Source organism: Spirosoma sp. (assembly GCF_026391055.1).
GTDB lineage: Bacteria > Bacteroidota > Bacteroidia > Cytophagales > Spirosomataceae > Spirosoma.
On record NZ_JAPLET010000022.1, the window covers coordinates 921,421 to 977,007 of the forward strand.

General features: G+C 47.7%; 62 protein-coding genes and 1 other RNA gene (2 of these 63 cut by a window edge). 14 read left to right on the forward strand and 49 right to left on the reverse strand.

The genetic code is table 11. From position 1 onward, the window contains the following. The 8 genes from NT073_RS19195 to NT073_RS19230 form a co-directional block, all read right to left on the reverse strand. Positions 1–483 carry the 5' portion of a hypothetical protein gene (locus tag NT073_RS19195; protein ID WP_297376636.1) on the reverse strand. The gene continues 3,414 nt to the left of window position 1, outside the view, so only the first 483 of its 3,897 coding nucleotides appear in the window; the start codon lies at positions 481–483; its stop codon lies off the left edge, out of view. Then, entirely contained in the window at positions 480–1,034 is a 555-nt protein-coding gene (locus NT073_RS19200) for a hypothetical protein (RefSeq protein WP_297376638.1), read from the reverse strand. The genes NT073_RS19195 and NT073_RS19200 overlap by 4 nt, the downstream gene beginning before the upstream one ends. Positions 1,035–1,213: 179 nt before the next feature. Further along, positions 1,214–1,690: a hypothetical protein gene (locus NT073_RS19205; protein ID WP_297376640.1), complete on the reverse strand. Its 477-nt coding sequence runs from the start codon at positions 1,688–1,690 to the stop codon at positions 1,214–1,216. A gap of 85 nt (positions 1,691–1,775) precedes the next feature. Continuing rightward, positions 1,776–6,341, reverse strand: a complete 4,566-nt coding sequence (locus tag NT073_RS19210; protein WP_297376642.1) for a hypothetical protein — start codon at positions 6,339–6,341, stop codon at positions 1,776–1,778. After that, positions 6,341–6,904 (reverse strand): hypothetical protein, encoded by a 564-nt coding sequence (locus NT073_RS19215; protein WP_297376644.1) that lies wholly within the window; start codon positions 6,902–6,904, stop codon positions 6,341–6,343. Before NT073_RS19215 ends, NT073_RS19210 begins: the two co-directional genes overlap by 1 nt. A gap of 108 nt (positions 6,905–7,012) precedes the next feature. Beyond that, a complete protein-coding gene (locus NT073_RS19220) occupies positions 7,013–8,425 on the reverse strand; it encodes a hypothetical protein (RefSeq protein ID WP_297376646.1) in 1,413 nt (470 codons plus the stop codon). Position 8,426: 1 nt separating this feature from the next. Further along, a complete protein-coding gene (locus NT073_RS19225) occupies positions 8,427–10,496 on the reverse strand; it encodes a DUF5977 domain-containing protein (protein WP_297376648.1) in 2,070 nt (689 codons plus the stop codon). Positions 10,497–10,552: 56 nt separating this feature from the next. After that, on the reverse strand, positions 10,553–10,825 hold the full coding sequence (locus NT073_RS19230; protein WP_297376650.1) for a hypothetical protein: 273 nt from the start codon (positions 10,823–10,825) through the stop codon (positions 10,553–10,555). A gap of 198 nt (positions 10,826–11,023) precedes the next feature. Here NT073_RS19230 and NT073_RS19235 point away from each other — a divergent pair, with 198 nt between their 5' ends. Continuing rightward, a complete protein-coding gene (locus NT073_RS19235) occupies positions 11,024–11,545 on the forward strand; it encodes a hypothetical protein (protein WP_297376652.1) in 522 nt (173 codons plus the stop codon). Positions 11,546–11,607: 62 nt separating this feature from the next. On the opposite strand, the gene NT073_RS19240 is transcribed toward NT073_RS19235, so the two are convergent. The 24 genes from NT073_RS19240 to NT073_RS19355 form a co-directional block, all read right to left on the reverse strand. Further along, positions 11,608–11,841: a hypothetical protein gene (locus NT073_RS19240; protein ID WP_297376653.1), complete on the reverse strand. Its 234-nt coding sequence runs from the start codon at positions 11,839–11,841 to the stop codon at positions 11,608–11,610. A 4-nt stretch (positions 11,842–11,845) separates the two neighbouring features. Beyond that, positions 11,846–12,304 (reverse strand): hypothetical protein, encoded by a 459-nt coding sequence (locus tag NT073_RS19245; protein ID WP_297376655.1) that lies wholly within the window; start codon positions 12,302–12,304, stop codon positions 11,846–11,848. Beyond that, positions 12,301–13,149, reverse strand: coding sequence for a hypothetical protein (locus NT073_RS19250; RefSeq protein ID WP_297376657.1), 849 nt, complete (start codon positions 13,147–13,149; stop codon positions 12,301–12,303). The genes NT073_RS19245 and NT073_RS19250 overlap by 4 nt, the downstream gene beginning before the upstream one ends. Before the next feature lie 60 nt (positions 13,150–13,209). Beyond that, positions 13,210–13,506: a hypothetical protein gene (locus NT073_RS19255; protein ID WP_297376659.1), complete on the reverse strand. Its 297-nt coding sequence runs from the start codon at positions 13,504–13,506 to the stop codon at positions 13,210–13,212. A gap of 6 nt (positions 13,507–13,512) precedes the next feature. Next, a complete protein-coding gene (locus tag NT073_RS19260; protein ID WP_297376661.1) occupies positions 13,513–14,127 on the reverse strand; it encodes a hypothetical protein in 615 nt (204 codons plus the stop codon). Continuing rightward, positions 14,055–14,858 carry a hypothetical protein gene (locus NT073_RS19265; protein WP_297376663.1) on the reverse strand — a complete coding sequence of 268 codons (804 nt, stop codon included), beginning with the start codon at positions 14,856–14,858 and terminating at the stop codon, positions 14,055–14,057. Before NT073_RS19265 ends, NT073_RS19260 begins: the two co-directional genes overlap by 73 nt. A 6-nt stretch (positions 14,859–14,864) precedes the next feature. Continuing rightward, positions 14,865–15,833 (reverse strand): DUF6712 family protein, encoded by a 969-nt coding sequence (locus NT073_RS19270; protein ID WP_297376665.1) that lies wholly within the window; start codon positions 15,831–15,833, stop codon positions 14,865–14,867. Beyond that, the gene (locus NT073_RS19275) at positions 15,834–17,108 is read right to left on the reverse strand and encodes a hypothetical protein (RefSeq protein ID WP_297376667.1); all 1,275 of its coding nucleotides are present in this window, start codon (positions 17,106–17,108) and stop codon (positions 15,834–15,836) included. It lies immediately after the preceding gene. After that, positions 17,108–17,398, reverse strand: a complete 291-nt coding sequence (locus NT073_RS19280; protein WP_297376669.1) for a hypothetical protein — start codon at positions 17,396–17,398, stop codon at positions 17,108–17,110. Before NT073_RS19280 ends, NT073_RS19275 begins: the two co-directional genes overlap by 1 nt. 349 nt (positions 17,399–17,747) lie before the next feature. Continuing rightward, positions 17,748–18,158: a hypothetical protein gene (locus NT073_RS19285; RefSeq protein WP_297376670.1), complete on the reverse strand. Its 411-nt coding sequence runs from the start codon at positions 18,156–18,158 to the stop codon at positions 17,748–17,750. 330 nt (positions 18,159–18,488) lie between these two features. Next, positions 18,489–18,932 (reverse strand): M15 family metallopeptidase, encoded by a 444-nt coding sequence (locus tag NT073_RS19290; protein WP_297376672.1) that lies wholly within the window; start codon positions 18,930–18,932, stop codon positions 18,489–18,491. Between the two features lie 112 nt (positions 18,933–19,044). Next, on the reverse strand, positions 19,045–19,278 hold the full coding sequence (locus NT073_RS19295; protein WP_297376674.1) for a hypothetical protein: 234 nt from the start codon (positions 19,276–19,278) through the stop codon (positions 19,045–19,047). Positions 19,279–19,285: 7 nt separating this feature from the next. Then, positions 19,286–19,558, reverse strand: a complete 273-nt coding sequence (locus NT073_RS19300; RefSeq protein WP_297376676.1) for a hypothetical protein — start codon at positions 19,556–19,558, stop codon at positions 19,286–19,288. Between the two features lie 429 nt (positions 19,559–19,987). Continuing rightward, positions 19,988–20,392 (reverse strand): ASCH/PUA domain-containing protein, encoded by a 405-nt coding sequence (locus NT073_RS19305; RefSeq protein WP_297376677.1) that lies wholly within the window; start codon positions 20,390–20,392, stop codon positions 19,988–19,990. 13 nt (positions 20,393–20,405) lie between these two features. Then, on the reverse strand, positions 20,406–20,636 hold the full coding sequence (locus NT073_RS19310) for a hypothetical protein (protein WP_297376679.1): 231 nt from the start codon (positions 20,634–20,636) through the stop codon (positions 20,406–20,408). A 60-nt stretch (positions 20,637–20,696) separates the two neighbouring features. Then, positions 20,697–21,035, reverse strand: coding sequence for a LytTR family DNA-binding domain-containing protein (locus tag NT073_RS19315; RefSeq protein ID WP_297376681.1), 339 nt, complete (start codon positions 21,033–21,035; stop codon positions 20,697–20,699). Beyond that, on the reverse strand, positions 21,028–21,330 hold the full coding sequence (locus NT073_RS19320; protein WP_297376683.1) for a hypothetical protein: 303 nt from the start codon (positions 21,328–21,330) through the stop codon (positions 21,028–21,030). The genes NT073_RS19315 and NT073_RS19320 overlap by 8 nt, the downstream gene beginning before the upstream one ends. A 163-nt stretch (positions 21,331–21,493) precedes the next feature. Continuing rightward, positions 21,494–21,829, reverse strand: coding sequence for a hypothetical protein (locus NT073_RS19325; protein WP_297376685.1), 336 nt, complete (start codon positions 21,827–21,829; stop codon positions 21,494–21,496). Then, complete coding sequence (locus NT073_RS19330) at positions 21,817–22,014, reverse strand: hypothetical protein (protein WP_297376688.1); 198 nt, start codon at positions 22,012–22,014, stop codon at positions 21,817–21,819. Before NT073_RS19330 ends, NT073_RS19325 begins: the two co-directional genes overlap by 13 nt. A 72-nt stretch (positions 22,015–22,086) precedes the next feature. Continuing rightward, on the reverse strand, positions 22,087–22,818 hold the full coding sequence (locus tag NT073_RS19335) for a hypothetical protein (RefSeq protein ID WP_297376690.1): 732 nt from the start codon (positions 22,816–22,818) through the stop codon (positions 22,087–22,089). A 44-nt stretch (positions 22,819–22,862) separates the two neighbouring features. Beyond that, on the reverse strand, positions 22,863–23,285 hold the full coding sequence (ssb, locus tag NT073_RS19340) for a single-stranded DNA-binding protein (RefSeq protein WP_297376692.1): 423 nt from the start codon (positions 23,283–23,285) through the stop codon (positions 22,863–22,865). Between the two features lie 178 nt (positions 23,286–23,463). Beyond that, positions 23,464–23,676 carry a hypothetical protein gene (locus NT073_RS19345; protein ID WP_297376694.1) on the reverse strand — a complete coding sequence of 71 codons (213 nt, stop codon included), beginning with the start codon at positions 23,674–23,676 and terminating at the stop codon, positions 23,464–23,466. A gap of 696 nt (positions 23,677–24,372) precedes the next feature. After that, positions 24,373–24,651: a hypothetical protein gene (locus NT073_RS19350; RefSeq protein ID WP_297376696.1), complete on the reverse strand. Its 279-nt coding sequence runs from the start codon at positions 24,649–24,651 to the stop codon at positions 24,373–24,375. Beyond that, positions 24,632–24,904, reverse strand: coding sequence for a hypothetical protein (locus tag NT073_RS19355; protein ID WP_297376697.1), 273 nt, complete (start codon positions 24,902–24,904; stop codon positions 24,632–24,634). Before NT073_RS19355 ends, NT073_RS19350 begins: the two co-directional genes overlap by 20 nt. 200 nt (positions 24,905–25,104) lie before the next feature. On the opposite strand from NT073_RS19355, the gene NT073_RS19360 reads away from it, so the two are divergent. The 3 genes from NT073_RS19360 to NT073_RS19370 all read left to right on the forward strand — a co-directional run bounded on the left by NT073_RS19360 (position 25,105) and on the right by NT073_RS19370 (position 28,376). Next, entirely contained in the window at positions 25,105–25,608 is a 504-nt protein-coding gene (locus tag NT073_RS19360; RefSeq protein WP_297376699.1) for a hypothetical protein, read from the forward strand. Further along, on the forward strand, positions 25,598–26,104 hold the full coding sequence (locus tag NT073_RS19365) for a hypothetical protein (protein WP_297376701.1): 507 nt from the start codon (positions 25,598–25,600) through the stop codon (positions 26,102–26,104). The genes NT073_RS19360 and NT073_RS19365 overlap by 11 nt, the downstream gene beginning before the upstream one ends. A 997-nt stretch (positions 26,105–27,101) precedes the next feature. Further along, positions 27,102–28,376 (forward strand): MFS transporter, encoded by a 1,275-nt coding sequence (locus tag NT073_RS19370; RefSeq protein ID WP_297376703.1) that lies wholly within the window; start codon positions 27,102–27,104, stop codon positions 28,374–28,376. Between the two features lie 35 nt (positions 28,377–28,411). On the opposite strand, the gene NT073_RS19375 is transcribed toward NT073_RS19370, so the two are convergent. After that, positions 28,412–28,891 (reverse strand): FKBP-type peptidyl-prolyl cis-trans isomerase, encoded by a 480-nt coding sequence (locus tag NT073_RS19375; protein ID WP_297376705.1) that lies wholly within the window; start codon positions 28,889–28,891, stop codon positions 28,412–28,414. Positions 28,892–29,178: 287 nt separating this feature from the next. Further along, a complete protein-coding gene (locus tag NT073_RS19380; protein WP_297376707.1) occupies positions 29,179–30,945 on the reverse strand; it encodes an amidohydrolase family protein in 1,767 nt (588 codons plus the stop codon). Between the two features lie 905 nt (positions 30,946–31,850). Between NT073_RS19380 and NT073_RS19385 the strand changes: the two genes are divergently transcribed. Further along, a complete protein-coding gene (locus NT073_RS19385; RefSeq protein ID WP_297376709.1) occupies positions 31,851–32,114 on the forward strand; it encodes a hypothetical protein in 264 nt (87 codons plus the stop codon). A gap of 636 nt (positions 32,115–32,750) precedes the next feature. Here the strand turns inward: NT073_RS19385 and hemF are convergent. From hemF to ssrA, 4 genes are all read right to left on the reverse strand, one after another. Next, positions 32,751–33,665 carry an oxygen-dependent coproporphyrinogen oxidase gene (gene hemF / locus NT073_RS19390; RefSeq protein ID WP_297376711.1) on the reverse strand — a complete coding sequence of 305 codons (915 nt, stop codon included), beginning with the start codon at positions 33,663–33,665 and terminating at the stop codon, positions 32,751–32,753. A gap of 22 nt (positions 33,666–33,687) precedes the next feature. Further along, the gene (locus NT073_RS19395; protein ID WP_012926852.1) at positions 33,688–34,314 is read right to left on the reverse strand and encodes an ATP-binding protein; all 627 of its coding nucleotides are present in this window, start codon (positions 34,312–34,314) and stop codon (positions 33,688–33,690) included. Positions 34,315–34,982: 668 nt separating this feature from the next. Beyond that, complete coding sequence (locus tag NT073_RS19400) at positions 34,983–35,465, reverse strand: hypothetical protein (RefSeq protein WP_297376714.1); 483 nt, start codon at positions 35,463–35,465, stop codon at positions 34,983–34,985. A 297-nt stretch (positions 35,466–35,762) separates the two neighbouring features. Continuing rightward, positions 35,763–36,136: a transfer-messenger RNA gene (gene ssrA / locus NT073_RS19405) on the reverse strand. Between the two features lie 181 nt (positions 36,137–36,317). On the opposite strand from ssrA, the gene NT073_RS19410 reads away from it, so the two are divergent. Continuing rightward, positions 36,318–36,950 carry a hypothetical protein gene (locus NT073_RS19410; protein ID WP_297376716.1) on the forward strand — a complete coding sequence of 211 codons (633 nt, stop codon included), beginning with the start codon at positions 36,318–36,320 and terminating at the stop codon, positions 36,948–36,950. A 68-nt stretch (positions 36,951–37,018) separates the two neighbouring features. Here the strand turns inward: NT073_RS19410 and NT073_RS19415 are convergent, their stop codons facing one another. From NT073_RS19415 to NT073_RS19425, 3 genes are read right to left on the reverse strand one after another with little or no spacing between them, the layout of a single operon-like run. Next, complete coding sequence (locus tag NT073_RS19415) at positions 37,019–37,990, reverse strand: alpha/beta fold hydrolase (protein ID WP_297376718.1); 972 nt, start codon at positions 37,988–37,990, stop codon at positions 37,019–37,021. A 31-nt stretch (positions 37,991–38,021) separates the two neighbouring features. Beyond that, complete coding sequence (locus tag NT073_RS19420) at positions 38,022–38,684, reverse strand: SdpI family protein (protein WP_297376719.1); 663 nt, start codon at positions 38,682–38,684, stop codon at positions 38,022–38,024. A gap of 23 nt (positions 38,685–38,707) precedes the next feature. Further along, positions 38,708–39,007, reverse strand: a complete 300-nt coding sequence (locus tag NT073_RS19425; RefSeq protein WP_297376721.1) for an autorepressor SdpR family transcription factor — start codon at positions 39,005–39,007, stop codon at positions 38,708–38,710. 303 nt (positions 39,008–39,310) lie between these two features. On the opposite strand from NT073_RS19425, the gene NT073_RS19430 reads away from it, so the two are divergent. Further along, positions 39,311–39,853, forward strand: coding sequence for a DUF6580 family putative transport protein (locus NT073_RS19430; protein WP_297376723.1), 543 nt, complete (start codon positions 39,311–39,313; stop codon positions 39,851–39,853). A gap of 103 nt (positions 39,854–39,956) precedes the next feature. On the opposite strand, the gene NT073_RS19435 is transcribed toward NT073_RS19430, so the two are convergent. Both NT073_RS19435 and NT073_RS19440 read right to left on the reverse strand, forming a co-directional pair. Further along, on the reverse strand, positions 39,957–42,605 hold the full coding sequence (locus NT073_RS19435) for a glucosidase (protein ID WP_297376725.1): 2,649 nt from the start codon (positions 42,603–42,605) through the stop codon (positions 39,957–39,959). Between the two features lie 83 nt (positions 42,606–42,688). Further along, positions 42,689–43,498: an SDR family oxidoreductase gene (locus tag NT073_RS19440; RefSeq protein ID WP_297376727.1), complete on the reverse strand. Its 810-nt coding sequence runs from the start codon at positions 43,496–43,498 to the stop codon at positions 42,689–42,691. Between the two features lie 461 nt (positions 43,499–43,959). Between NT073_RS19440 and NT073_RS19445 the strand changes: the two genes are divergently transcribed. Continuing rightward, on the forward strand, positions 43,960–44,565 hold the full coding sequence (locus NT073_RS19445; protein WP_297376729.1) for a T9SS C-terminal target domain-containing protein: 606 nt from the start codon (positions 43,960–43,962) through the stop codon (positions 44,563–44,565). 135 nt (positions 44,566–44,700) lie between these two features. Here the strand turns inward: NT073_RS19445 and uvsE are convergent, their stop codons facing one another. After that, complete coding sequence (gene uvsE, locus NT073_RS19450) at positions 44,701–45,594, reverse strand: UV DNA damage repair endonuclease UvsE (protein ID WP_297376731.1); 894 nt, start codon at positions 45,592–45,594, stop codon at positions 44,701–44,703. 154 nt (positions 45,595–45,748) lie between these two features. On the opposite strand from uvsE, the gene NT073_RS19455 reads away from it, so the two are divergent. Beyond that, on the forward strand, positions 45,749–46,147 hold the full coding sequence (locus NT073_RS19455) for a hypothetical protein (RefSeq protein WP_297376733.1): 399 nt from the start codon (positions 45,749–45,751) through the stop codon (positions 46,145–46,147). A 92-nt stretch (positions 46,148–46,239) separates the two neighbouring features. Here the strand turns inward: NT073_RS19455 and NT073_RS19460 are convergent, their stop codons facing one another. Then, positions 46,240–46,692, reverse strand: coding sequence for a peptidylprolyl isomerase (locus NT073_RS19460; RefSeq protein ID WP_012926864.1), 453 nt, complete (start codon positions 46,690–46,692; stop codon positions 46,240–46,242). 279 nt (positions 46,693–46,971) lie between these two features. On the opposite strand from NT073_RS19460, the gene NT073_RS19465 reads away from it, so the two are divergent. Then, positions 46,972–47,370, forward strand: a complete 399-nt coding sequence (locus tag NT073_RS19465) for a PadR family transcriptional regulator (RefSeq protein ID WP_297376735.1) — start codon at positions 46,972–46,974, stop codon at positions 47,368–47,370. Positions 47,371–47,408: 38 nt separating this feature from the next. Continuing rightward, positions 47,409–47,933 (forward strand): hypothetical protein, encoded by a 525-nt coding sequence (locus NT073_RS19470; RefSeq protein ID WP_297376737.1) that lies wholly within the window; start codon positions 47,409–47,411, stop codon positions 47,931–47,933. 145 nt (positions 47,934–48,078) lie between these two features. Here the strand turns inward: NT073_RS19470 and proS are convergent, their stop codons facing one another. Beyond that, positions 48,079–49,551, reverse strand: a complete 1,473-nt coding sequence (proS, locus tag NT073_RS19475; protein ID WP_297376739.1) for a proline--tRNA ligase — start codon at positions 49,549–49,551, stop codon at positions 48,079–48,081. Positions 49,552–49,844: 293 nt separating this feature from the next. Here proS and NT073_RS19480 point away from each other — a divergent pair, with 293 nt between their 5' ends. After that, positions 49,845–51,170 carry a hypothetical protein gene (locus tag NT073_RS19480; protein ID WP_297376741.1) on the forward strand — a complete coding sequence of 442 codons (1,326 nt, stop codon included), beginning with the start codon at positions 49,845–49,847 and terminating at the stop codon, positions 51,168–51,170. Positions 51,171–51,339: 169 nt separating this feature from the next. Further along, positions 51,340–52,920: a hypothetical protein gene (locus NT073_RS19485; RefSeq protein WP_297376743.1), complete on the forward strand. Its 1,581-nt coding sequence runs from the start codon at positions 51,340–51,342 to the stop codon at positions 52,918–52,920. A 46-nt stretch (positions 52,921–52,966) separates the two neighbouring features. Here NT073_RS19485 and NT073_RS19490 read toward each other — a convergent pair whose 3' ends face one another. The 3 genes from NT073_RS19490 to NT073_RS19500 form a co-directional block, all read right to left on the reverse strand. Then, positions 52,967–53,473 (reverse strand): shikimate kinase, encoded by a 507-nt coding sequence (locus tag NT073_RS19490; RefSeq protein ID WP_297376745.1) that lies wholly within the window; start codon positions 53,471–53,473, stop codon positions 52,967–52,969. Between the two features lie 94 nt (positions 53,474–53,567). Beyond that, positions 53,568–54,710 (reverse strand): BT_3928 family protein, encoded by a 1,143-nt coding sequence (locus tag NT073_RS19495; protein ID WP_297376747.1) that lies wholly within the window; start codon positions 54,708–54,710, stop codon positions 53,568–53,570. Between the two features lie 81 nt (positions 54,711–54,791). Continuing rightward, positions 54,792–55,331 (reverse strand): DUF1599 domain-containing protein, encoded by a 540-nt coding sequence (locus tag NT073_RS19500; RefSeq protein WP_297376748.1) that lies wholly within the window; start codon positions 55,329–55,331, stop codon positions 54,792–54,794. An 85-nt stretch (positions 55,332–55,416) separates the two neighbouring features. On the opposite strand from NT073_RS19500, the gene folP reads away from it, so the two are divergent. Beyond that, positions 55,417–55,587: the start of a dihydropteroate synthase gene (gene folP, locus NT073_RS19505; protein ID WP_297376750.1), read on the forward strand. It continues 690 nt past the right edge of the window; the window shows 171 of its 861 coding nt (coding positions 1–171); it begins with the start codon at positions 55,417–55,419; its stop codon lies beyond the right edge, outside the window.

A 55,587-nucleotide genomic window follows, 5' to 3' on the forward strand; every position in this document is an offset into this window, starting at 1 on the left:
AACCAGACGGAGCCCATCGGCAACGGTTGCGAGTACGGGAGTCCAGCCGAGTGTACCCTGAATAGCCGGGACAACCTCCTCGATTGCGGTTGCGTCGGTAAAATACCGGATTAAAATATCCGGTGCTACCTGAGCCGAATACGAGGCCGAGGGCTCCACTCCGACAAAAGCGAGAACCCCGTTTAACTCGGTCCGGTTAAGGCTCGTATTAACGAGGGTAAAGCTATACCGTTTGCGGGTAAGGGAGGCTTTGTCGGCATCGGTAAGCAAAATCTCGAGCTCGTTAACATTCGTTCGGGTAATGCTTGGATTGAGCTTGGTTAAGACCGAAATCCCGGCATACGAAACCCGGAGCTCGAAGGTTTGCCCGGAGACATCGAGCGGAGCCTCTCCACTATAAAACAGAATACGGAGTTTACAAACGTCCGCTTTAATACGCTCGGCCACGGCGTAAGGAATTAACGGCCTAGAGATTGCACTCATAAATAATTTTTATAATCAGTTTGGTAGGTAATGCGTGAATACGGGAGCAACGTCTCGAGGTCGGCATCCTCGAGCCTAAAGGCCGGATGCCAAGAGCGGCCGGAGAGGGAAATCCGAATCGAGCTCGTTTCGACAATGGCTCTTGTTAAAAATAAGTCGAGGCCCCGCCCCGGCTCTCCCGAAACGAATACCCCGCCGTTACGGTCCTCGCAAATGGCGAGCCATCGCCGAGCCTGGTTGCGGTGCAGAAAAGCGAGGAGGTCGGTCTCGTTTTTTGGGAGCATTGCCTCGATTGTCATGGTATAGACCGGCCCCTCGGCTCCCCTGGTAAGAATCTCCTCGAACGAGCCTCCTCCGGCCGGAAAGTTAAGCCGACTAACCTCGGCCTCCTCGGTAGTGGGTAAGCCCGAGGCCGGGACCGTAAAGGCCTCCCCGCTCGAAAAGAGCTCCGGGTCGAGAACTCCGAGGACCTCATCGATTGGAATAAGCCAAAGCCGAGCGAGAAAGCCACTGTTAACCCCGCCCGAGTTACCGTAAACGTTTGTTTCCATGCTACGAAATTCGCACCTCGCTCTCCTTCCGAAAAGGACGCAAAAACGGCCCTTTCCCGGGAGGCCTAAACAGCAAAAAAGCGGCCCTACATGGTGTAGAGCCGCTTTTTTGGCAATCCCGAGACCGGACTTTACCGGCTTAAGCCGGACTTTTTACGTTCGGCCCGGACTTTACCGGCTTAAGCCGGACTTTTTAGGGAAAATTTCTTTTTATTTTTTTTGTCAACCCGGAGTAAATAATCCCGGTAAATTTTCCGAACCGTTTCCCATTCGAGTTCAATATCGGGCTGAATGTCGTACCGAGCGAGAAAGTTTCGGATGTAAGTCGAGTAATCGCCCCCGGCTAAATAGTGAACCGAGCGAACCTCGGAAATTAACGTCCGGCGAAAAATCTCGTCCAACTGTCGAACGAAATCCGGGTACTTTTCGAGCGGGACCTCGTAAGCCTTTTCCCGGCAATAGTAGGTAATTACGAGCGTTGTCCCGGTTGGCTTTTCGGGTGTAATGACAAACGGAATCGAGCGGCTTGCCAGGTGAATCATCCGGCCGATTTCGTTCCACTTTTCAATGTGAACGACTCCGTTTTCTCCGTCGAACTCGCCCTCGATAAACTTCTTTAAATACTTTGGAACGGATAAGGTTAATTTTTTGAGCATTGTAATGGTTTGGCATAATCATCTTTCTAGCTCGGTAATGGGAGGAGCTTAAAGATACGGCTCCTCCCCTGAATTGCCAAATTTTTTACTTGCCTGAAAAGCTCGAAATTGAACTAATTAACGCGTCCAGCTTTCCGGCGTTATTGGTTCCGTAAACGGCTCCGGTTGTCGAGTTAGCCGCGTCCCGAACCTGATAGACCGCTCCCTCGACCGCGTTAATCGAGCCGCGTAAACTGCTTACCTGGTAGGCCATTGAATCAAGGCCTTTCTTTGTCTCGCTTGCCAGATTGCCCAGAGCCTGATCGGTTTGTTTTCCTTCCCGCTCGGTTACGGTAACGACATCCTGCGAGAGCTCCTCGAGGCTTTTCTTTGTCTCCTCGGAGAGCGTCTCGATTGCCTTAACGACATCGCTCGACATTTCCTCGAATCCCTTTTTTGTGTCGCTCGTCAGGTCCGAGAACCCTTTCGAGAGATTGCTCGCAAGGAGGGCAAACGAAAGCCGTTGTTGAGCCGATAGAGCCTCGAGGCCCCGGTCATTTGTCGAGCTCGAGCTTTTAAGGCCGCTTATGATGTCGGCCGAGGCTTTGGCAATGGCTTTGCCGAGATCGTCGTTAAGCATCATTAAGCCGTTTTTATTACTCTGAATTAACAGAGAAACTAAACTCTCGCGTTGCTTGGCATGGTCCGAGAGCGTCTCGGAGAGGGCTTTCGCTCGCTCGGCCGAGTGCGTATCGCTTAGCGTTATGGCGTTGAGGAGATCGGCTAAAAGCCGGAGTTGCTCGCGTCCCTGCGCCTGTGCGATTGCGACCTCCGAATCGGCCGAAACGCTCGAGAGGCTCGGATCGGTTGCCCCCTCGTACATTCCCCCATCCTCGTAAAAGCCTCGTTTGCCGCTTGCCGGTTTGCTCCGCTTAACGCCCCCATACAGAAACATATCTTTCGACCAGTAACCCGAGTCGAGAATCCCGCCGTTACGGAGAGCCGGTCCCCGAAAATCGGTAACGGGTTTACTCCGTCTCCCCGGTGTTCTGGCGTTACTAAACATCCGTTGAATGAGCGGCAAATTAGCGGCCGTTTGCTCTCTCGAGATTATAGCCTCGTCTCCTTCCATTTCGCCCGTTTCCTGTCCCGTTGCGCGGTCAACGAGGGCAATCCCGCCCGAACCAGGACGCGAGCCGTGTCGGCCTCCGCTCGCAATAAAGCCCCCATGCCGAAACTGTGGAGCCTCCTGTCTTTTTATCATGGCGACCTGTACCCCTGTCATTACTGCGCTCATTGCGGCAAACACTAAATTGGCCGGCCAAAAGCTCGAGGCTAAGGCTTTCAGCGTTGCGAGGGCTCCCGTAATCAAGGCCGAGGCAATGTCGGCTTTCTTTTGGGCTTCCCATTGTTTCCGCTTTGCGGCTGCTTCCATCAATCGGGCTTTCTCGTTTTCAGCCTCGATTTGCCGGTTAAGCTCTTTCTGGTTTTGTATCCGGGTTTGCTTTTCGGCCTCGACTTTCTTTAGCTTTTCCCGCTTCTCTTTCTCGGCCTCCTCGATTGCCTTATCCGCCTGCTCCTTAGCGAGCCGAATCTTTTCTTTCTGGTCCTCTTTGGCTTTGTCCAGGATTGCCTTTGCTGCTTTCTGGTCTCCGTTCTTAACGGCTTCGATTGCCTTAAGCTCGGCCTCGGCCTGATCGTTGGCGAGCTCGGTTTTTAGCCGAGCCGTGTCTTTGGCAAGCTCGCTTTGTGCTTTAGCGGTGTCTTTGGCTTGCTCGATTTTAACCTTTGCCTCATCCTCGGCGAGCTTTTTCTCCTGGTCGAACTTATCCCGAGCCTCTGCGAGTAGCTGCTTACGGGTTGCCTGGTCGATGTCTTTTCGCTGGTTTATGGCTGCGATTTCCGCGTCCCGAGTAGCCTCGGCCGCGTCGATACGCTCGAGCTTCGCGTTTGTTGCCGATTTAATCGCTTCTTTCTCGGCTTGCTTAGCGGCCTCGATTGTCGCCTTTGCCTCGCTTTGAGCGGCCTCGATTGATTCCTCGGCTTGCTGCTTAGCGGCCGAGGCTTTCTCGTCTGCGTTCTCCTTATAGCCCGAGAGTTGCTCCTCGAGTTTTCGCTTTTCCTCCGAGCTCGAGAGTTGCCGGTATTGGCTTTCGAGGTCCGAAATCGTCCGCTCGGAGGCATCTTTGATCGTTTGTATTTTGGTGTTGCTCTCCTGCGTAACCCGTTGTTTCTCGAACTCGGCCGCGTCCTGAGCCGCTTTCTCAAGTTGGATTTGCTCGTTAAGGAGCTTAACCTTTGCGTCCCTTTCCCGTTGGGCTTCTGCGATTGCCCGATCTGTTTTTTGTTGTTCGAGCTTGAGAAGAAAGCCAACGGCCGCTTGAGCCATTTGTCCAACGGCTTCATACTTTGCCATATTCTGAGCAAGCCGTTTTTGCCATGCCGACTTTTCGCCCTCGAACATCTTATCCGCGTTCTCGATAAAGCCGTTTAAGTCGAATTTAAGCAGCGCGGAAAACGCGTTCGAGGCCGCTCCCCATTGGCTTTTTTTCTTCTCCTGTAGCTCCTCGTTAATTTTGGCTATTGCGTCGGTGTGCTTTTTGGCTGCGAGTTGCCGCTCGTTATCGTATCGGTTTTCGATAGCCTCGAGAGCTCTCCGTAATTGCTCTTTATCGGTTATCTCCCGAGCCGCTTTCGCTTTCTCGGCCGACTCCTCCGCGTCTAGTCGCTCTTTGGTTAAGCGGTAAATCGAGTTTTCCCGGTCCCGATGGATTGCCTCGAGCTTTTTGGCGTTGCCTTTCGCCATAAGCTCCCGCCAATCGAGGAGCGCGGCCTCGGCTTGCTTTTCGGCCTCAATAATGGCTTTCTCGGCCTCGAGTCGCTTCTTATCGGCCTCCTCCTCGGCTTTCTTTCGCTTCTCGGCAAACTCGGCCGCCGTTTTGGTTATGTCGGCTTTTAGCTTTTTGTCGAGGGCTGCGAGTTGCTTATTTTTAATCTCCTCGCTCGCTACGGATTTGCGAATCTCCTCGGCCTCCTGGTCACGTTTCGCCATGAGCTTGACAAACTCGCGTTGCATCTCGTCTTTAATGCTTGCGATGTGTGTCTCGGCCTCTAGTTTGGCGATGTCCTCGAGGGCTTTTTCGTTGGCTTTCTTAACGTCCTCGAGAGCTTTCTCCTCGGCTTTGGCTTCTTTCTTACGAGCTTTCTCGGCTTCTTTTTCCCGCTTCTCGAGGGCTTTCTTTTGCTCGTCGGTTAAGCCCTTTTGATATTTGGCTCCCTGATCTTTCCCGGCAAATTCGGCCTTTTCGGTTGCGGCTTTATCGGTCCAAATACCTGCAACGGCCGAGGCTGCGCTTTTGGCGTTGGTCTTTACCTGGTTGATTGCCGCCGTTGCTCCGGCTTTGGTTTGCTCCCAGGCTTTGGCCGAGGCCTCGAAATTGCCCGAGAGAAATTCCTTAATCGCTACGCCCATATTTTTCATTACTCCGGCCGAGGAGATATAAAAATCCATGAGCGTTTTCTGATAGCCGACAACGGCCGTAACGAGCGTTACAATCACATTTACCAGAGCTTTAACAATGGGAATCCCGGCGTTAAGGCCTTGTAAAATGAGGGTAAAAACCGGCCGGAATTTCTCCCCGAGCTCAACCTTTAACGCGTCGAAATTATCCTCGAGGTTGGAGGCTTGCCCCCCGAGGGTTTGCATCATAGTCGAGTTTTGGCCGAGTACTCCCGGCATTTTGCCGAACGCGATAAGAGCTCCGTTGATAGCCTCCGGCGTATTCTTAACGGTCTGGTTCATGCCCTTGAAAGAGAGCGAGACGGTATCGCCCGATTTGGAGGCTTTAATCCCAAATTCTTTCAACCGCTCAAATTCGCCCGTTGACGCGTCGAGCGCGGCCTCGACCAATTGGTCGAACTCTTTGCCCTGCGAGGCCGCAAGGTCGGTTAACGAGATCATCTCGGCTTTACTCGGCCGGAGCCCCCGGTTAACCATTTTTACATAGCCGTCCGTAAGCTGATCGACCGTAAAGACCGTATTCTTAGCGAGGTCCTTAAGCGCCGACATCGAGTTTTTGGCCTCCTTCTCGCTCCCTAAAGCGGTCTCGAGCACTTTGCCGTATTTCTCGAATTTGGCCGTCGTCTCAAAAATGGCTTTGCCGATGTCGATAACGTAGCCGACAATTTGGAGCGCAACAAAGGCTTGCATCGCTTTGGCAACCAGGCCGACCCCTCCGCCGATTTTTTGCCAAAGGCTCGGCTGTCCGAGGCCCTCTCCTGTCTTTCGGATACTGTCGGCCTCATCCTTTACTTTTTTGAATTGCCGCTCGGCCTCTCCAAGTTGTTTGGAGGCTTTAACAAATGCCTCCGTTCCCTCCCTTGTGCCTTTTAGCTCCCGGTTAAGGTCCTTTATCCGGCTTTGTAATTGGCCGTAAGTCAAAGTCGTGATGTCTACCTCTTTCTTAAGGTTCTTCGTTTCGGTCTGTACGTCCTTAAGCTCGGCTTTGTATTTTTTCCACTCCTCGGAGCCTTTCCCTCCGTTTTTTTCGATGTCCTTAAGCGTAGTACGGAGCTCCTTCGCTTTGGTGTCGAGTTGCGCTAAATCGTTGGCAAAATCTTTCGAGTCGGCCCTCAGTTTTAGCGTTGCGGTTTCGTTTAGTTGAACGGCCATTATTCAGAAAAAAGTAGTTTAATCCCTCGCATTGCGGTCACATTGGTTTGGTCGGTAAGGTCCCGAAAGAGGTACGGGAGCACATCGGAGAGGAGCGGGTCGGAGTAAATGCCCCGGTAGCCTCTCGAGACGTTGGGGAGCCGTTGCTTATTCATTTTGATACCCCAGGCAATACGCTCGATTGCGGCCATTTCAGTGGCCGGTTTTACGCCCTGCGGGTAGCCGGGAATAAAAGCGAACTTGTTAAGGCCGAGAGCCTCGACAAAGGCCTCCATTGCCTCGAGCGGAGGGGTCCGGGTATATTTCATCGAACGGAGGTCCCGGAGCCGGAAATAATCGACCATTTCGAGCCGAGCCTCAACGTAGCCGTCGCCCATCTCGGCAGCGTACCGTTTAAAGGAGTCGAGCATTTCTCCGGTCAGGGTTAGACCGGCCGCTCGAGCCCTTGCTTTAAATGCCTCCTCGGCTTTAACGAGGTAGCTTTCGAGGATTTTAGCCGCGTCCCGGTTGGTCGTTAACCAGACCGCCCGAGCGTCTCCCCGTATTCCTGTTGCGCTTTCCATGCTTATTTTTTTGGAAAGCTAAATCCGGTCAGAGACCCCAAAAAGGACGTAAAAAAGCCCCGGCTTTCTCGGCCGGGGCTTCTCGATTAGGGATAAACGTACTTGCACTTACGCCCGGATAAACGTAACCTGAGCGGGTTTGCTGATCGGGACTGAAACGGTAATTTTTACAACCAGGTAGTTAACCCCGTTAACGTGGACTTTCTTACTAAAATCGAATGACGCGAGATCGAACTCGCTAAGGTTCATATCCCGGGTTACGTAAAACCACTCGTTGCGGAGCTTCTCGTTTACTCGCCAAAAAACGGCCGCTAAGCCCTTAACGCCTGTCCAGTAAAGCGAGACATCGCCGAGCTCGCTCGAGGCTTTAGGAATCGAATTAAGCCCCTCCCCGCTCAAATAAAAGAGGAGCCTCGGGCTAAACTTGTTGGTAAGCTGTCCGAATTGCTCGGTAATGCCGGGTTGTTTGCAAGCGGCCGTACCGCTCGGGGCATCCATTACCAGGCTCGAAAACTTGCTCTTTAGCGGAGCGATGCCGGTCGGCTCCCCGAGCTCCGGCGTAAGGTAGTCCTCGAGCTCGAGCGGCCGGTCCTTAACCAGCGCGTCGGCCTGCTCTGTCTCCGAGCCTAGTTGCATCCTGCGAGCCGTCTCGGGTATTTTCTTAAACTTCTTAACGGCTTTATCGCTCCAATCCAGAACGGCCGCTCGGGAAAGAATATCCTTTGTAAAGCCAATCGTAAGCCGTTTCTCGGCCCCGTTGATCGTAAAGGAAAGGTTAAAGAATTTCCGTAACTCAAGTAAAAACTGAGCGAGGGTAAGCTCGGGCAAATGCCTCGAGAGCGTTACGGCCGAGGCTCCGTCTAAAGCTCGGGTATTAAAGAGAATCAGTTTTCGGAGCTCGGGCTTATCGAAATAGGCTCCCTCGATTGTTGTCCCGGTTAAGCTCGCGATTCGCTTAAACAAGTAATCCACGTAAACCATCGGGACTAAAGGACCGCCCGAGGTGTAAGCTCCTGCATAATAATCGTTCATTTTTCCCCCGTACCCGATAGCTCCTCCGCTCGTTGAGTAAAAGTCCGGGTTTACAATTGTAGGAAAGCAAACGGCCGAGGAGCTCCCCTCGTTTACAATTGGCGTAAGCAGAGCCGGGAGCGGAATCGAGCCGAAATCTATGTCGGTCAGAGGCTTATTTTGATAGTCTCCGAAAAACTCGCCCAATGCCTGTACAACGGTAAACGAGTAATCGGTCCCGGCTTCGGTGAGAACCCCAATCCCGGACTGCAAAAGTTGGCCGTTATAATACTTTTCACAATTGTAACGAAAAGCTCTCGAGTCGTTTTGCAGCAAATCGGGATACCCTAAAACCGAGCGGTTTCGCGGTGTTGCCGGTAAGTTGGGAATCGTTGCTTTACTCGAGAGGATGTCCTCGTAAGTCAGGTACGGACTTACGAGCTCGAGATCGGCTCTCGAGTTTGGCGCGAGCTCCATCGGCTCCCCGTTCATTCGTATTTCGAGTTGCATCTTAAAGCGTCGTTAGTTTAAAGTAAAAAAGGTCGCCGTTTGCCGGAGGAGGGAAACTCTGGTAATCGTAGCCCTCCCGGTCGGTCGTGTGGGTGTAGTTGAGGATAAGCGTCCCGTTTCGGTAAATCTTGAGATTAAGCGTCGAGAAAGCCGGTCCCTTGATGGCGAACCGCCAATCGTTCGAGAGAGCCGGGAAATTCAGATCGTTGGCTCCGGCCGGGAGGATATACGGCCCCGTTTGCCCCTGTAAAAACCAAATGTTACCGATGTCCGGGACAATCGTTCCCATGTGGTTCGTTGCTCCCGTTGGCGCGTAACCGCCCCACCAATGGACCGTTACCCGGCTCGGGTCATTGGCTCTAAAATGCCAGTGACCGGACGGAATAGCAACCTGATATAGCTCGGGTGCGCTCGTACAAGTCCCGTACTGGTTTACATACGCCTGTGTGTTTTTGGCCTTATACTCGGCCTCGGCCAGCGCGTCGGCATCGCCCGGAGCCTCCCCGCCGTATTTACCGGCCGGAATCGAAATCGTTAACGGCCCGCCGACCATATCGACCCCGCAATTATTGCGGCTGTAGGTCGTCTCCCGGGTAATGGCTGCACTCGGGTAGGGAGTTGAGCCGGTAACGCCCCCAGGGAGCAAAAAGTCGGCTATAAAATCCGGGTCTCCCTGAATGTTGGGCTTTTCGGTCCTCGGCTTGTAAAGCGAGTTATCGTCGGTATAGTATTTCTGTAAGCGAATCGGTCGGCCTCTCCCGTTCCGCTTGCCCAGGGAGTCGAGCATATAGACCAGGCCGAGCCCCCGCCAACTGGTCGGCCGAGCGGCCGAGAGCGGAGCGGCCGGGAGAGCGGAGAAATTTTGTACCGGCGTTGTCCGCTTAAAGGTGAACGTGCGGCTTATCAGATCGGCCGAATCCTCCGAATCGAGTAAGCTGTTTGTCGTTATGTCAAGCGGGAAATGTCCCTTATCCGTAACGATATAAAGCTCCTCGGAGAGTAGGAGCTCATCCAGATAAGCGAGTGTTTGCTTTGCGTTTCGCTCAATCCATCCGGTCGAGACGGTAAGCTCCCGCTCCCCGGTAAGGTTTACGATTTTAATTTCGGGAAAGTCGAGCGCGGCTCCGAGCGGCCGGTCAACCTCGGCCAGCGTCCGGCTCGTTTTCAGCGTCTCGGAGCCCTCGCCAATCAGTCGGAGCGTGTCCCAGCCTCCCCGGGAGTTGGAGAACAAAATAAACCGCTCCTGCTGTCGATAGCGCGGGTCGATTCGGTAAGTACGAACCTCGGAAAGTCGCTCGTTCGCCTGGTTGGAAAGCCAAACTTTATACGAGCGTACTCTCTTGGGCAAACTATTCAGGCCGAGAGCCTGGGGACCCATCGGAGCGCAAATAACCTGGTATAGACCGACCCCCTCGAGCGAGCCTTTGTCGAGCGTCTGAGTCGATAGGTCCTCGAACGTTACCTCGATTCGGCGTTTAACCGAGGCCGGAGCCGGAGACTGATTAAGCAGGAAATAAAGATACTCCTCCTGCTGCGAGCCGATAACTTTTCCGTCCGGCTGCGAGGTCAGAAAGGAGCGCGTCTCGAGGAGGTATTTGTCGAAAAACTGGTCGCCCCATCCGGCGAAATCCTCCTCGTTTAATCCCGCTTTGATAATCCAGATTTTCGGCCGGGTTATTTCCGAGCCGGGAATTACAATCCCGTTATTTTCGATTGACTCCCGGAGCTCGACCGGCATCGTTAACGAGACAATTACGCTCATGCCCTCTTGTTTGAACTCGGGCTTTGTCCGCTCGAGCGCGTCGTTAAGGAGCTCATCGAGCCGGAAAAATGCGCCCTCGAATATGCTCGCTCCTCCCTTTAGGAGCGGAGGCTTTTCGGCTCCGGGCAGCTTGAGGAGCCGCTCGAGCTCGGGAGATTGCCGGTAAGCCGGGATATAAATATCCAGATAATAGCGTAGCCCGGAGCGGTCCTCGAGCGTCGGGTCAACCGGCTCGATATTGTGCTCGATACGGTTTCTCCCCAAATGGAGCGGAAGAAAAGTAAGATCGGTTTTTAGTGTATCAATCATAAAGGCCTAAACTTTTGATAAAGATCAGGCCCTTTTCAATGAAGGAAAGGACGGAATTAGGGTAACTCCTCGAGCTCGCCGAAATCGAGCGAGACTCGGTAAACGTCCGGCCTAACGAGCGTCAGGGTAAAGTAGATCGGGAGGTTTTTCCTCGTTGCGTAGTAGTTAAACCGCTCCTCAATCTCGATTGCCGTCTCCTCGCTTAGCGCGGCAATTTCGACAATAGGCTCCCCAGCTTCGAGCCGCTTAAATACCTGATCGGTTAGGGAGAAAAAGTCGCCTTTAAGGTTGGCGTAATCAATTGGTTTTATCGGAGTGCTTACCGGCATAGTTTCCCTTTTTTGGGAAAGTTGGCTCGAGGAGCCAATGCCGGAAAGGACAGCTTTAAACCTTATAGAAAGGTGCCTCAGTATTTATAATTGTACAATTAGAGCTTAAGTATGTAATCAATTAACACTTCTTCGATTAATCAGTATTGAAGTTTGGTTTTTATGACTTAATATTAACAACAAATAAACCTTTATTATATGAATAACGAACAGTCAAATAATCCACTGCCAAATCGTGAAGAGTCTTCTAGTCCACAACTAAACCTTCAACCGTCTACTAATTCAGACCCAAACATTCAACCGCCTACTAGTTCAGACCCAAACATTCAACCGCCTACTAGTTCACAACTTGATTTTGAGCTTCCTAAAAGTGAAATCAATACTTTAGGAAAAGTGGTAACGTCTCAAAGTCTGCCTGAAATTGAAGTTTTTCAGCACATTAATTTCAATTTCCTGACTAATTCTATTAAACTTGAAGAGGGTGAGAAAGCAAGGCATACAGATAGGTTTAGGCTCAGAACTACCTTTAACGTAGATTTAACAGGTCACGACTTGTACGAACAAATTTCCTCTATCATTATTTATTCGGGTTATTGGAAATTTTTCGACAAAGAAGGGGTTGCTTGGCCGACCATTTTGGGCCCTGGTCATTACCCTAGGATTAAGGACAATGGGATCGACAATGATAAAATAGGCCGTTTTGAATGCGTTGCCTTCTAGTATAGCCTACTGAATAAATAAAAAAGGCCTCTCCACAGTGGAGAGGCCTTTTTTATTTATTATTATTTCCGGGTTGAATACGGATTGTCCCGGACAAAGTTCTTAACCCGTCTATCGGCAAGGAGCTCGGCCGAGGCCTCGGCCTTTCTGGTAACGAATCGCTCCCAGATCGAGAGCTTAACAAGGCCGGTTAAGACAAAGGCCGAGGTCTTAAAGCCCCTCGAGAGGTAATATAAAAACACTAGGGGAGCGGCTAGAATCCAAACCAACCAAAACAGAATAGCGCGTAAAATCATAGTCTTATAAAATAGGGTTAACCGGCAACGCAAAACGGAGTTTAACCTCGTAGCCGTAAACGGCATCACTTATTAACCAGGAAACCGGCTCCATGCTGAGAGCTTTGTCCTCATCGAAAAGAATCTGCTTTCCGTCGTCTCCCTCGAGGAGCTTGTACAAGTCGGCTGCGATTTCCTCGGCCTTATCGAAAGCCGCGTCCTCTTCCGCGTAATCGCCTGGTCGTTTGCAATGGCAAAATACAAAAAATGTAACGTCGAACCATCCGAGAACCTGATCGGCTCCGTTGTTAACGATCTTATACTTTGGCCGGAGGCAAAAAAAACCCGGATAAACGTTCTCGCTCCGGCTGTCTCCGAGCACTCTCTCCCACCTATTGCCGTCACTAAGCATTGAATAAACAACCCCCTCGACCGAGAGAGCTTTCGGCTTTAGATAAGCCCAGAATTGATTAGTTACGCTCATTGCTCCGCTTTTTTACGCTCGGCCTCTGCGAGCAAGTCTTTAGAATGTTCCTCGAGAAAAAGTAATACCTCATGCAGATTAACCGCTTTCGTCTCGTTAAGCGTCCCAAAAATGCCCTTTTGGGCGAGTAAATGCGTATTCTTAACGAACCCCTGTCCCGGATACTCCTCCTCGCTTTCCGAGCCTTCCTCGCCAAAAATCTGATATTGCTCTAAAACGGCTTTCATGTTGCCAGCGAAGTAAAGCAGGATTGCCATTTTAACCCCCTCGTCAAGCTCGGCAACCGCTTTTGCTCGCTGCTTAACGATAAACTCGTTATAGGCCTCCCGCTCGTCTCCGTTCCAGTTCGCCCCCTTCCCGGCTTTGCTTCGAGCCGGTCGGCAAATGGTCGAAATCAATAAATGTAAATGGTCATTGCCGGGTACAAGTTGCCGGAGATAGACTAAAAAATGGATATACGCGTCGGTAAGCTCCCCGTAACTCATGGTTAAGAATTTTTCCTCCGGGAGTAACAGGGTAAGCCCCTTAACGGCAATCGAGGGAAAGGGCTGTTTTTGGATTGGCTCGGTTTCCATCCAACCCAAAAACCGGTAAAGGTCATGCAAAACGATTGCGTTCGCGGCTCTGGCTTTCTTTCCGATTTTGGGCGAAAAGTGTTTTTGCATAAGTGCTTTCCAGACTCGAGGCTTAACATTGAGTGCTAGCCGGATTATCTCGAGGTAATAGTCTCCCGTTCCCGGCGTAAAATAAACAAGCCTCAAAAGCTCGGCTAAACGTTCGGGAGGTACGTCGGCCCAGCTTTGAGGCAAGTTGTAATTTTGGTTGTCGAGGTTAATTTGTATCATTCCCGTTTGTCGGCTTGTTTTTGTGCAAAGCAAGCCGACAAACGAGCCCCCGGAAAGGACTTAAACGTTATCGAGTTCGTGCTTACGTTTGTAGGCCTCGAAGTCAACCGAGAATTGAGAAACAGCAACGGCCGTTACCCCGATAGAGCTCGCTAGTAAGCCCGAGATAAAGCTCGCCTGTGAGCCCAGAAACGAAACGAGAGCCGGAATCTGTACCCCTTGTTGATCGGCCGAAAGAATGACCGCTCCCAGGATGCCGAGAACAATCCCGATTTTTTGAATGAGTTTAAAAACGCCCGAGTTCGGCGCGATGAACCGCTCGAGGAGCGTTAGTTCGTTTTGTAGGTTTGCTTTCATAGTTGTTTACTGTTTGTACTGTTTGAGTGTTGGCGTTATCCAGTTGGCAATAAATTTTATCTCCGACATTCTCCTCCGGTTGACGTAACAACCGCCTTTTGTGCCTTTGCCTCCGGTCGTGTTAAAGCCGATGCAACGCACATAGTCCGCGTCCGGGTCGAATCTGTCCTCGGCAATGGCTTCGATGTGAGAGGCGTACAAACTGACGGCATCCATTTTTTGCGGTTGGATGCCGCTCCGGTTGTTGCCTCGCTGATTGCGTCGGTAAATGATTTTGGTCTTGTCGGAGAAGTAGCTCGAAACCGCTCCCGGAGCCTTAACCGGGAGCCAAAGGCCGTTAACCCGATGCACGTAGTTAAATGCACTCGCGCAATAAAACGCCCGGTCGGAAAGGCCGTTGTAGCGGTTAATTTTCGAGATCCATTTCGCGTCGTTGTGGTTGGTTTTCTCGGTCATGCCGAGGTACGTCGCGGCCGTGTCGTAAATGGCTTGCCGGAGTATCGACTCATCAATCGAGACCGGCCGAGCCGGAGCGGGTCGGTCCCGCTTTAGGGCTTGACCAGATGCGAAAGAGCCGAATGTAAGAGAAATAAGGAGACTAAAAAGAGCGTGATAATACATCGTTGGAAAGGTGTTAAATCTTCGTAGAACTCGGTAATAAAGTCTTTCTTACTTCTGAAAAATGGGAGGATGTACAGGAGTACAAACGGCGCAAAAATGAGGAGCTTAACCAGTGCGAGCGGCAAATCGAAGAACTCGTAAAACTTCTCGAGGAAAAACTTTTGTATGCTCGTTGCGTCGTAAGGGTTCATTTTAAGCTCCGGCTTATCGTCGGGAATGGCCTCGTTAAGTTTTTGGATGTGCTCCCCATAGCCGACAAAGAGGCTATAGGCAAAAAAGATAACAAAGAACAAACCGACCATTTGCCAGAAAGCCGAGCCCCATTTCCGATTTTTCCCGGCTGCGGGTTTGGGCTCGGAGGCCTCCTCGAGCTCTTTGGGAATCTCAAGCCCGAGTTGCTGAGCGAGCCCGAGCGCGTTCTTTTCGGCCTCGATTGCCCAACGTAAATACGTCATTTTCGAGGCCTCGTCGGTCTCCTTAGCGGCCGAGGCTCTAAAGTTCTGCGCGTCGGTCCGTTGGAGATGGTACATATCGACCTGCGCGTTATACTCGGCCTCCTGAGCGATTCGCTTTTTATCGGCGAGCTCGGTCCGCTTTCGCTCGAGCTCCTCGGCTTCTTTTTCGAGATCGGCCTCCTCGGTTGCCAGTGTGTCGAGAACCGGGTCGGTCTCGGGCTCATTGCGCGTAATTTTAAGCGGAGCCTGCCGGATTGGTGTTTCTTTGGCTTGCATTGTTGTTTACAGGATAATAGATGTTGAATTAGTAAAGTCTATAGCCTCGGCCGTTTGGCCTTTGTTAGCCTGGTAATAGCCCGAAAAGAGCTCGGGAGTTGCCGCCGAGTCGAGGTATTTCGTAGCGCGTCCCAGATAAACCGAGGCATCGTTTAAGAACTGTTGCCGGAGGGAGTCTCTTACCCCCGCTCCGGGTGCAACCTGTTCGAGTAAGCCCGATTTCGAGCGTTGCTCGGAGATGCCGACCGGCGAGACGTTTAAGGAGAGATACGGGAGAGCCTCGAAAATGGCTAAGTGAGCAACGGCCGGGAGTAGCTCGTTAAGGAGCTTACTCTCCTGAATGGTCAGGCCGAGCCGGAGGCCTTTGCATTTTTCCTTAAGCTCATCGAAAACCGAATCCGTTAACGCTGGTCGGATATAGAGCTCCTCGGCCCGTTCGATGTAGGTAATCAACTGGTCGAACATCCGGCTTTGTTTGCCCATCGTTGGAACCCATCGGGCAAGCTCTCCGGCCGAGCGGATAAACCGCTCCTGCCGCTTTTGGTAAGCCTCCGAGCTGACCCAGGCCTGTGGCCGGAGCTCCTCGAGAAGTGAGAAAAAATCCTCGAGCGATAGGTCCAACATTTGGAGGTTCGCGTCTTTGGAGTCGATATACTCCCATTTCGTGATCGGCGTTGTCTGGTTCGGGTTTGCTTTGGTAAGGCCTAAATCGCCGACTCTGATTTTTAGATGCGGGAAAGCCAGATCGTAAGCGTACCAGCAAATGCAGGATTGAGCGAGCTCGAGGAGGTCCCGCTCGGCATTGCTCCCCGCTTCGAGTAGGTCCTCTAAATAATCCATCATGTCCGATCCAACCATCCGGCGAAACCACCGAATCGAGGTCTTAACGAAGGGCTCGACCGTCTCGAAATTTAACTTTGTCTGTATGCCGCCCAGGTGTAGCTTAAGCGTTTCGACTGTTACTAGATTGCTCATTTAGGCTTGATTTACGACGGCTTGTTTACCGTTGGGATTTTGGTCGAGGGTTGTTAGTTGTACCCCTTTGAACATCGGAAAAACGTCGGTATAACCTAGCAGCCGGAGCGCGTAAACGGTCGGCTCTAATACAATGTGTCGATGTACCGGAGTGCGGTAATGTTGCTGATAGTCGGCAACAACCCGGACCTGAGAGCCGGAGTCTCCCGATTTCGAGCCGGGAGTTACGCCCCCCAGGACCGGCAAAAGTCCGGTTGCGTTCGTGATCGAAACGTTTGCCATTTCCCATACTTTCGAGTAAGCGTCGTCGGATTGCTCATTTTTGAGCGGTACAACGTCTACCGAATCGAGGGCTTTCCCATCCTCTCCCCGGAGATAGCGGACTAACAGCGACTTATTCACGTTATCGACTCCCGAAAGCCATTGTTTGAGGGAATCGCCAAACTGCGCCCACTTTGCCGAAACCGCTTTCTGATCGAGCTCTTTGCCTCCGTCCTTATCGAAATAGTCCCGAGGCATTTTAATCAGATACTTAAGATTGTAGCCGTTTTTGATGCCGGACTTATGGAAAAGCGGAATAAGATTGGCGAGCTCTATCCAATCCTTTGCCAACCACCAGGAGGGAAAGTCGTAAAACGGATTGCCCGAGACTATCTCCCTACAATGCAGGATTGAGACAATATTCGCTTTCGGATTCCGCTTGTCGAAAGCCGGGATTTGCTCGGAATCTTTCGGGTTAAAGTATTGCCGGTCTCCGAAATTCGGGTTTAAATAAAAGTTCGAGATCGGCTTTCCCTTTCCGGCCGGTCGGCCGATTCGGGTCGTAAACGAATCCGAAACGCTAAGCAGAGGAACCCCTCCAGGCGTGAACTCGAACCGAGTAAACGGGTTGCCATTCGTTACCCGCTCGTTAATGATGCCGATAATGTAATTCTCGAGCTCGGTCTCGAAACTCCAATCCTCGAGCTTAGCGTCCGTATAGGGGTCAAAGCGTTGTTTGCCGTCCTTAATAGTCCGCTTAAAAAAGCCTAAACCGGAGGCATAGATCATATCCCGCATGGCCTCGAGGAGCGGCTTAACCTGGTTGTTAGCCTCCTTAAGCCGGTTCATTTCGTTGGGCTTGTTGTCATTGGCTCCCCAGGGTACGTGTTCGTAATTGTTGCCCCCCATTGCCGAGGCCGCTCCGAAACTCTGGTCTCTTGTGCCGGTCAGTTGAACAACCGCTCCGAAATTCTTGCTCTCGATAACGAAAGCCTCGTTATTAATCCACTGCATTAGACGGTATGATTTATTGGCCGAGAGTTGTACTCGAGGAGGAGGTCGATAAGGAGGTTAAAGGGCTGCTTTGTGGTTACGTCCTCGACTAAAAGAACGTGGTTTAGATTGACGTTGCCCCGGTATTTGCCCTCTCCCGGAGCCGATTTCGTGCTCTTACGGCATCTCGGCTTAAAGCCGATTGTGCCGTCTCTCCGGCAATATTTAAGCGAAAATTCGTGCGGTTTGCCCTCTCCTCTTGTGTCCTGATGGATTTCGGCAAACATGGCCCTCCGGCTTATTCTCTGCATGGTCGTTTGTCGTTAGTTGCTTACTTGTTCGACTCAAATTTCGGACAGAGACTACCGGCCGGAAAGGACCGTTTTACAAAGTAGATCGAGTCATTTTCCAGCGTAAGGAGGAGCTCGATTAAAGCGTCTTTGTCAACGGGAACGCCCGGAGAGAACCGGATTATAGTTGTCTGATTTTGCGAGTCAACCTCTCCCCATAGTTTTGGAGGTTGGCATCGGAGCGGCATCGGAGGAGGTAAGGAATGGATTCTTTTGGGTGAGGGCTTAGTCGCTGAAATTATGAGCGCAAGCGTCGAGAATACGACTCCTATAAGGCCTAATGAAAATGTTATATAATCGAGGTCAGTAATCACAATCCTTTGATTTTAGCGTAAACAGTTATTGCGAGAAGGAGTCGCCACCCCCAATTTTCGAGCTTAGCGGCTCGCTTTTTATTGGTTTCCTCTCCGAGCTTTTTCTTAGCCGTTACCAGACTCCCGGCCGTTTCTTTGCCCTCCTTTTGGCAGTCCTTAAGCTCGAGCGTTACCCCGCCGATTGTCTTGTCCTTTTCGGCAATGGTTGCTTTATAGCCCTCCTCCCGTTCTTTGGCGAAATCGCCCTTAATCAGATCGGCGTTTATTCGTTTGGCGTTGGCAACGAACTCGGCCCGAGCACTATCGAGCGAGGCGGTAACGCTGATTGATTGACCGTAAAGTCTCGAGCTCAGACATACGACTAGCAGAATCGAGAGCCATTTGCTCCCGGAGCTTATTGTTTTCATTTTCCAGATTTTTTATTTGTGAGTTTTTGGCGGAGAGTTGCCCCTCGTACTTAATTGAGGCTTTGAGGACCTCGGCCTCGGCGTGTTCCTTAAGGAGCTCGGTTCGTTCGTCCTGGCAGAGCTCGAGCGTTGCCCGGTTGAGAAAGTAGGAAACGCCGAAACCGATAGCGGCCGAGATAGCGACCGAAACGGCCTCCCAAAAAAAGCGGTTGTAATTACTGCGAATGAAGTTCGAGAGGTTCGTAATTGCTTGTTTCATCCTCAAAGCTGCAACCGAATCGACCTCCCGGAAAGGACCTAAAAGAGCCCTCCGGCCGGAGGGCTCCCTCATTATTTCTTAACCATCTTCTCCCATCTGGTCAACTCAAAATGAGGCTTATCTTTGATCGATTTAAAGTTCCCGCCCCAGGTGATTCCCTCAACAACCAACACGAAACCGGCAAACCATACGAACCACTTTTCGCTATAGTCGAGCGTTCCGTCCTTTTTCTTAAATGCAATATCGAACGCAAAGGAGGGCTTGTAATTGTGAGGAGATTGTCCGGCTTTCGCATTGGTAACGCGTTCGTCGGCTTCGTCTATTTTGCCGTCTTTGTCGTTATCCTTTTTGTCGGTCGGCTGCTTAAAGAGCGCGTCTTGCTCCTCATTGCTGCGAAAGGTTGCCACTAAAAACGGGACCGGCCCATCTGGAAACTTTGCCTGAAACAGAACCTCGGCTCGGCCCAATGCGTAAGCGAGGACCGGATGTAAATCGTAAATCGAACGGGATGCCATTCTCGTAATTTGGTTTGTTTTGCCCAAAGATCGGAGCGGCTCTCCCGGCCGGAAAGGACCGAAACGTCGGGCCGCATAAAAAAGCCCTCCGGTAAGGGAGGGCTTTTCTTTTCTAACCATTGCAAGCGGGTCTTTCGGTCGTTTCCTTGCTGTTTGGCATCCGGTACGTTTCGGTGTACTCCGGCTTATTTCGGGACTTAATGCAACCACATTTAATACAGGTTGCCTTTTGCCCCCATTCGGGTTTGTTGTCCCATTTATGCCGCTCGTTTCCGGGAACTACTCGAGCGGGTTTTACTTCGTTAAGGTGATACGTCCCGGTTTCGGGAGAATGATAAAAAGCCATAAGTCGGTTAGTTTTCGGTGTTGACTTGCCCTGTTAAGCTAGTAATTCGGTGTGTGTGTTTGTGCTTGCCTCCTGTTTTATACTCGTACTCAACATTGCCCGAGCACGTTGTCAAATAAACATCATGTTCGGAGTCGTGAAATCGGTAGACATTGCACCCATCGACCGTAAATAGTTTATCGAGCTTAATGGCCGGATTATCGGTTGTGTCGGTCGAGATGGGTGTCTTTTCGCAAGCTAATAACCCAACGGAAAGAGCAATAATAATTAAACGTTTCATCGGTAGTGTTCTAGTGGGTTGTTTACTTATTGCGAGCAAACTCGCTTAATGCTTGCGTAATCGACCTCGAGCGCGGCCTCAATATCTGCGCTCGGTATAATGCCGGTCGTTATCGGCCTCTATAATAAACTTTGCTTGCTCCTTAAGCGAAGCCTTAAGAATCTCCTCGGCTTTCTCGGGTGTTACGTCTACGTATTCGGTTATTAGTGAAATAATCGGATACTTAAGTTTTAGTTTAACCAGGCTCATCGAATTGACTTTATTTAGGAGTTGCGGTAATTGTCGAGTGCCTCCGATTCGTTTTCGGGCTCAATGCCTAAAGCAAAAATGAGGAGATAACCGGAGCCGACTCCGGCTAAGTACATTATTAATAAACTAAGCATTTTTGTCGTTGTTAAGGCCGGTCTCGGCCGGTGTGGATTAGTGAGACTATACGCGTTTAAACTCATTCTGAATTAACCGGATGCCCAGAGCGGCAAACCCTTTCTTAAGCCCGAATTGAGTCTCCTCGAGCACATAGGTAACGGAAGCGAAAAGACTCCGGCCGGTATAGGTCCCGGTTTGTGGATTGTACTCCGATAAGCGGAGCATGTCTCCTGCCTTAAATCCCCGATCATTACGTCGAACCTCGAACGGCTTCTCTCCCGAGGCTAGTCGGTTAAAGTGCTCCGGCCAAACCTTTAAATTATGGGTTTTGGGCTCGGTCTGGTTTTTCTTAACGGGTTGGCTTTGCTTGCCCCGGAAAATGGTCTGTAAATTCTGAACGTCGGCTTGTAGCTTACTGATTGCTCCGGGAGTTAAAACCAGGCCGGTAAGGATAGTTGCAAGTTTCATCGGTCGAGGAGGGTTAAAGTAAGGAGAGTTGATTCGTTGCGCTGAGTTGCTGCTTAAGTTCCTGGTTCTCTTTCTCGAGCTTGTCGGCTTGCTCGGCCCGAGAAATTACGCTCTCGAGGGTTTTCTTTAGTCCCTCCTGGTTAACCTTATTAAAGACTCCATGCGTAAAGCCGATGTCTAAAACGGTGTGTAATTTGCCCCCATAAGCGAGCGATAAGCGGAGGAGTTTAATTTGTTCTTTCATGGTTTTACTTTGGAAATTTGGTTGTTAAGGCCGAGCCCGAGCGAGCTCGGCCGTACTGTCTTAAATGCCTAGTTTTGCCTTAGCCTCCTGAACTCTCCGGCGAGCAACTCCGAGCCGGACTCCGTTCGTGAGCGTTACCTCCGCTCCGTCCCGATAGCTGTGCGGGTTTTCCTTCCATTTCTTGAGGAGGTAGGGATTAATGAGGTAACTCTTGTTAATCCGGGCAAACTCGGAGAGGAGTTTCGCGTAATAGCCGAGATGCCTCGAGGTTAATACCTTGCTCCCATCGGTCAGATGAAACAGAGAGTAATTAATATTTGCCTCAACATATAAAATCTGACTAGCCGGAAAGATTCGCTTGCTTTTTCCCTGTCCGGTCTCGATAAGTAGGTCATTCATTGACTGAGAGCTCGGTTTTTGTGTTACTGGCTGTTTGGATTGCGGAGAGGACTCGGCTTACCTCTTGTAAGTTCTCGGCGTTTACCAGGCTTTGCGTGATTTCGAGAATCGCGTCCCGGCTTGCGAGGTAAAGCTCCCGGTTCTCGGGCTTAAGCCGGTAGAATATCTCTCCCCGGAGGCCGGTCGTTCTCCGCTTAACGGCCGATTTGATCGGCGTTTCTGCGAGCATAAGGAGCGCAATTTCATGTAAGAAAGCATCTTTAACGGCTTTCCCGGCTTTTTGGTCATTTTGCATAATTGAAAAATTTAGAGGGTAATTGTAAGAGCCCCATTCCACACATAAGGAAGGAGTAAAGCGTAATTGCCAGAGAAAGAGCCACAATAGCGAGCGGCAATAAAACAGCGATTGCGGAGGCCGAGGCAAAAAAGATAAACAGTAGTTTCATGTAAGTAAGTAGTTAAGCGGTTAAACGGGTAAGTCCTAAATCCTTAAGTTGCTTGTCGAGCCCTCCTAGAATTTCCTGTAAGGCGTAAGAGAGTTCGGGGAGTTGTAACTCGCTCCAAAGAGCCCGAGCAACCGGGAGCGGGAGCGTAAACGCATAGGCTTTTGTTGTTGGCCTATTTTTCCAGGTAAAGACCTGGTTCGCCGTTATTTTGGAGCGGTAGTCGAGTAAGATCATTTGCTCGATACGGAGCGCGGCAATTTGCCGAAACGAGTAGTTTGCCGGATGCGGGAGGAACTCGAGCAAAGCTCCTACCTGATGCCGGTAAAGACGGAGCGTTATTTTAAACATAACTGATCGAGGTCTCCGGGTTGAACGATAACGGTCCGCTTGAGCTTTAAACAGCCTTGTTTAAAAATGACATCGACCGAGCCGGAATCGAAGGCGTTAAGCTGAACGCTATAAACCCGCTCCCGGTCTACTTTGGCAAAGGGAATAATCCGCTTAAATTTTCGTGTACGTTTAAGAGCTTTCATTCGTACATTAGGGCGTTAATACTTTGGAAATTTGGTTGTAAACCGCTCCCCGCTTCGAGGAGCGGTTTTCTGTTACCGATTCGAGGGAAATTTATTGTAAAGCATATTGACCGTTTTTAAGGCTTGAGCGGCTGCTTTGTGAGGAGGAGCTCCCGGAGGAGTTGGAGCGGCCGGAGGAGCCGGAGCCACATCGACCGAGGCCGGTCTTACGGTTGGAGAGGCTTGCGGGAGCGGATACTCCCCGTAATGGTGTTTTACTTTGTGATACCATCCCTCGACTCGATTTCGTGGGTAATGCTTTTCCCAGAGAAGATACTCGGCGCAATAGGTAACAAGGTGATCGAGCGTCGGAAAGCGGTTTTTGGTGAACTCGAAATCGTCTTGCTCCCTAGCCCGAAAGGGAATCGGTTCAGGCTTTAGGGCTTTAAAATCGGGCTCCCCTCCGTTCTTTATACGCTCGTAAACTCGGCTTAAATACTCCATTAACGGAAGCCGGAGCTTAGCCTCTCCGTGAGCCTTAAAATCAAAAGAGTAGAGTTCAAGGAGCAATGTATCCTGGCTTTTGTGCATAAACTCCCGCTTATAGAACTCCATAATAAAACATTTCTTGAAATACCCATTATTGCCGAGCCGTTGGATACAGTCGATAAGGAGCTCCTCCTTATCCTGCTTTTCGTCGTGTCCGACTATTTTCGAGTAACCGTCGAAAATCTTGCCGTTTTCGAGACGCAATACCCATCGGTACGTAGCGTTTTCGATGTCTCCTCTTAGTTTGGGTTTGGGTGCTGTTTGCGGGTAAGACATTATTCTTAAGGTTTGGAATTGGTTGATACTGATTTATTGCCTGATTAGAAAGGGAGGTCGTCTCCGGTCTCGTCTGCACTCCCAACGGCGACAAAGGGAGCCGGAGCCGGTGTCGATACGGGAGCGGCTGTCGGCCGGACATCGTTCGGCGAATTGCCCAGAGAAATATTAGAAATCTGAATCCGGATACTCGCATTTGTGCGGCCGTCTTTCTCCCAGGTCCGAACGCTCGGCTTTCCCTCGACAAGAACCTCCCGGCCTTTGGTAAGCCAACTGGCGACATTAAAAAACCGCTCCTGTTCGCTTACGCAATCGAACCAGGCAACCCGCTCGACTTTTACCCCGTTCCGGTCCTTATAGCTCTCATCTACGCCAATGGAAAAGGCAACAAATTTGCGGCCCTGGTGGTCTACGATTTTAGCATCTTGACCGATACGGCCGATTGCCTGAATTTGGTTTAGTTTCATTTGGAAATTTGGTTTTACGTGTGTGTTGTTTTTCTTCGTTTTAAGACCTTTACCCCCTATCCGCTTAGTTTGGGGAGCTTTAAAAAATATCTCCCCGCTACGGGCTCGAAATGAATCGAGGAGAGAAATTCGAGGATTTGCCTCTTTTTTTGGATTGCTTTTTCCTTTGGCCTATCGTTTACCAGATCGTAATTAATAGACCTTGAATTTTTGCTTGGATGCTGAGCGCGTACCCTTTCGTTAGCTCCTGCAACTTGTTGACCTGGTAGCCCATTATTTGCCCCTCGGGAATCGTTATTAACATCCCTTCGGAAGTTTTCTCGGTCCTGATGCCGAATAAGCCTAGCCGCTTTACTTCGTCTGTTATCCGGTTAAATTCTTGTTCGTTCATGGGTTGGAATTGGCTGTTTTCTTCGTTTTAAGGCTTTTAATGCTTATTGTCGTGTTTGAGCAGACTTAAAAAATTATCTCCTCGCTCTCGGCCTCCCTCGGCTCCTACTGCCAAATTTTGACTTTTGCCCCATTTTTCGGCTCGAATTTTTCGGGTTTGAGGCTGCTCGATTTTCGGCCGAGGCTCGACTCCTGTTAGTCAGTTAAGGAAATAACCTGAGTAAAAAAAAGTTACACAAAATGTTTACTAGTTTACAAAAAGTTAATCTTAGTTTGTTAGTCTTATTGTTAACATGATGTTTAACATAAGTTTAACATGGTGATTAACAGGAGTCCCGCAAAAAAAAGCTGCCATTTTGGCAATAGACATCCGCTCGGCCGATGAAGCCAATTTTTTTGATTTTCGAGATTGGAGGCTTTTGCTCGCGTTTCAAAAGCCGGTTACGTAACTAACGGTTATCTATAAACGTAAAGAGCGAGGAGGCTTTTTAGAATCTCCCTCCGAATCGTTGCCGGAGGGAGATTTCTGTAACCAATTCCTAAACCCTTTATTACCGTTACGGATTTTCCGTTGAGAGAGCGAGAGGAATCGAACCTCTCAAAAACCATTCTCTCCGGCCGATCTTTCCCGGCTGTCATGTTAACGAGCCTCTATTCTCGTTTTCCTGGTGTCAAGGGAGGAGCGTCTCCCTATCGGTTAAGCCGCCGAAACGCTCTCGGCTCCGGTCTCCCGGACTTTCTCCTCTCGGGTTGTCCATTGAGCGACTGTTTTCTCGTATGCCGAGCGTAACAGGCTCATCATATTTTCTAAATCTCTTACCTCCCTGAATAAAACGACATCGAGAGGATGTCTCCGGTTTAGCTCGGCCTCTCGCTCATCCTTTGCGGCCCGGAGTCTCCGGTACAATACGCCATAGGTCGGAGAGGTCTCGAACTCGAGCGAGACCGTAAATCCCTTAAACGAGCTCGAGCTCATGGTTGGGAATGTTGATCGACTCGGGGAGCGTGTTCGTATCAAAATGCTTTTGAGAGAACCCGAGAAACCGAATCATTAAAGAGCTTACGGAGCCGTAAACATCGGTAAGGCTTTTTTTAGGGTTGCCGATAACCGACCGTTTAAAGTACGTTAACTTATCCCTTTTGGCGAGTTGACTGTTAAACTCCTTATAAGCCTCCTTGTCGGATGCCTTAAGAGCTTGATAGTGTTCTTTTATGGTGGGCTTACTCATAGGGTTTAAATTAAAAAATAACCGTTCTTAAACTTTTGCTAGGTTTTTAGCGTATAGACTACAAGATTTGTTACAGGAATTGTAGCAGGTCTTGTTACTATCTGAGAACAATATTATAGAGGAAGTTCACTAAAAACAAGAATTTTCTATATTATTTTCTTGGCCGCATCCTATAAACCTATAAACCAATCAGTTACAAAGTGAAAAATAATACTATCAAAAATAGTAAAAGTTCTCGCAAATGGATACTATACTCTATAGGTGTAGTTATGTTCCTTTACGTCTTAGGCAACTTATTTGCATCAAACGACCCAAAACCACTAAAGCCGGTATTGGCTCTTGAACATATTGCGAATCATAGTATAGAAGAAGTTCAAAAAGAAGTTGGCAAGGGTGAGTTTAAGCTCAACTGGAAGGACAAGAAAGCAGGATGTTTAACGTGTCCGAAATACACCTATAAAGATGATTCTTTAGAAGTTATTTACATTGATGGTAAGGCTGATAGGATTACGTTAAATCATTTACAGGCTTACCCCTTTAACGATTACTTTATCACTGCACTCGGCTTACCTTATAAAGAAGCTGACTTTAAAAATGAAAGCGTTATTCGTTGGTATAATTATCAAGGCTTCAAAGAAATAATGACTTTCAACGATGGAAACGGTCAAGTTCACTATGGCCTAATAAAAACTCATGCAGATTAAACCTAATTCGATGGAAATGGAAAACACAATCAATCAGCGCATAGCTGCTATTATCACAGAGTTAGGGATGAACCCTAAAACGTTTGCGGAATCCCTCAATAAAACACCCACAGCTATTTATACTATCCTCAAAGGAAGTAATAAACCTGGCTATGATATTTTAGAGGCGATTCTTTTAGTGTATCCAGAGATTAGCCCTACTTACTTAATGAGAGGTGAAGGCGAAATAATGAAGGTTGAAGTAGAAAAGGCTTCAATCGGAAATAGTTTTGGCTCACAAGTTGTCGAAAAGATTCTCGAGGAGTTCCAAGCCTTAAAAAGCCAACTTTCTATTAAAGACAGACAAATCGACGGTTTGCAACGGACCTCGGAATCGTTGCAACGAACGATTGACGTTTTATTGACCTCCCGCCAACCGGCCGATAAAACGTCTTTTCGTAATCCTGTTCTCGGGACCGGAAGTACTAAGCCAGCGTATCAAGGTTGGGTAGACTAACCTTTTTTTTGCTGTTGCGGTAGCACTTTAGGGAGCAGGCTGTTAACTCAAGTAGTTAACGCGGTCTTTATCAGGTTCTTAGAAAGAAAGGTACAATACCCTCTCTCTCTGCAAAAATCATCAAATTAAACTCAGAGGAGCCAGTTAGCCATAAGCCGACTGGCTTTTTTTGTGCCCTTCAGTTTCCCCCCGCTCTGTTCTTGATTTATTGAAAGTCAGTACCAATCTGTTTCCCGCCTAGCTTACATTAACTCAGAAAACTTCATTCTACTACGCTTCACCGTCAGCCTGTTATGTAATAGCTAAGGCCGGACAGAGCGTATATCATCCAGCGAATTAACAGTTTACCTAAATGATTAAAAGATATTTTACTGTTTACTATATTTTATTATAGTAACTTTAAGAAATTATGTACATTTGTATTTATAAACTTTAGTAAGCTTTAATTTTTTATATTTATTAATTGGTTAAGACAATTCGACAATTTTGTATTTACTTTGTGTCACCCTTATAACTAGTTAGTCCTATGGATATTAAGAAGAAATCGCTTTTATTAGTGCCGGGCCCCTGGACTCTGGTTATAGCCATCTCGGTTTATGTCATTTACCTTCTATTTTCAGCCATTTTGAATTAACTTCAGCTATCCATAAATCTGCGTAATACATCTATCTAATTCATTTTTTTACTACTTAGGTTAGGACTTAATTAGTCTGATCTTCTGCTACTTGTGCTTGTTAACAGAACATCGTTGATTCGATGTGGGCAGTTCTATGTTCCCTTCCAGGGCGTCTTTTAACGGGTTTTTACCGCTGTATATACCGACGGCAGAGGTTTTATTCAGGCTTTCCGATCCCGTGCAGGCCATTCTCACAATCAATATTTGAATCGGTTAATTGACTGACCTCTTAGTAGAGGCAGCTACATGCTCACCTTTGTATATAATTACCCTTCGGCCAATTAATTGGCAGGTCTCAATTACAACGGGTAATTCATATAGATGACAGTTATCGCAAAATCTCGCTGGTACAGGCTCCTCCCTATTGCTTTTATCACCTACAGTCTGGCTTATTTAGACCGGGCAAATTTCGGATTCGGCGCTGCCAGCGGCATGGCCGCAGATTTACACATTACCCCGGCTATGTCTTCGCTGCTGGGATCGCTATTTTTTCTGGGCTACTTTTTCTTTCAGGTGCCCGGAGCTGTTTATGCCGAGAAGAAAAGTGCCAAATCCTTAATCTTCTGGTCCTTGATTTTGTGGGGCGGGCTGGCCATGGCAACCGGCATAATCAGTAATGTCAATCTACTGATTATCATTCGTTTTATGCTGGGCGTAGTTGAAAGTGCGGTAATGCCATCAATGCTGCTTTTCTTAAGCCGGTGGTTTACCAAAGCAGAACGCTCCCAGGCCAACACATTTCTGATTCTGGGTAACCCGGCCACAATTCTCTGGATGTCGGTACTATCCGGCTACCTGGTTCAAGCTGTCGGATGGCGCTGGATGTTTATTCTCGAAGGTCTGCCAGCTATTATCTGGGCCTTTTTCTGGTGGCGACTGGTTGATAATACACCCGAAGATGCCACGTGGCTAACGGTTGATGAAAAGAAAGCGCTTATCGATCAACTACAACGGGAGCAACATGGCATAAAACCGGTAAAGAATTATGCACAAGCGTTCAAATCCAGAATTGTCATATTACTCAGCCTGCAGTATGCCTTGTGGAGTATTGGCGTTTACGGCTTTGTGATGTGGCTTCCTTCCATTCTTAATGCGGCACCCAACATGACGATTGTTAAAACAGGCTGGCTGTCATCAATACCTTATGTACTTGCCATCATTGGTATGTTAGGCGCATCCTATTTTTCGGATAAAACGCTCAACAGAAAATCGTTTGTGTGGCCGTTTTTACTTTTGGGGGCTATTGCCTTTTATGGCTCTTACCTGGCTGGAGCCAATCATTTCTGGATTTCATTCCTTCTGCTTATTATTGCCGGGGGAGCCATGTATGCCCCATACGGTCCATTTTTTGCTATTATTCCCGAACTACTACCCAGAAACGTAGCCGGAGGAGCTATGGCCCTGATCAATAGTTTTGGCGCTTTAGGCTCATTTATTGGTGCCTATATAGTAGGCTATCTAAATGGCTCTACCGGTGGTTTCGGCACATCTTATCTATTTATGGCAGGATCGCTTTTATTATCTGCTGTTATAACCCTGATTGCGCTGGATAAACCAGCTACTACCAAGGACAACAGACCGGTCACGCTCAGCTAAGCCTTTGGGATCGTCGGGTCTGATCTGATTTATCCTTAATTAACTTTAATCAAATCAATTTCGAAAACGAGTATAGAATTTGCCGGAATGTCATTCTGTTCCTGCGCACCATAGGCCAGTGTGGGTGGTAGGTAGAGCGTAATTTTACCACCGGGCGCTACCAGCGGAATTCCCTCCTGCCAACCAACAATAAGTTGGTTTAAATCGAACCGTATGCCCTCAGCGCTGTCGAACACCTTTCCATTAGTCAGCTTACCGGTGTAATTAACCGTCACATTTGAGCATACGGTTGGTTTAGTGCCCTTTCCGGCAGACTGTATGGTATAGTAAAAGCCCCGGCTATCCGCTTTAGCATTAATCCGGCTCGTTTCAACGAACTGCTTTACCGCGTTGATCTCACTTTCAGGCGCTTTCGTGGTTATGGCCGTTTGCGTGCATGGTACCTGATTGGCCTGTTGACAGCCCCCAATAATTAGCGACCAAATTACTAGTAGTACCCAACTTGTTTTCTTCATTATTTTGCAATTGTCATATCTGACAGGTTAACTGATGTTTTCAACATTCTTAACCGGCAAAGCCAGTTTATCTTCCACACTACCGCTTTATCTTACAAAGCGCAGCAAACGTACATATACTTTTCCCTTACTTCGCTAATCAATATACCGCTCTCAGGTAAGAAGCTGTTTAGAATTTCAATTTTGGCTTGTTTCCAGAAGGTGGCTCATCATGCTGAAACAAGTTCGGCACGACGCGCCAGAGAGCTACGTTCTGTAATCCTAAATGGCTTCTATAGAATGGCTACTTACTGGGTGAAATAGACTTTTTTGATCTTCCCGTTTTCAATTTTATAGATGGCAACGGCCTCCATCGGAGCCTTGCCAGCCACCACTGTAACCCGCTCGTGGTCTACGACGGTGTTGCCGACTACCATTCGGTTAACTAATTCGCAATGCAGCGCGGATGCCTTGGCAAAAAACATTCCGTAATCTTGCCGCATGGCGTCTTTACCCTTGCTAATGAGCTTGTTAGGCAAGTCATATAGCTCTATGTCGTCGGCGTAGGGTTCCAGAAAGGCCTCGATGTCGTGCGCATTATAGGCGTTCAGCTGCCGCTGAGCCAAGTCTTCGGGCTTGTCGGCCAGAAGTTGCGCCGGAGTCGTTACGAACCCTCGGTTTACGACCGTCTCAATGCGGATCAGGGCGTTCAGGTCAGCCAGTGGATTCTGTGAAAGCACCAGTATGTTAGCCCATTTGCCTTCGGCCAAAGAGCCAATCTGACCTTCTTTACCCAGAATTTTAGCCGCATTGATCGTTGACGCCTTTAACAGATCAGCATTGGTCAAGTCCGCCGTTTTCATCTTGCGCAGTTCATCGATATAGGACGTACCGTGAAACGTACCAGGATTGCCCGCATCCGTGCCGGTCACTACGTTAATACCTGCCCGCCACACCCGGACCAGATTAGCCCATAGAAAAGAATTTCGGTCAGTTTGTATGCGCTGATAAGCCGGACTATTCAGGAAATCACCAAACTCTTTTTGCAGGGCTGACTCGGGAAGGTGCTTCATGTCGAACAGCGTGCCCAGCACATAGGGGTTGGCGCGGGTAAACTCGTAAGGAGTCAACTTACGCTTATCTGTAAAAAAACCGGTATAGCCCTCGGCCACTACCATTGTCGGACAATAGCTAACGTTCCGTTGTTTCATCAGCGCAATAAGTTCGTCATCGATTAGTCCATCTTCGGGGCTATGAACCAGGTAATCGGCGCCGTATTTTACGCCTAATTTGGCGGCCAATAACTCCTGCGTATGAATGGCCACTTTTAGTCCATTCTTATGACTTTCATCAATGGCAGCCTGAACCATTGCCTGCGCCTGTTCACCCGCACCGACGCCCCGTACGATGAACCAGATTTTGATAAAATCCGGCTTATAAGGTAACTGCCGACGTACCTGTTCACGAGCTTCGTCGGGCGTATTGGCTTTAATAATGGGCGAATCCTCAAGCTTGAACGCTTCGGGCTGGTAGGTTGAAATCAGCGGCCCCGTCATCAGAACCTGCGGACTGGTGTATCGCTGGTTATATCGGTCGCGATAGGCAAATTGAAAAAGCGGTCCACCGATGTCAATCACGGTCGTGATGCCGCAGGCCAGATACCGACGTAGTAAATCGCCCATGTTGTCGCGCAGCCATTTACGCTCGGTTTCGTAGGGTCTATATTTGGTCAGATCAATACCATCAGGCCGGGTATATAATCCACCCGACTGAAACAGATGGATGTGGCTGTCAATCAGGCCCGGCATCAGCCATTTGCCCGTTGCGTCGACAACCGTTGTGCCCGCTGCTGTCGGCAGTTTTTTGCCGATTTTGCGAATGATACCGTTTTCGATGAGCAGGCTCATACCCTCGCGAACCTGACCCGTTTCCACATCCACAAGGTTGCCGTTGGTAATCAGCACCGAACCCGGCGGAGCAATCGTTGTCGAATCGTTCGTTAGCGACTGATTTTGGGCTAGGGACGTAGTAGCGAAAAATAAACTTGACAAAAGGGTCGATATCCAGCGAAGCATGGTTGTAAAAGAGAATTTTAGCGAAAAAGAACCTATTTAAAAATGCTTGAGTATACGATTGATGTTTGATAAATACACGAATGACTCGTGCGAATTGGCACCACATTCATAATTTTTACTCAGCCGTCTCGACCATTGGAGCAGTGCTATCGCTTCGGCGCTCCGATTCCAAAAGTAATTGTAGCACAGCGGCCAAAGAGGCAAATCGTTGGGCATTTGTCACCATTGGCCACAGGTTTTGACGATGTAAAGTAAGACGTTCAAGATAGCCCGTAGGGAAGATCGCTCCAGTGGCGACCCAGTTTCGTTTTCGCTTTTCAGCCAGGATTTCCTGGATGACTTTCCAGGCAGAATCACAAGGCCGCCGGAGCGGTTAGATCTTGGAGATACCGCTTTGTTAGGCTGCCGGTGCGGTCGACTCATGCCCCAGGATAAGCTGATTCTACTTTTTTAATATTTGTACACCGTTTTTAAAGAGGCTCTAAAATTAGTTGAATTAGATAGAAGCACAACTCGTAAAAAATTGACTATAAGCAATAATCGTTCGAGGTTTCTTACTTATGACCGAGCCAAAAGAATTGTTTAATCATACTATGCTATGACCGTAAGCGCTCATGCGAATTTAATTTAATTTCAGCCGTATACATGCTTATAAAAATCACTTATCCTGTATGAACACCAAATAATTATAAGCGTAAGAAAGTGTAGTTTCACTAGTGTAGACACTCAGAAGATCGGCTTTGTATTGATATTGTTTTTAAGGGACTCTTAAGGTCTTTTACCTTCTGTAGACCAGGCTTTTATTTACGATTTAAAATTTTTTTTAAAATAATATTACCTTTAGAAGAACTAAATATCAATAAAAAAGTTATTATTGCCTATCCGTAACCTTAATCTTTCCGTTTATGCTGTTCGAGTTTTCTACGATAAACAAATATACGCAAATTCGAAATTTTTCTTGGTGGTTTACTAATCTGGAATTTGCCTTTGATGCCGTGAGTCTTCTTACGTTGAAAGGTAACCAGATTATTAAGATTGAATTAGTTGATGATAACCAACGCATTCAGCTTCCGCCGGAAGCTTTTGATGGACGAAGTATGTCAAATCACTTAAAATCCCTTGAAAATGAGTGGGTTGAGTTATTGAACGTATCAATTAATATGCCTTAACACAAGGTATATGGCGGTAAATAAAAATCAAATCGTGTCGTAATTTATACCGTATAAAAGATAATACCTGATTTCACCAACGTTTTATTAGCTGTTGGTAAAATCAGGCATTATCTTTTATCATTTACCATGAGACAAGAGCTGTTATACAGATAAAAGCAACTATAGATTTTCTATAAAAAATTGCACTCATTAGATTTTCGTTAACAATATTATTTAGTGTTGCTACATTATTTTTCTTCAGCTACGTACACGAATTTTATCAATTTACCCCTTCAACTGGGCGATAAAACTCAGGCTATTAGGCTTGAAAGTAAAATATCAAATAGCTGTAGCCCAGATACTATCCTTAACTTGTAAACGTTCCCATTATGTCGAATTTTCGCCCATACTTTTATCCAAATTTTTATTATTTAAAATATATATATCTTCGAGATGGCTGTAATTTATATACTGGTATGTAAATAAATTACAGCCTTACTATTTATTATGCAAGTCGAATACCCGTTGTTTTACCTTCAAACCCAAAAGCCTTTGCATGATCAAAAAGCAACCTGATTATCAGCGCCTAATAACCAAAGAGCTAGTTAAAATAACGCTTGGATTGAACTATTATCCTCAATTTATTTCCTATAGTTAAAACCAGTTTATTCCTTTACACAACAGGGCCTGTGTTTTTTCTTCTGCACTATTGGGCTCAACTTTGAAATCATAGATCCAGTTTGCCTGAGGAGGCATACTCATCAATATGGACTCCGTACGACCATTCGTTTCTAGCCCAAATTTTGTACCTCTATCCCAAACAAGATTAAACTCAACATACCGGCCACGACGCAGCAACTGCCAGGATTTCTCCCGATCACCATACGACAAATGACGGTTTTTGTTCATGAAGTGCGTGTAGATCGGAGCAAAAATATTACCAACATCCTGTACAAAACCGAATATATCTTTTTTGCTGTACTCGTCGGTTGGCTTAAGGTAGTCAAAGAAAATGCCCCCTATTCCACGCGTTTCCTGCCGGTGCGGAATGTAAAAATAATCGTCGGCCCAAGGTTTAAACGTTGTATAATAGGTTGGGCTATGACGGTCACAAACCGTTTTAAGCTCCTGATGAAACCATTGGGCATCCTCTTCCACTACATAATGGGGTGTCAGATCAATACCGCCACCAAACCAGTTGTGCCCTGTACTCATTTCAAAGTACCGGACATTCATATGTATTATAGGGACAAGTGGACTGTGGGGGTGTAAAACGATTGATACACCTGTTGCATAAAACTCTGCAGGTTTCGTAAGGTTCAGCGTTCGCAACGTTGCCTCTGTCGCTTCGCCGTGTACAGCAGAGAAGCCGACCCCTCCTTTCTCAATTACGGTTCCATTGGTAATAATTCGCGAACGTCCTCCACCACCACCCGGCCGCTCCCAGGCATCCTCCCGGAATTGCGCTCCTCCATCGGCCTGTTCCAGCGAATGGCAAATCCGATCCTGGAGATCCTTAAAATAAGCTGATATCTGTTCTTTTGTGATTGCTTCCTGCTGTGTTACCATACTTACAAAGATACTACATGGATCACTCTGCCAGTTTAAGCGCGTAGCGTACCGGGCGAGGTTTATCTATTAAAATCAGTAATCCCCGCTCTGCCAGTTGCCGCAATAGTTTCCCTGCTCTATAATCAGATATATTGATAAGTTTCCCAAACTTATCAGAAGTAATGAATTCATTCTTACGCAGATACTGGATCAGTGTTCGCGCCATCGGTGATTTCAGCAATTCACGATCCGCCATTTGGGGGGTAATTATAAGTTTGCTGGTAGGTACGGATTTATCTTTTGCCCGAACATAGATAGTGCGTTTCCCTGATTCATCCATAACGTAATGTGGCTTATCATCACTTTCGGGTATGGTGATAACCAGGACAAGCCGACCGTCGGGAGCCATAGTTTGGTAACTAATCGAGAGTGCCGGATCAACCAGACGGTCGGTTGCTTCCTCAACCTTCTGCATCTCCCGAAACTCGGATGCAACACCCACTATTTTGCCACTATCCGAAACGCCAATCAACAATGTCCCCCCCGATGTGTTGGCGAGGGCAGCCAGTGTCCGCGCTATCCGATGTGCTGAGGAGAGCGTGCGTTTAAACTCCAGGCGAGTATGTTCTCCTTGTTCTATTAGATCATTAAGTTGATTTCGGGTCATATATACAGAACTACCAGCCTAAATGTTTGTTACTTACTGGTGCATTAATATACATCCGACATCAGATAAACCCCGCTGCCCAAACTATTTTTTCGTATGTATGAACAGCCAATAGAATGTCGATTTATCATCATTAATAGGCTTACTAATATAGCTGAATTCTGTATTGATTTCCACACTATACATATGTGTATATCAAAAAGAATCAACTGCTTTCTAAGTGAATTAATTATTGAAGTGTTTATGTAATTACAGAAATTTACTCTTTTCTTTTTAGTAAAATAATTCAACAAGGCCTTTGTCACTAAATATAAACAACCTTTACAATACACGTTACAACGCAATTTATCAATTTTCTTATGGCTTATTATATGTAAGCCTCCCCTCACCAGCAAAAAATTACTTACCTCTTTGCTTAAGTTGCTGATCAACCTTGTGGGGTAGTCGCAATCCCTTTTAGAGAGTTGTTGGTTATCAGCCAAAGCTTTATACTAAATACCTTACTACCCAGTTAAAATTCTCTACATATTGGTGTTACCGAGTTATTACATTACTCACCCATAGCCACTAAAATGGCAAAGAGCCTGAACTGAAAATTTTCAATTCGGGCTCTTTGCCATTTAAATGACTAATGATAATTACTTGTTTTAACAGCGGCTCACTTGCCCTTATTCTGCCGATGTGCTCAGCTTCTTACGTCCTCGAGGCTTACCTGTATACTCAGGTTTTGGGTTCTCATTCGTAAGTTTTAATTCATAACCGGTTACGCCATCTTCGTAGTCAAATGGCTTTACCAGAAAGTTATATTTCGTTTCTGCGAAATCTATTCCTCCCTTCTGCAGTATAAAAGGCAGTGAAATTGCATAACTTTTAGCACCCTGAACCAACTCAAATGTTTGCTCTTCGCCTTCGCCACTAGGGATCAGGTATAATGATTTTATCTTCCGTTTTCCATCCTGTGTACCCACCTTGAACTGATTATTAGTAGGGTCCAGTCCTAATTGGGCTATCGATTTAGATGGAAAAACTAGTTTACCCGTTGATGAAATGTAGCCAGTCACAGGTGATGTCTTAACAACAGGCTTTTCATCCTTTTTCTTGGCTTCGCTATTCTCATCAGGAGAAAAGAACCGTATTTGCTTCGCTTTCATTCGATAGTATATTTATTAATATTGACTAACAGACTTCACAAATATAGGTAGTCTTATTTTTAAAAAAGAAAAACTATACGATAGAATATTTTCTAACTCGGTAATTTTCTCAAAAAGATAAGATGCGAGTTGAAATTGTGTACGATTAGTTGACTTATTTTATAATTAGGCGCTACGCCCGCCCAATCACGCAGGAAAAGTTTATGACAATTTCATAGTTTGCATATCCGTGGGGCTTATCGACATCGTCTCCACAAACAAAAAAACTCAATACATAAATGTATTGAGTTTTTTTGTTTGTGGAGACGGAGAGATTCGAACTCTCGTCCAGTCAAGGAACCCGTCGTGCCTTCTACATGCTTAGGTATACTTAGGATTGTCGGGAATCGGCCCGGTGTACACCAAACCAAGCTTCATCCGTAGGTGCTTGTGTCTTACTCGGCCGTTAACACCCTAAACCGAGCCAGCGCTGCGAGTCGATGCCTCCTGATCCAGCCAGCAGCACGTAGGCCGGGGAGACAATGGCTATTGCTTAATCCTCCGGATTAGGCAGCCATGGCGTAGTTATATTCGCCAGTTATTGTTTTGACGATTTGTTTGGGCGGGAAATACCGTCAACTCCCGACATGCTTACACGCGACCTCAGCAAGCTGTCAATTCCGGTCGTCCCCAGATTGTCACGCATACTTACGTACGTTTTTAGAACCTGAGACCTACCACTTTGGTTCAAATTTTTATCTAAATAAATGGACGGGTTTTGCCTAATTGGTTAAAACTAATTTATACTGAACAGGTTATACCCGTTGCTACTAGCCGCTAATTAGTTGTTTTGTCGCTATACTTATGACATTTATGTCTTTTGAACTATTACTTTATCAGCAGCTAACGCCTTTTTTCGAACAGTATGATTTTTTTCTATTACCCGAAAAAAATCAGTTTCGCCGGGCAACATCAACAGGCTTTCAATCCATAATACCCTCGTTTAATGTCTACAATGATGAAACTGTATTAGACGTTAAGCTTGGTTGCCGTAATGAACAAGTAGAGCAGATCGCTCAACAGTTTGTTAGTAGCCCGGCAGTAAGTCATCAGGATGCAGCTACTATCACTGTTTCAATTAGTCAGTTCAACGACTTTAAAATTGCACCTTTTAAGCTTTCTACCGAAAAGGAACTAGTCACAATCTGCCGACAGATTGAGTCATTTTTTCAAACAAGCGGATTTACATTTCTTAACTTTTCATGCACCTTACCTGTATTAGACCATTTGCTAAATGAACAACCCAATCGGCCCTGTCAGTATGTATATAACCAAATGCATCGTTATTATAAAGGATTAATAACGGCCAGTTTAGCACATACGAATCAGTTCGATAGTTTATGTGATCAATACAGGCGTTTACTGGTAAAACAAACTCACAATCCTTATGAGCCCCTACAGTTTGAACGATTAATTGCTTACTTACGGTACTATTTCTCGAATTAACGCTACAGGATACATATAGTATTTTGCCTACGTATTGTAACTAACGGCAAGCCATTCACTTTTTTTATTTACGGTTTTACAAATTTTGCAATATAATTTACCAGCCCTGGTGTAAGTGTCAAATTAGGATCGGTATATGTTTTCAAATTCGCGGCCCTGTCAACAGGTGCATTTTTCAGGATATGACTCATTTCATCAACCAAAATTAATGTAGCATCAGGTCTGGCAGCTTTAAGTAATTCGGCCTCTTTCGTAGACACCTGACTATCGTGTTTTCCATTAATGATTAAGATGGGACCTGTAAAATTTTTTATTACTGAAGCAGGATTATACGCCATCCATGAAATTAATCCGGGTTGGTTGGCGGGATTAAATAGGCCCATTAAAAACGGATTTATTCGCTTCACATTATAACCGGCTTTTAGTGAATCCAGCATGGTAGCGGCAACAGAACTGAGTGTGTCTGGCAACCCCGCCTTTAATTGATCTTTTAACACATCAGCAATATTTCGACCGGGACCTGCCAGGGATATAAATTTACTGGCCTTCGTTTTTTCGGCGGCCAGCATCCCAACTAATGATCCCTCTGAGTGGCCCGCAACTACAACCGTTGAAAAACGTTTATCGGCTTTCAATTGGTTTATAAACCCAACTGCATCGCTTACATAAAAATCAAAGCGATGGTCTGCCGCTTTAATCGTCTTTATAGCGGCCTGTAAGTTTGTACCCGATCCGCGTTTGTCGTATCTGGCTACAGCGATTCCTTTAACCGCTAAGCTATCGGCCAACATTTTATAGTTATTCGGTTTCATTCCATAGGGGTTATTTCCATTCCGATCCGTTGGGCCAGAGCCAGCAATAAGCAGCACAACCGGCATTGTTTTTTTTGCCTTTTCGGGGATGGTAAGCGTTCCCTCCAGGGTTAGATCTGCACCCGTCGGAACAGTTATTTTGTACTGTATAGGCTCTTCAATTTGTGCCAGAGCGTTCAGGCAAGAAAGGAGCAATAGCAAAAGAAGGGGCGTATTAAAACGGTTCATAAATCGGGAGTCTTTGTAGTTGTTGGTGCGGTTAATTTAATCGGTGTGCTTTTTCCTGCCGGAAACAGATGTAAGAGTAAACAACCGGCATGAACGAGACGAGCAGTAAGATGCTGACGGTGATGCCTACTTTGTAGGCCAATGGCAATAGAAAGGCAAGTACTGCACCGACGATGCCGCCAGCTACCATAAGCCGCCCGCCTAGGCGATGGGTTTTTCGCCATACGATCTCATTATCGAGTGTCCAGGGCGTGCGAATACCCACAAACCAGTTGGGTTTGATGGTCGTGATGTAATTACCCACACCGGCAATCGTTACGCTGATTATCACCATTAATACACTGACGAAGTTTTCACTGGAGATCGAATGATTGCCCATGTAAAACACCCAACTCATTATGGCTGAAATGAGGAGCGTGAACATGAGTCGTAGCTTTTGATAGTTCGCCGTTTGCAATTGTTTTTTGGGATCAATCATCGGCAGATAACGAAGCAACAGATAAAGTAGAAGTGAGATACCCACCGTATACAGGGCAGCCTGTTCTTTAGTCATCCAGCCGTTCGCTTTCCCAGCCAGATCGTAATGCGTTGTGATTTCAGCAGGAAGTTGATTCCAGATGAGGCCAAGGTAGATCAATGGTGCTACTAAAAGCGCAAGGATCAGGATTTCGATAGAGAAGGTATTTGTTTTCATGATGCACACGATATACTAACGTTTCAGGATGCTTTTGGGGAGTTGCTTGTTTCGGGTGAGGGTACGTCTGTTTTCTGAAAGCTCATTAGCCAGGCCAGCAATTCGTCGAGGACAGTCGTGTTCAGGGTGTAGTTAATAAATTGCCCCTGCTTTGTGGCTTCAACCAAACCTGACTGCCGCAACAAATCGAGGTGATGAGAAATACTGGGCTTGGTCATATTGAATCCCTCGGCAATTTCGCCGGCATTCATGTCGCCCCCGCGCAACAGGTCCAGTATCTGCCGACGGGTCGGATCATTCAAGGCTTTAAATAAGTTATTCATCAGCGACCACTTAAATAGTTAGACAAATGTCTAATTAATAATTTAGACAACTGTCTAAATGTATACAAATGGTAGTTTCTGCTGATAAACGGCAGTTGTGCTTGCTAACCAGTCGATATCGCCAAAATAATGGCTTACATGGCTGGAGACTTGTTTAAACCACCCTAATGGGGCTTTGTCAAGTGTGTTAATGGAGTTATCTTTGTAGATATATAGTCAGAGTACTAGCCCCAGTGTTGGTGCTTTGGCCTGTTCTAAGCTGAATTATTAGTATACAGGCCCTTTTTTAACTGTTGATTTATTATGAAGCCGCTTCAGATTCGCTTAACCACCCTTACGATTTTTGTTCTGGCAACTGCTCTGTTCAGACTAGTGCCTCACTGGTATAACTTTACGCCAATTGCGGCCCTCGCCCTATTCGGCGCTTCCCGATTTGAGCGCAAGTGGCTGGGTCTCGCCGTACCAATGGCCGCCATGCTTCTGAGCGACAGCCTGATCGGATTTCACGGCAATATGGGCGCGGTTTATGTCAGCTTCGGTCTTACCTGGCTTCTTGGCCTTTGGGCTTTACAACAGCCAACGGCCGGGCGTATTGCAGCAGCTTCGGTAACTTCGTCGATACTGTTTTTTCTGGTGACAAACTTTTCAGTTTGGTATGGCAGTACGTTTTATCCACAAACGGCGGCTGGTCTATTAGGCTGCTACACGGCCGGACTGGCGTTCTATAACGGCACTTCATTCTTTCTGAACGGCCTTCTGGGCGACCTCTTCTTTAGTGCTGTATTATTCGGCGCTTACTATCTGCTTCAGCAGCGGTACTCCGTGCTGAAGCCCGCCAGAAACTAATGCTTCTTGTGCTTTTTAATCGACTCCCACCGATTCAGTCATGCACTGATCATCGGCGGGAGTCGTTGTATTTGAGCCCCTCCCTCAAACGAAAAGCACTCTCCTATCGCAGACTGCCATATTTCCGATTGATCAGTTCGGCCACCAGGCCTGTCCAGCCCGTCTGATGACTGGCGCCTACTCCCCGCCCGTTATCGCCATCGAAGTATTCATAAAAAAGTACGTAATCCCGAAAATTGGGGTCTTTGTACTTCGGATGCTTTCCAAAAGATGGGCGTTCCCCATTGGCGTCCAGTGTGAACAGGCTAATGAGTCGATTGTTCAGCTCTCTAGCCACCTCTCTGAGAGTTATCTGCTGACCGGAGCCTATAGGAAATTCGACCGTAAAGCTGTCCCCAAAATAGTGGTAAAACCGTTCCAGGCTTTCAACCATTAGGTAGTTGGTTGGCATCCAGACGGGTCCACGCCAGTTGCTATTACCCCCAAACATACCGCTATCGCTCTCGGCGGGTGTATAGGTCAATCGAAACGTTGTATGGTCCAGTGTAAATTCATATGGATTTTCCTGGTATACTTTCGAAACGGCGCGTACACCGTGCGGGCTTAAAAATTCGGTTTCGTCCAGCACTTTAGCCAGCAGCGCTTTCAGACGAAATCCCCGTAACAGGCTGAGTAATCTTTTTTCATCGACTCCTTTTTCGGCGTACCGCGACACCTGATGGTACAGGTCGGGGCGGTGGCCCTGGAACCAGACCATGCGTTTTACAAATTCAGGATTTGCCTGTAACAACTCCGCGTCCAGCACCTCAACGGCAAACATGGGAATAAGTCCAACCAACGTACGAACTTTCATGCGATAAATGGTACCATCCTCCATCCGTAACTGATCGTAGAAAAACGCGTCTTCTTCATCCCATAAACCGACGTTTGTATTGCCAATGTGTGTAATTGCTCCGGCGATATACAGAAAGTGATCGAAGAATTTGGTGGCCATTTCGTCGTAAACCGGATCATGGCGGGCCAGTTCGAGCGCTATTCGCATCATGTTCAGTGAGTACATAGCCATCCAGCTGGTCCCATCCGCCTGCTCCAGGTGACTCCCGTCTGGAAAGGCGGTGTTTCGGTCAAACACACCAATGTTGTCGAGTCCGAGAAATCCGCCTTCAAAAATGTTATTCCCCGACTGATCTTTCCGATTCACCCACCAGGTGAAATTGAGCATAAGCTTATGGAAAATCGCGCGTAGAAACGTTAGATCCTGCTCGCCCGGTGGCTTACGTTCCAGTTCCAGGTGGTAAATCCGCCAGGCAGCCCAGGCCTGAACCGGTGGATTGACGTCTGAGAAATTCCATTCATACGCAGGCAGTTGCCCATTAGGATGCATAAACCATTCATTGGTGAGCAGCATTAATTGCTGCTTGGCAAAATCAGGGTCGATGAGTGAAAGGGTTACGCAGTGAAATGCCCAGTCCCAGGCGGCATACCACGGATACTCCCATTTATCGGGCATGGAAATTACCCCGGCATTGATAAGCTGTAGCCAGGTATGGTTACGCCCATGCAGGCGTTCGGGGGGCGGGGGCGGATTATTGGCATCGCCGGCCAGCCACCGCGACACATCATAATAGTAATACTGCTTGTTCCAGAGCATTCCCGCAAAAGCCTGCCGCTGCACCCGTTTTTCGTCCTCGGTAGCGTCAGCTGGCTGTATGTGCGAATAAAACTCATCCGCTTCTTTCTTTCGATTGGTGAGTATGCGATCAAACGAGGCAAAAGGTTGTTCAGGCCCGCTACCGGCCGGCCCGGTAGCTTCGAGCCGAAGCCGAACAATGGCGGATTCGCCAGCCTGGATCGTCAGGGTATAATGCGCTGCGGCTTTCGTCCCTTTACTGTCGGGGTTGATGGTATTCCTGCCTTGTACTATGTAATCATTGATGCCGTCTTTAGGATAGCAGGGGCCTGAGTGGGTGTCGTAGAGCCGTGCCACATTGGATTCATTCTCACAGAACAGCCAGTTGGGTTGCCCTTCGGCGTACAGGATGTAGCGACCCAGAGCAGAATCTTCTACCGATACTGTATTGTCGGGTTGTAATACCAGCGACGGATGGTAGTTGGGCACACCATCGGTATCATCACCGAAAATCCAGGTATTCCGAAACCAGAGTGTTGGCAGTACATGCAACGTTGCCGCTTCGGGTCCCCGATTATGTATGGTAACAGCCATCAACATATCCTGCGGTCCAGCTTTCGCGTACTCGACAAATACATCAAAATACCGATTCTCATCGAACAGGCCGGTATCCAGCAATTCGAATTCCGGGTCGAGACGCCCCCTGCGACCGTTTTCGGTTACCAGCCATTCATAGGGATAAGCCGCCTGCGGGTATTTATAAAGCATCCGCTGGTACGAATGAGAAGGCGTATTATCGAGGTAGTAATAGAGTTCCTTTACATCCTCACCATGATTTCCCTCGCTATTACTAAGGCCAAAATATCGTTCTTTCAGGATTGAGTCCTCACCATTCCAGAGCGCCAGTGCCAGACACAACTGCTGTTTGTTGTCGCAAAAGCCCGCAATACCTTCTTCGCCCCAGCGATAGGTATAGCTACGGGACATGTCGTGGGTTGTAAAGTTCCAGGCGTCTCCGTTGGCGCTATAATCTTCGCGTACGGTACCCCATTGCCGGTCGGACACATAAGGGCCCCATTGCCGCCAGGCCGGATCATTCAGACGGTGGTGTTCGGTGGTCAACTGTTCAGAATATAATATACTGAGCGCAAGATATAGGATGTAAGTCTTGCTTAAGCTATACATCTTATATCATACACCTCAACTTATCCATTATCAGCGAAACTTTCGAAAACGGTCATCCCCCCGTCTATAAAGATACTGGCACCGGTAATGTAATCAGATAGATCGGAGGCCAAAAATACAGCCAGATTACCAATATCCGCCGGTTGTCCTATGCGGTTATAAGGGATCAGTGTCATCAGACTGTTCAGGGCCTGAGGAGTTTCCCAGGCTCCCCGATTGATGGGTGTCTGGATAGCTCCGGGGCAAATACTGTTGACCCGTATTCCCTGCGGGCCGTATTCCTGCGCCAGCGACTGCATCATCAGCTTGATCCCGCCTTTGGAGGCCGCGTAATTGACGTGTCCAGCCCAGGGAATCACTTCATGAACTGAGCTCATACAGATAATCTTTCCGGTAGCGGCCGATACTTCGGGCCGTGGGCCCCGGCGCAAGAATTCCCGAATGGCTTCCCGTGCACACAAAAACTGTCCGGTCAAGTTCACCTTAATGACAGTGTTCCATTCCTCAAGCGTCATCTCATGAAATTTGGCATCGCGCTGTAAACCGGCGTTATTGATTAAAATATCAATAGTACCATACTTGGCTATTACATCGGCAAAAAGCTTACTTACCTGATCTTCTTCGCTTACGTCGCACTGAATGACCACACCAGTGCCACCAGCATCGGTAATTTCCTTTAATACCGCATCGGCCGACGCTTTGCTCTTGTCGGAGGAGTAGTTAACAACCACCGTTGCACCCGCTTCGGCCAGTGATTTAGCGACACCAGCACCAATACCGCTGCTTGAACCGGTAATTAAGGCAATCTGTCCCTGGAGTACTTTTTCCATGCGTTTTTTTACTTGTTTATACAGTAAGACAAAACAGCCCCCTATGGTTTTAAGGAAACATGGTGGTTATGCTGAATTTAATGTCTGCTCCTAATTATTTAACAGGCTACATGAGTTCCTTTTTTTGCGTTTTCGGGCAGTTTGCACAGAAATTACTCGCTCTATCTTTAGTCACTTTCGCTAACTCTAATTTTACCATTTTTCAGAAATAGGATTTTTAGGCTGAAAATTAGGGATGCCAACGTATATAGTACAACTTTTTAGAATTATTAGAAAAATACAATTCATAAGTATAAAATAGGGACTTGTTGTACTTTTCCCATAAACGCCCTAATTTGCTCAGAAGGAATATAACTAAAATATGAAGTTTTCTTAAATGTCTGGTAATCAGTATCGCTCCTATTGCAATGAATCGCCTTCATCGCACACCTTTGTCACGGTAAAACAAAAATTTCAAGCCAATGAAAAAATTCCGTGTAACAATCGCTGTAGTACTGTCAGTAATGAGTTTAGCCAGTTTCCAGGGTGCCAAAGCTGACACAGGATCAGGAATGAGTGGTGTGAAAGTCGAGAAGTCCGAGCAAAAGAAAGTACGTATTTATACACAACCGGGATCATCTATTGACGTGGCACTTATTGATGCAGACGGCAATGTTCTCTACCGGGGCATTATCTCGAAAAACGCAAAACATGCGACCTCGTTCAACCTGAACAATCTGCCCGATGGTCAGTATTATTTGACAGCCAGCAGCAATGCCTGGTGGATGTCGCAAGGGTTGACCATCAAAGGAAATGCATTGAACGTTGACGAGCGTGGTTTGCAACAACTGACGCAGCCAACACTGACGGCTTACGAGAAAAATAAAATTGAACTCGTATTGCCCGCCAAGAACATTGATGAAGCCAGTGTGGCTATCTACGATGCTCAGAACGTGTTGGTTCAAATCGATTCTTTTAAAGGTTCGGTTCGTCGCTTCGATCTATCCTCGCTTCCAGATGGTGCTTACACCTTCGTGGTAGGTCCCAACGAGAAGAAGTTTACGACACGGGTCGACATCCAGCACTAAGCTAAACGTCTTGCTCCCATAGCCTTCGGGCCATTCGATACTACACCTCCTCTTATGAGTGGCCAGTCTTTTCGGACAAGCCTGGCCGCTACTCAATTCCCGCCCGCTGCCTTCTTACGAAGGCAGCGGGCATTTTTATACAAGTTCGCCCCGTAATCGTAAAATAGACAGTTCTTTCATCTTCGACTCAAACACAATGTCGACTTCTTTGCCGTAGGTATTCACGGCGGAGTAAAGCCAGTCGGCATGGGCTTCGCGACGCGCTTTAGGGTCTTCGTGCTCTTGCCGCGAATCGGAAAAATGAAACACAGGCCGGACATCCCAGGTCGCATAAGCTGTCAGGAAGGCCTCTTCCTCCGTCTGCTGGCCCGGGTTTAATGAATGATGGAAATAATCGAAAACGATTGGCGTGCCAATGGTTTCGTAGAGATACAGCAAATCCTGTACGGTGTACAGGCTTGGCCGGTCGTCATTTTCTACCGTCAGGCGAGCACGCAGATTTTCAGAAAGCAAGCCGAAATTTTTCGCAAAGCGGGCCATTGTAGCGGCCTTATCGCCATAGGTGCCACCAGCGTGAATATTTATTTTGTTCCAGTGCGAGGGCGTGAGCCCCATCAGATCGAATAACTCCGACTGATACTCCAGATCCTTAATAGTGTTGTCCAGCACTTTACCCTGCCCGGCAAGATGATTAAACGGGCCAGGGTGAGTGGTCAGGCGGATAGGCCGACTGCCAATTTCTTCGAGCGTTTCCCGAATATCTGAGTAGTCGGGTAACGAACTGATCTGGTATTCAGAGGCCCAGGGAAATAAGTCCGACGAAATACGGAATAATTTAAAACCGTGGCTTAGATTCCAGTCAACTATTTTCAACAGATCCTGCACGTTTTTCAGAGCAAGTTCCGACGCATAGGCAATACCTTTCTCAGAAAATGTCTTTTTGATCATTCCCCGATTTGTCGTGATTTTTTCGGCCTGTAAGCTCAAATTGATGCAGGCATAGCCGACATTCAGCGGTGTTAACTCCATAGTTGGATAACTAAAATGTGCATCTGCCAGTTTTATAAATTGACCGTTCGTTCAAAAGTCCGGGAACAAAGCAAATAATGAACGGCAAGTGACTTATATTCCCAACAGAAGTCACACACGGGTTCAATATATTTCCTGCTTGAAACTATCCAAGATGAAAGACTTTACACACGACCAGATAAATGATATCGCAATTGCCTATTGCGATATGGCTCGTTCGTTAAATGAATTTCAGCTTTTACACTGGCCTGAGCTTACTCATGAGCAACAGCTGGATTTGAACGCGTATCAGAACAGTTTGCTCAACAGGGCGCATGACATGCAGAATCGAACAACTCGGCCAGCCTTTACCAACCCCTCTCAGATAGCAACTCGTATCAGGCTGGCCACAGAGAAAGCCCAAAAGAGCCTGCACCGTATTAATAATCTACCGGTCGCCCTGAATGTTGGGGCTATTACCGTAGCCATAGCCTCTTATACAGCCCGGGCTAATTTGCAGGGCATCGACGTTTTACTTCGCGAGCTGGACGACCTCGACAACTATTCAAATTAGCCATCCGGTCAGAAGTTACTCTCCCTAAACTAATTCGGGTCGTAATCCTTTTTGAGGATTATGACCCGAATTAGTTTAGGGGAAGGCTGATTTTACAGAATCAAACCCGAGGGCGACTTAACGCCAACCAATTCAATATCGAAAGTTAAATCCTGGCCGGCCAACGGGTGATTGGCATCCAACGTAACGTTTGTATCGGTCAGTGTACGCACAATTACCGGAATGGGCCGTGGATTTCCGTCTTCATGCATATTGAGAGTCATGCCAACTTCAAGGGGTATATCCGCTGGAATATCAGAACGTTCCAGCGTAAAAATCATTTCTTCATTGGCGGGTCCGTAGGCGTCCTGAACCGGAATATTAATCGTTTTCTTTTCGCCCTGATTCATACCCGTCACACCATCATCGAACCCTTTAATAACCTGCCCACTGCCAACAGTGAACTCCAGTGGTGTACGACCTTCTGATGAATCGAAGATCGTTCCATCACTTAGGGTTCCGGTATAATGTACCTGAACGGTATCGCCAGATTTTGCTTGTGCCATATCGCTATGTAGTTTTTATAAAAAAGTTAACGTAAAAGTACCGGAACTTCCGACAAAAAAATGGGCTGTACGCTAACTTTTGACCAACTCGCTACCGGGTTCAAAAGTTCACGGCTCACCAAAGTGTTACCATCACTTCTACACCTTGACGTGTTTAATACGGCGGATGGTGAGCAAATTGAAATAAAAACTAATAAAAATTATGAGCCATTGGTCAATATATCGCATTCTTATATATATCTTTACCAACAACGAGTAGAACTAGTTTATTAAAAGCCTATGGAATCATCAGCAAGTGAGTTTTTGAGGGGTACGCTCAAAACAATCATACTGAAGCTTTTGGCGGAGCCGAGGCCATCCACTTCTACGCAGACTGATGCAGGTTCATCAGTACCTGGCCGAATGTATGGCTATGAGATCACGCAATTGGTTAAAGAACGCACCCAAGGCCAGATTGCGCTGTCATTTGGGGCTCTGTATCCTGTTTTGCATAAGTTGGAACAGGAGGGATTACTGATAACGGAAACGGAAGAAGTTGAAGGTCGACTTCGTAAGTATTACTCTCTGACCCCGCAGGGCAATGAGGCTGCAGTTCAAAAAGTCTCCGATTTCGAACGATTTATGGAAACGATGCGCCAGCTTCTGCAACTGCCCATGCAACTAGCACCAAGCCATTAACCAGACATTTTCTTCACGGTTTAAACTCAACAAGAGTCATGGAAAAACTCAGCCCCCAACAATTGGCTACGTTGCATAACCATTTGATTCAGACCGGTTCAACAGACGCCCTGATTGAGGAACTGCTCGACCACCTGGCCTGTGACGTCGAACATTACCTTTGGCTTGGCCTTCCTTTTGATTCGGCTCTCAGCACTGTTCTTGAGCAAGCGAATATAAAGGCCGTTCGGCATCTGCGCGAAACGTACCAGATCGAACTGGCAATGACTGACGAGCAACTGGAACAGGCCAGTCTGGACGATATTGTCTTTGAATTTCGAAACAAGGCCTACGGGGCCTACGATTTACGGCGAGCCTATCCAATCAATCTGCGGAATGCCTTTATCATGACACTTAGCCTGTACATGATGATCATGGCTATGATGGATAGACTTGGCCATGATCAATGGTCGTATTTAAGCCTGGGTGGGGCGGTCTGGCTGCTTGGCCTGTGTGGTGTTACGTTTGCCGTGGTTAGCTGGTATCTTCAGCACATACGCCAACAACAGCTTTATATGCGGTAAAACTCTCCAGTTAATGGTTAATGGTTAATGGTTAATGGTTAATGGTTAATGGTTAATGGTTAATGGTTAATGAAAGCAGTTCAACCTCAGAACTTTTTACTCATCAATCAATAACTTATTAACCATTAACTCAATAACTAATTACCTAATATGCTCTGGCAAACACGACACGCCCAGCAGAGGGTTTTCCGGAGAAAATATCTACCCCTTCTTCGGCTTCCTGATCAAACGGGATACAGCGAATTGTGGCCTTAGTAGCTTCTTTGATAGCCTCTTCAGTTTCGCTGGTTCCATCCCAGTGGGCTAGTATAAACCCACCTTTGTCGAGCTGCACCTGAAACTCATCAAACGTGTCTACTTTGTAGGTATTTGCCTGGCGGAAGGTTTTCGCTTTAGTGTAGATCGTCTGCTGAATATCGTCCAGCAAATTTTTTATGTGTTCGGTTAGTCCTTCGAATGGAACGGTTTCTTTGGTTTTCAAATCCCGACGAGCAATCTCGACAGTTCCGTTTTCCAGATCGCGGCCACCCATAGCCAGTCGAACCGGTACACCCCGCAATTCATACTCGGCAAATTTCCAGCCGGGTTTGTTGGCGTCGGAATCATCGTATTTGACCGATACCCCTGCTTTCCTCAGTTCCTGTACCAGTGGCTTTATTTTAGCCGACAGTGACTCCAGCTGTTCTTCGGAGCGGTAAATGGGTACGATAACAACCTGAATCGGCGCGAGTTTTGGCGGTAGCACCAGCCCATCATCATCCGAGTGCGCCATAATCAGGGCACCCATCAGGCGGGTAGATACGCCCCATGAAGTACCCCACACATAATCGAGCTGATTCTGCTTGTTTAGAAACTGCACATCGAAGGCCTTGGCGAAGTTTTGTCCCAAAAAATGTGAGGTACCGGCCTGTAAGGCTTTACCATCCTGCATCATGGCTTCAATACATAGCGTATCATCTGCACCGGCGAATCGTTCGTTAGCCGTTTTTGTCCCTTTTACAACGGGCAAAGCCATCCACTCTTCCGCAAACTGAGCATAGATGTCCAGCATCTGCCGTGTTTCGAACTTAGCTTCCTCGGCAGTAGCATGGGCGGTATGGCCTTCCTGCCAGAGAAATTCGGCGGTACGCAGAAAGATCCGGGTACGCATTTCCCACCGAACGACGTTGGCCCACTGATTTATGAGCAATGGCAGATCGCGGTACGACTGAATCCAGTTTTTGTATGTACTCCAGATGACCGTCTCGGACGTCGGGCGAACGATGAGTTCTTCTTCCAGTTTAGCCTCCGGGTCAACGATAACGCCCGATCCATCTTCTGCGTTTTTCAGACGGTAGTGCGTTACAACAGCACACTCTTTAGCAAACCCTTCTACGTGCGACGCTTCTTTACTCAGGAAGGACTTTGGAATAAACAGCGGAAAATAAGCGTTCTGATGACCCGTTTCCTTAAACATGTCGTCTAGTGCACGCTGCATTTTTTCCCAGATTGCAAACCCGTAGGGCTTGATCACCATACAGCCCCGAACAGCTGAATTCTCGGCCAGATCGGCTCGTTTGATTAACTCATTATACCACTCGGAGTAGTTTTCACTACGGGACGGAATCGCTTTAGCCATGCGTAATTTTTAGTCAGTTACGGCCCGAAGCGGCCAGCCTGTCACCTGTACCGTCATCGGCTTCAGTATGCCTGAAGCCAATTCGTGTGACCGGATATCTGCTGATTATTTCGGACCAGAAATTAACTTTTTTTAAAATGATTTAAACCTTTTGAAACAAATTGGAATCTACTAGGAGGATAACTTGCAAAGATAGGTTTTTACTCTATTTTTGTAATCAATCAGCTCATTCCTGTGTTATATATTAAAGAAGTTCTCAATATGAGCTTTTACTACTTTAATTCCCTGGCCAAATGAAAACGCAACCCTTATATCGCTTCCTGTCACTGGCGGCTTTGTTGGGTATCTGGAGTTGTACCTCCAGTCGCCAAACAGCGCAAAACGCTGGTGAAATGGATGATTTGTATGGCAACTCCGGCAACGCGGCCGTTTATGCCAGCAACTCATCAGACTACTCTTCGGTTGCTCCGCAAACTGCGCGTCAGCAACGACAGCGGTCATCCCGTAACGCTAATCCCGATTACAACGATGAACAGCAGTACGGTGCCAATGGCAGCGCAAACACGGACGAATATTACACCGAGTTGAGCGCCCGTAAGCTGAATCGTGGTCTCTCGCCCGATCCGGGCTGGAATGATACGGATGCTTATAACTCCGGTTTTGTGAACGGCTATAATGCCGCGTCCACCTCGGCCTATAGTTGGAACCGATGGGGTTTCAACAATACCGGCTTTTACAATGGGCTTGGTCTTGGTCTCGGTATGGGAGCCTTCGGCGGGTTTGGTGGGTATAACCGGTTTGGATTCGGCTTCGGCAGCCCATTCTATTCGCCATACTACGGCAGCTCATTTGGCTACTCGCCCTTCGGTTACGGTTATGATCCCTTTTATAGCTCGTATGCCTATGGTGGATTTGGCGGCATGTATAGCCCCTATTATTCACCCTTTGGGTACGGATATGGTGGGTACGGCGTGTACTATGGCAATCCGGTTTACGTAAATAATGTTTATGTGTCTGGTGCCGACCCTTACCGGGCCAGAAATTACAACCGAACAGTTGAGCGGTCGTCAGGTCGCTACAATGCTGCTTTCGATAATACGGCTCGTACCTATAATCCAAATGGTGGCCGTAGTGCCAATACGGGTTCTGCCACGACCGCCAATCGGGGCAACAGTGATGGGTATTATGCCCGTCCGAGCAATGGCAGCAGCCGAGGATCCTATTACTACGATAACGGCTCGAGTAGCAATGGCCGTGCAGGCAATGCAGTAACAAACGCTCCTTCTTACAACAGTAACTCGGGTGGCGATTATTATGCTCGCCCACGCGAAAGCAGCCGGGGCAGTTATACACCATCAACTGGCAGCAGCAGCGGCCGTAGTGGTTACTCGCAATCGCAGCAGAGCTACCAGCAGCCATCATACCAAAGCCAGAGCCGGAGCTATCAGCAGCCAAGCTACCAGAATCAGAGCCGCTCTTATCAGCAGCCGAGCTTCCAACAGCCTAGCTATAGCGCTCCAAGTCGTAGCTATAGCGCTCCCAGCTACAGTGGTGGTGGCGGTGGTGTCTCCTCCGGTGGTGGCGGGGTTTCGAGTGGTGGCGGACGCGGTCCACGATAGATTTGGAATTTATTATAAAAAAATCCCCGCTGATCAGGACAATTAGCGGGGATTTTCGTTTTGTATTTGTTGCGGTGACTACGCATTTTGTCAAGTACGATTAAACATTCTTGTGGTTAATCAGTCTAAGCCCTACAATGTAGCACACGCCACCAATCGCTTTATACACATGAACAAGCAGTTCTATTTTTCGATAGCCCTGGCGCTATCATCTCCGTTGGCATTTGGCCAGGGAGCCGCTTTCGATTATGCAGATGATGCGTTTCGTTTCTCTGATTTTACGCAGAGTGGTACGGCCCGTTTTAGGGCACTCGGTGGTAACCATGCGTCTCTTGGTGGCGATGCCAGCAACTTGTTTGGCAATGCCGCCGGGTTGGCCTTCTACAACCGTTCCGAACTAAGCATCAGCCCCAACTTTACGTCAGTCAGCAATCAGAATAATTTTCTGGGTCAGCAAACAACGAGCATGGGTAACAAGGTAAACGTAGGTCAATTTGGGTTGGTACTGGCGGGAAAATCCACGGGAAGCAGTCGCTGGCGACGGACGGCCTTCGGCATTACGTATTCTCAATCAGCTAATTTCTTTGATTACACGGATGCCCGGGGGCTGAACAACAACCCAAACTCATCGATTGCCCAAACGTACGTTAATGCTGCCAATAGTGCACAATACAGCGAAGCTGAACTATCTGATGCATTCCTGCCCGGAAGCCGAAGTGCTGATTTTAGAGAAGCGGCTGCCTATGGATTATACCTGATCAATCCAACTATCTACAGTTCCACCAGTGCTGGCCCCCCCTATACCCGCTTTGATGCTACCCGGCAAAAAGATCAACGGGCAACGCTTAGCCGTTCGGGCACCCATTCGCAGTGGTCGATCGCGTATGCGGGTAATTTGGATGATAAACTCTACATAGGTGGTTCGATTGCGTTGACCCGCCTGCGGTATACTTCGGAGTACACTTTTCTTGAAACACCCGTTAATGGCGTAGTCTTCAATAATTACGGTCAGGTAAATACGTTTAACGTTAGGGGAAATGGTATCAATGCGTCGCTTGGATTGATCTATAAACTTAGCCCTCAATTGCAGGTGGGTGCTAATTTGATCACCCCTACCTTCAGCAGTGCTAATGAAGCTTTCACACAGACATTGACCGCTGTTGCGAAAAACCCTAACCCGGAGAACATTACACTGAAGACGAATAGTGTTGATGTAGTGGACCCAGCCAATAATTTCGAGTACTCTCTGCAAACGCCTTTGCGGGCGTCGGGTGGTGCTACCTATTTCCTTGGTAACAGCAAAGTCGGCTTCATTACCGCCACGGCCGAGTACGTTGGGTATCAGGGAATGCGGGTGCGGACATCGGCGTTCTCGAACCAGCAAGACAATACTGACTTTAAAAACGATGTAAAACGGTTTGTTCAGGAAACCTACCAGAACGTCGTCAACATCCGGGCGGGTGCAGAAATCAGGGCGGGTCTGCTGCGGATACGGGGTGGTGTGGCGTATTTACCCAGCGCTTACAAACTGGATCTGGACCGTGTAGCGAAAGCCGACCGGGATAAAATCTTATTGTCGGCGGGACTGGGCGTCCGCAACGATCGCTTTTTTGCTGATCTGGCCGGTTCTTACCTGACGTATAAATCAGGCTTCACACCCTTCGAGCTTCCCAATGCTGTCGATACACCAACGCTATCCACGAATAACAGAAACACAAACTTAATGCTTACAGTGGGTGTGTTTTTTTAAAGGCAAGTATCTATAATAAAAAAGCGACCCTAGGGTCGCTTTTTTATTATAGATACTTGCCAACGCGTTGCAATATTTCTTCCTCCGTCGTTTCTCCGGAAATAATAATATGTGCCTGCGTATAAATCGGCAACCGACTCTCATGCCGGGCTTTTAAAATCTCCGCCAGTTCAGGGTCTGCCGCGTTATTCAGCGGTCTGTCCTCCTGAGCATGTGCGGTTATCCGCTGCACCAGTACATCGACCGGCACATCCAGAAACACCGATACGCCCGTTGCGTTGATATACGCCATATTGTCGTGAAAGCAGGGCATTCCTCCTCCCGTCGATACAACCATATTACCACCGGGACGAATTGTGCGAAGCACCCGCCGTTCGGCCTCTCTAAAGTATGCCTCCCCTGAAGCGGTAAAAATTTCGGCAATAGTCCGACCTTCCTCCCGGCTAATGAGCTTATCCGTGTCGACAAACCGGTAGTGAAGGGTATCAGCCACTCGCTTACCCAGTGTACTTTTGCCAGACGATGGCATGCCAATTAAGAAGATATTTTTCAAAGTTAGAAGTCGGGAGTTAGGAGCGAGGAGTTAGGAGTTGCTGACGCGAAAATACTACCAGCGTCAGCAACTCCTAACTCCTCGCTCCTAACTCCTATTTACTTAAAGAAACTACCTCTGCCGCGTCGGGCGTTGAATTAAAATGCCATTTACCTTTTACAACACCGTTGTCTAGCAACCAGGTGCCTGGATTTGAGCGCATAATGGTCTTAAGTACTGTGGCATCAGCTTTGTAATAAGGAACCGTTTCGAGCTGAAACTCCTTGCGGAATGCCTTTATTTCATCGTCACTGGTAGACGTCAGGATATACGTTGTAACAGCCGATCCCTTCAGGCCCTCTACCAGAGCACGGATGGCGGGTAAACTACCTGCATCAATATCTGTCGTGTTCTTTACGATAATGAACAGCTTTTTACCCTCGAAGGTCTGCTGGGTGAAGTCCCCTTCGTCATTCCAGATGCGGTAATCGGTGATTTTAGGTTTGGCATTTGGGTTCACCAATACCATCTCCTTGAATTTATAACTCTGATCCGTCGGGTACTGCTCAAACTCGGCCGTCTTGCCATCCTTCTCCATCACATACTTATACCGCATTGGCTCAGAAGGTTTCATTCCGGCCGGAATACTTTTACCAACAGCGTATGGCAGCATGTCGATTGGCGGCAGAAACTGAACAGCGTAAATACCCAGCGCTAAGGTCAGCACAATTGTAATACCCACCAGCCAGCCCGTAGCTCGGGAACGAAGGCGATTGCGATGACCTATAATGAATAAGATGAGCACCATCAGGACAATGTCTTTCGTAAACGATGTCCAGGGTTTTAGCTTTATGGCATCTCCGAAGCAACCGCAGTCGGTTACCCGGTCGAAATAGGCAGAGTAAAATGTCAGAAACGTGAAAAAGGTAATCAGGAAGAACAGTAGCCAAACGGTGACCTTAGGTTTATAAGAGGCCAGCAACGCAACGCCCAGGATCACCTCGGCCGCGCAGAACAGCACCGACATGGCCAGGGTGAACGGCACTAGCGCCATGAAGAAATTGTGCATAAACGGCAAATCCTGGGCGAAAACCTCGAAGTACTCTTCAAACTTGATCTGGGTGCCTACCGGATCATTCAGTTTAATTAACCCGGAAAAAATAAAAATAATACCGACCAAAATACGGGCGATACGGGCGGCAATCAGCATGGGGGGCGTGCCGGTCTTTACCTTAGGTTGCGCTGTTGATGCGTTCATGTTTACAGGTAAGCATAAAGGGTTAATACGGTTCCACCTTAGTATTCACTATCCAATGGCCCGGCATTAACCCTTCATGATTCATTCAATATTAAGCTTTATTAAACAGAAAACGGCATAGTTGATCATATCCATATAATTGGCATCAACTCCTTCCGAAACCAGCGTACTCCCCTGATTATCCTCAATCTGCTTTGTACGTAGCAGCTTCATCAGGATAATATCGGTCATGGAACTAACGCGCATGTCGCGCCAGGCTTCGCCATAGTCGTGATTTTTAGCAAAAAGCAGATCAATAACCCGGCCAATTTCATGATCATAAAGCGTTTCGAGTTCACTAGTTGGAATATCCGTACGTTTATCATCGAGGAAGCCTAGTTGGATTAGCGCCATAACGCAATAATTGATGATGCCCACAAATTCGGGCTCTATCCCCTCGCCCACTCGACTAACGCCCGTTTCCTGCAATGTCCGGATGCGTTGGGCTTTAATATAAATCTGGTCGGTGATGCTTGGCAGGCGTAAAATTCGCCAGGCCGTTCCATAATCCTTATTTTTTTTAAGGAATAAATCTTTGCAGCGTTGGATAACCTGCCGATATTCGGATTCGGTATTGTGCACGGTTTTCAGTTTACGGTCTTCGGCTTATCCTGGGTTTAAGGCTCGCTTACCGTGATCCTCAACCCGTAAACCAAAAACTAATTTCATGCCGAAAGTTACAAAAAAAACGCTCAACTGCCGGGGGCGGCTGCTCGATTTAGCTCAACCTGCCGTTATGGGTATCCTTAATATCACCCCTGATTCGTTCTTTACCGGTAGTCGCGTATCCCTCCATGAGACTCTTTCGCGGGCCGGCCAGATGCTTACAGATGGGGCA

What these genes read in the sequence shown, in the direction of transcription:
- NT073_RS19200 (WP_297376638.1), bottom strand. Translation starts at nt 1,034, where the DNA reads ATGGAAACAAACGTTTACGGTAACTCGGGCGGGGTTAACAGTGGCTTT.
- NT073_RS19205 (WP_297376640.1), bottom strand. Translation starts at nt 1,690, where the DNA reads ATGCTCAAAAAATTAACCTTATCCGTTCCAAAGTATTTAAAGAAGTTT.
- NT073_RS19210 (WP_297376642.1), bottom strand. Translation starts at nt 6,341, where the DNA reads ATGGCCGTTCAACTAAACGAAACCGCAACGCTAAAACTGAGGGCCGAC.
- NT073_RS19215 (WP_297376644.1), bottom strand. Translation starts at nt 6,904, where the DNA reads ATGGAAAGCGCAACAGGAATACGGGGAGACGCTCGGGCGGTCTGGTTA.
- NT073_RS19220 (WP_297376646.1), bottom strand. Translation starts at nt 8,425, where the DNA reads ATGCAACTCGAAATACGAATGAACGGGGAGCCGATGGAGCTCGCGCCA.
- NT073_RS19225 (WP_297376648.1), bottom strand. Translation starts at nt 10,496, where the DNA reads ATGATTGATACACTAAAAACCGATCTTACTTTTCTTCCGCTCCATTTG.
- NT073_RS19230 (WP_297376650.1), bottom strand. Translation starts at nt 10,825, where the DNA reads ATGCCGGTAAGCACTCCGATAAAACCAATTGATTACGCCAACCTTAAA.
- NT073_RS19235 (WP_297376652.1), top strand. Translation starts at nt 11,024, where the DNA reads ATGAATAACGAACAGTCAAATAATCCACTGCCAAATCGTGAAGAGTCT.
- NT073_RS19240 (WP_297376653.1), bottom strand. Translation starts at nt 11,841, where the DNA reads ATGATTTTACGCGCTATTCTGTTTTGGTTGGTTTGGATTCTAGCCGCT.
- NT073_RS19245 (WP_297376655.1), bottom strand. Translation starts at nt 12,304, where the DNA reads ATGAGCGTAACTAATCAATTCTGGGCTTATCTAAAGCCGAAAGCTCTC.
- NT073_RS19250 (WP_297376657.1), bottom strand. Translation starts at nt 13,149, where the DNA reads ATGATACAAATTAACCTCGACAACCAAAATTACAACTTGCCTCAAAGC.
- NT073_RS19255 (WP_297376659.1), bottom strand. Translation starts at nt 13,506, where the DNA reads ATGAAAGCAAACCTACAAAACGAACTAACGCTCCTCGAGCGGTTCATC.
- NT073_RS19260 (WP_297376661.1), bottom strand. Translation starts at nt 14,127, where the DNA reads ATGTATTATCACGCTCTTTTTAGTCTCCTTATTTCTCTTACATTCGGC.
- NT073_RS19265 (WP_297376663.1), bottom strand. Translation starts at nt 14,858, where the DNA reads ATGCAAGCCAAAGAAACACCAATCCGGCAGGCTCCGCTTAAAATTACG.
- NT073_RS19270 (WP_297376665.1), bottom strand. Translation starts at nt 15,833, where the DNA reads ATGAGCAATCTAGTAACAGTCGAAACGCTTAAGCTACACCTGGGCGGC.
- NT073_RS19275 (WP_297376667.1), bottom strand. Translation starts at nt 17,108, where the DNA reads ATGCAGTGGATTAATAACGAGGCTTTCGTTATCGAGAGCAAGAATTTC.
- NT073_RS19280 (WP_297376669.1), bottom strand. Translation starts at nt 17,398, where the DNA reads ATGCAGAGAATAAGCCGGAGGGCCATGTTTGCCGAAATCCATCAGGAC.
- NT073_RS19285 (WP_297376670.1), bottom strand. Translation starts at nt 18,158, where the DNA reads ATGAAAACAATAAGCTCCGGGAGCAAATGGCTCTCGATTCTGCTAGTC.
- NT073_RS19290 (WP_297376672.1), bottom strand. Translation starts at nt 18,932, where the DNA reads ATGGCATCCCGTTCGATTTACGATTTACATCCGGTCCTCGCTTACGCA.
- NT073_RS19295 (WP_297376674.1), bottom strand. Translation starts at nt 19,278, where the DNA reads ATGGCTTTTTATCATTCTCCCGAAACCGGGACGTATCACCTTAACGAA.
- NT073_RS19300 (WP_297376676.1), bottom strand. Translation starts at nt 19,558, where the DNA reads ATGAAACGTTTAATTATTATTGCTCTTTCCGTTGGGTTATTAGCTTGC.
- NT073_RS19305 (WP_297376677.1), bottom strand. Translation starts at nt 20,392, where the DNA reads ATGAAACTTGCAACTATCCTTACCGGCCTGGTTTTAACTCCCGGAGCA.
- NT073_RS19310 (WP_297376679.1), bottom strand. Translation starts at nt 20,636, where the DNA reads ATGAAAGAACAAATTAAACTCCTCCGCTTATCGCTCGCTTATGGGGGC.
- NT073_RS19315 (WP_297376681.1), bottom strand. Translation starts at nt 21,035, where the DNA reads ATGAATGACCTACTTATCGAGACCGGACAGGGAAAAAGCAAGCGAATC.
- NT073_RS19320 (WP_297376683.1), bottom strand. Translation starts at nt 21,330, where the DNA reads ATGCAAAATGACCAAAAAGCCGGGAAAGCCGTTAAAGATGCTTTCTTA.
- NT073_RS19325 (WP_297376685.1), bottom strand. Translation starts at nt 21,829, where the DNA reads ATGTTTAAAATAACGCTCCGTCTTTACCGGCATCAGGTAGGAGCTTTG.
- NT073_RS19330 (WP_297376688.1), bottom strand. Translation starts at nt 22,014, where the DNA reads ATGAAAGCTCTTAAACGTACACGAAAATTTAAGCGGATTATTCCCTTT.
- NT073_RS19335 (WP_297376690.1), bottom strand. Translation starts at nt 22,818, where the DNA reads ATGTCTTACCCGCAAACAGCACCCAAACCCAAACTAAGAGGAGACATC.
- ssb (WP_297376692.1), bottom strand. Translation starts at nt 23,285, where the DNA reads ATGAAACTAAACCAAATTCAGGCAATCGGCCGTATCGGTCAAGATGCT.
- NT073_RS19345 (WP_297376694.1), bottom strand. Translation starts at nt 23,676, where the DNA reads ATGAACGAACAAGAATTTAACCGGATAACAGACGAAGTAAAGCGGCTA.
- NT073_RS19350 (WP_297376696.1), bottom strand. Translation starts at nt 24,651, where the DNA reads ATGAGCTCGAGCTCGTTTAAGGGATTTACGGTCTCGCTCGAGTTCGAG.
- NT073_RS19355 (WP_297376697.1), bottom strand. Translation starts at nt 24,904, where the DNA reads ATGAGTAAGCCCACCATAAAAGAACACTATCAAGCTCTTAAGGCATCC.
- NT073_RS19365 (WP_297376701.1), top strand. Translation starts at nt 25,598, where the DNA reads ATGCAGATTAAACCTAATTCGATGGAAATGGAAAACACAATCAATCAG.
- NT073_RS19370 (WP_297376703.1), top strand. Translation starts at nt 27,102, where the DNA reads ATGACAGTTATCGCAAAATCTCGCTGGTACAGGCTCCTCCCTATTGCT.
- NT073_RS19375 (WP_297376705.1), bottom strand. Translation starts at nt 28,891, where the DNA reads ATGAAGAAAACAAGTTGGGTACTACTAGTAATTTGGTCGCTAATTATT.
- NT073_RS19380 (WP_297376707.1), bottom strand. Translation starts at nt 30,945, where the DNA reads ATGCTTCGCTGGATATCGACCCTTTTGTCAAGTTTATTTTTCGCTACT.
- NT073_RS19385 (WP_297376709.1), top strand. Translation starts at nt 31,851, where the DNA reads ATGCTGTTCGAGTTTTCTACGATAAACAAATATACGCAAATTCGAAAT.
- hemF (WP_297376711.1), bottom strand. Translation starts at nt 33,665, where the DNA reads ATGGTAACACAGCAGGAAGCAATCACAAAAGAACAGATATCAGCTTAT.
- NT073_RS19395 (WP_012926852.1), bottom strand. Translation starts at nt 34,314, where the DNA reads ATGACCCGAAATCAACTTAATGATCTAATAGAACAAGGAGAACATACT.
- NT073_RS19400 (WP_297376714.1), bottom strand. Translation starts at nt 35,465, where the DNA reads ATGAAAGCGAAGCAAATACGGTTCTTTTCTCCTGATGAGAATAGCGAA.
- NT073_RS19410 (WP_297376716.1), top strand. Translation starts at nt 36,318, where the DNA reads ATGTCTTTTGAACTATTACTTTATCAGCAGCTAACGCCTTTTTTCGAA.
- NT073_RS19415 (WP_297376718.1), bottom strand. Translation starts at nt 37,990, where the DNA reads ATGAACCGTTTTAATACGCCCCTTCTTTTGCTATTGCTCCTTTCTTGC.
- NT073_RS19420 (WP_297376719.1), bottom strand. Translation starts at nt 38,684, where the DNA reads ATGAAAACAAATACCTTCTCTATCGAAATCCTGATCCTTGCGCTTTTA.
- NT073_RS19425 (WP_297376721.1), bottom strand. Translation starts at nt 39,007, where the DNA reads ATGAATAACTTATTTAAAGCCTTGAATGATCCGACCCGTCGGCAGATA.
- NT073_RS19430 (WP_297376723.1), top strand. Translation starts at nt 39,311, where the DNA reads ATGAAGCCGCTTCAGATTCGCTTAACCACCCTTACGATTTTTGTTCTG.
- NT073_RS19440 (WP_297376727.1), bottom strand. Translation starts at nt 43,498, where the DNA reads ATGGAAAAAGTACTCCAGGGACAGATTGCCTTAATTACCGGTTCAAGC.
- NT073_RS19445 (WP_297376729.1), top strand. Translation starts at nt 43,960, where the DNA reads ATGAAAAAATTCCGTGTAACAATCGCTGTAGTACTGTCAGTAATGAGT.
- uvsE (WP_297376731.1), bottom strand. Translation starts at nt 45,594, where the DNA reads ATGGAGTTAACACCGCTGAATGTCGGCTATGCCTGCATCAATTTGAGC.
- NT073_RS19455 (WP_297376733.1), top strand. Translation starts at nt 45,749, where the DNA reads ATGAAAGACTTTACACACGACCAGATAAATGATATCGCAATTGCCTAT.
- NT073_RS19460 (WP_012926864.1), bottom strand. Translation starts at nt 46,692, where the DNA reads ATGGCACAAGCAAAATCTGGCGATACCGTTCAGGTACATTATACCGGA.
- NT073_RS19465 (WP_297376735.1), top strand. Translation starts at nt 46,972, where the DNA reads ATGGAATCATCAGCAAGTGAGTTTTTGAGGGGTACGCTCAAAACAATC.
- NT073_RS19470 (WP_297376737.1), top strand. Translation starts at nt 47,409, where the DNA reads ATGGAAAAACTCAGCCCCCAACAATTGGCTACGTTGCATAACCATTTG.
- proS (WP_297376739.1), bottom strand. Translation starts at nt 49,551, where the DNA reads ATGGCTAAAGCGATTCCGTCCCGTAGTGAAAACTACTCCGAGTGGTAT.
- NT073_RS19480 (WP_297376741.1), top strand. Translation starts at nt 49,845, where the DNA reads ATGAAAACGCAACCCTTATATCGCTTCCTGTCACTGGCGGCTTTGTTG.
- NT073_RS19485 (WP_297376743.1), top strand. Translation starts at nt 51,340, where the DNA reads ATGAACAAGCAGTTCTATTTTTCGATAGCCCTGGCGCTATCATCTCCG.
- NT073_RS19495 (WP_297376747.1), bottom strand. Translation starts at nt 54,710, where the DNA reads ATGAACGCATCAACAGCGCAACCTAAGGTAAAGACCGGCACGCCCCCC.